Raw genomic sequence first — 50,217 nt, 5'->3', positions numbered from 1 at the left:
TTCATTGCATGTTCGATAACAAAATTGGAAATCATGATAGTGTCCACCCCTTGGAAATGTGTTTTTTAGGTCACTGTATATGATTTCCAAGACGGGTGGATTTTTTGTGTACATTTATGCATTCACTATGCGTTTTGCAACACGTTCTCTTTTAAATAAAACTTGAATTCATCATTAAACTCTTGATCATCTTTGTACTTTAAAAACTGTTCCTCCAAATAATCAAGCGCTTCTTGCAGTTCCGGCGGCACAAAGCTTCCACCAAATTCTCCGAAATAACCTCGTCTTTGCTGAACTAAACTCATTGCTCATCTCTCCTCTGCTTTTCAAACTTCATAATTAGGATATTACCTTTACCCATGAAAGTCAATGAATTTTCTGTATTTTCTTATAAATTATATGATTTTTGCTTCCTCCAAGCCAGCAGGACGAACGTGAAAAGGAAAATGGCGTTTTGATAAGGAAGTTGGTTGTGTCAAAATGGTCCTTTAAACGTTATGATCGCTATACCACTCTAATGCTTTCTTCTCAGTCTCTTTAATAAACGGATCCTTTCCTTCAATATAAGATTTCATATCGGTCGGAAACTGCTTGGCGAGCCTTTGTTTCAACTCGCTATATGCTTTTGCTTCCTTGGGATGGGCAATCATATATTCTTTGAACGCCAAATGCCTTGTAATATGTTCGCTTCCTGTTTTGAACACATGAACATGATGAGTTCTCTCATCTTCACCTTTACAGAAAAATCTTCGTCCGGAAATTCCGTGCTCCCCCATCGCCCGATAACCGATCGCTGACATTTGCTCGTTGTAGTGATCAACGCTCTCAATGTCTTTTACCTCTACTAAAATATCAATAATCGGTTTAGCATACATGCCGGGAATCGACGTACTTCCAATGTGGTAAATAGCAACGATTTCATTGCCAAAAATGGTATTCATCTTTCGTACTTCTTCTTCAAACATGACAGACCAGCCTTCATTAAACGGAACAACTTCCACCTTTCTCATCAACAATTCTCCTTTTCATCATGAAAATCTAGTAATATTCGATCGCCTTTGCTTGGCGGCTGCGAAATAACTAAAAATTCGGCATCGTCCTTCGATTGGTTAAACACTTGATGTGGAACAAGCGGCGGAACTTCGATGCCTTCATGCTTATCGATGTTCATTATATTACCGTTCACTTCAATTGTAATTGTTCCTGATAACACAAAGAAAAATTGCCGCGATTTTTCGTGATAATGTTTGACTTCTGCCGTGTTTGGCGGCATGCGCTCGTGAATAATGCTTAAATCCTTATTTTTCACTAAATGCCAGCCGTCACAATGCTCTCCCCAGATGTAATGCTCAGCGTTTTGTCTGCTAATTTTCATATATGTCCTCCCGCTTCACTTTTTCATGGGAAATAAGTTTTTCAACAAATTCATCAAACGAACCCGTAAACCTCTCAACTTTTGTTACGTCATAAAACGTCGGTGTTGCCGTAAGATCGTTTACTTCGCTGTCAGATGAGTAAATATACACCCTCTTTCCTAATCCAAGTGCAATCCCCAGCTCCACATGACTCCCTTTTCCGCTTGGAAGCAATAAAACAAAAAAGTCCGCGGACATGACCGCGGCTTTCTCTTCCTCCCCAATTCGCGATAAATCTTCTAACGTTGCCGCGCGTTCATTTTTTGTCCAGTCATACGTTTGTACGTTTGTGTAAAACCTTCTCTGATAAGACGGCTTGCCAAAGCGCGAACTGCTTTTTTGTTGGCAAAACTCGAAGCAATGTAAAACTTCATGTTTTCACACTCCTTTTGTTTTTCAAACAACCAGCCACGCCTTTTCCAGCTTGACTTGTGTATGAATCATGTTTTTCCATTCGCTCGAAGAAAGCTCCATCGACGCACATAAAACAGCAAATAAATGATGATTTTTTTGATTTTCTGAAAGGAACGTTGCCAATATATGTTTATCTTGTTTTATCGTATCTGAAAGTGTTTGTTTTTCTTTTAGTCTTCTCGAGTTAACAACGTACAGCATTTTGCTTCTTTGTAGTACTTCGATCATGCTCATATGATTCAATTCGATCCGTTGTTTTACTTCAACAATATCAACTGAGATTTTGTAATACGTCCCTTTTTGCCTGCTTCGCGCAAAAATTTCGTCATGTTGATCACTCATAAAAGATTGATAAGAATCAAGATTTTCCCAAAACGCTAATATACACGCTTCTTGCGGATCCGCAACATTCCAGCCGCCTATCTGTCCGAGAAAACCCGGGTATCCTTTCAAATCGCGCCATTTTTCTTGCGCAGCCGAAAACGCGGCTTTCTTCTCTTCATCCATTTCACATTGAATCCATTTTAAAAGCATCGCTTTCCCCTCTTGCTTTTCTTTTATCATTTCATTTTCTCATACACTTCATCATATTTTTTCGCCAGTTCAAAATCGAGTTTCGTAAGCCCTTTCGCTCGCCAAGACGAAATTTTTACCGTGATTAACTTATAATCAATAGAAATAAACGGGTGATGGTTGACTTCTTCAGAAATAGCCGCAATTTGTCGCACAAATTCGATTCCTTGCAAATAGTCTTGAAAGCGGTACTTTCTTGCAATCCATCGCTCTTCAAGAAGATTCCAATCTTCGACCCCTTGTAAAAGAGATTGTATTTCTTCATCTGTTAACCGCATCACTGTTTTCCTCCTCGGGTTTTGTATCAAACACAGACGACAAACATCACATATCAGTGTAAAAAATATTACCATATATAGAGAAAGCCTTCTACAAATCTATAAGATTATTAAGAACATTTTGTTTATAATATCCCCTCTTTGAGGGTATATCAGATTTCTGTTCGCTTCTTTTTTAGAAAAAAGATTCGATCCTTCAATCACTAATTTGCTAAACTCCTTGAACATGTTTGAGGTTGTTGGAAGAATTTCCTTCGTTTTGAAATAAATCCTTATAATAAAGTGTTCCATATCAAATAAAACAGCCTGCACATACAAAAGCCTCTCTGTATGTACAGGCATCTCCTTACTGAAAAACTGCTGCCAGTATAGCATTATTACTTACTATACATTTTGAAACCGATAGAAAATAGTAGAATTTATAATTGATGTGGTTGCTTTCGTACGTCCTATCTCCTTGCAAACTACATGTTGAAAAACGGTAGCATCTACTGGCTCATATAACAATTGATAGATTCCATCTACCGATCTTATTGCTACAATCGCGTTTGGATTTGTCTCATATATTCTTTTGACAACCTCTTCTTTATTAGGTACAAGACTGGCAATCCATACTAAATTACAACTACCGTAATGATAGGATGCACCATCTGCTAATACATACTCTAGCAAATGCTGCAGACTGTATTGATCAATTAATTTTTTGCCCATCTTATATGCCTCTGTATTGATATCCAAGCATACAACCGGTTTTTCTGTTTGTTGCTGAAGCAATATGGTACTAAGCGGCAACGGTCCTGATCCGACAAACGCAATAGAAGATAATTGTTGTCGTTCTATGATCGCAAAAAGCTTATTTAATTCTATTTCAACGAGTCTTTCATAGTTATCCCAATAAATAAATTTTCTCAAATTATTTATATTTGATGTATCTTGTATAAATTTTTCAGCATAATAAAATTCCATGAGCGTTTCTGCAGTTTCTAATTTTCGAAGCATATCTTTTCGTATCTTTACTATTTCGCGATCTGATAGTATTTCATTTTCTAGTTCATGTTCAAAAAACTGCCCCAAGTTGTTTACAAGTGAATAAAGCGTCTGGTTGATGATTGGATTATTCGGGGATAAATCATGTTCAGCCATAAGTATTTTGTAGGCATGTTTGTATTGGTTAATGATTTGTTCTTTCAGTTTCATAGATTCAGCTAATGGCATCAATAGCACCTCATTTTCTAAATAATGTCCTGTTTAGCCTTGGAACATACATGGCTAAAAACAAGGATCGGCCTAAACTGAAAATAATGAAAGCAAGCCACAATCCATGGTTATGAAACACAGGTATAAAAATGAGCAGGAACGCAATATATACCGCCAGAGAAATCAGCATAGAATTGCGAATCGGCCCTGTCTCTGTCGCTCCTGTAAAAACACCGTAAAGAATTAAACCAAAGCTTGCTGCAAGCGGAAATATAGTGATCCAAATACTATAGGAGCTTGCCAGTTCGATCACCTCCTGATTTTTTGTAAAAACAGGTATGATCGAATCTTTAAACAATATATAAATAAGCATCATAAACAAAGGAGAAATAATCGCCCACTGCGAGGACAGCGATAAAGTGCGCTTATACAACGTTTCGTCGTTGGCGCCGACAGCTTTTCCAACGAGAATACTGCTGGCGTTGGCAAAGCCGTCAAAAAAATATGCCATCATATAGTGTATTTGAATCAGAACGGCATTGGCTGCTAGTATCTCTGTGCCAAAAGATGCACCTCTCGCTGTAAAGAGATTGAACACCGTTAATAAACAAATCGTGCGAATAAACAAATCTCGATTGACAGCCACCATTTTCTTAAATTCTCCTACATTCCACAGTTCGCTATTGGAAATGTCGGAAAGACGAAGATTGGAAGACTTTAGAACAATATACATACCAACCAAAAATGCAGTCACTTCTGCAATCAATGTGGCGGCTGCTACACCTTTAACATCTTGATGAAGGATGTTAACAAACAATAAATCAAGCACAACATTTAATAGATTCATAAATACTTGTAAAAATAACGAAATTTTGACACGGGACATTCCCATGAGCCATCCAAGAACGACGTAATTCGCCAGCGTAAACGGCGCGCCCCAAATACGGATCGAAAAATATTCATCAGTGAAAGTCATGACTTTCTCATCCGGATTGATAAGCGTTAATGCGATATACTTAATCGGCCATTGAAAGATGATAAATATAACACCAATGACTAACGCAATGAGAAACGGCCTTACTAAATATAAAAAACACTGCTTGGCATCTTGGGCACCATGGGCTTGGGCGGCAAAACCGGACGTACTGACTCTTAAAAAACCAAACAACCAATACATCGTGTTAAAAATCATGGTCCCTACAGCCACGCCGCCAATATACGCTGGATCGGGAAGCTGTCCCACTACTGCCGTATCGACAGCTCCTAATAACGGAGTCGTAATCGTTGAAATAATAAGCGGGATCGCCAGAGAAAGATATGTTCGATGCGTCATCGTTGTCCCCCTCATCCTTCAAACAAGTTAACTAGTTTTTTTGTGTAAGGATGGCGATGTTGAGAAAACAAATCATCCTTTTTAAAACTGTCTACAAAAATTCCTTCTTTCATCACAAAAATGCGTTCGCTTAGAAAATAGACCGCTGGAAGATCATGAGAAATAAACAAATAGGATAACTCTAATTGTTCCTGCAGTTCCTTTAAAAGAGTTAATATTTGTCCTTGTGTATATACATCCAAGCTTGCTGTTGGCTCATCAAAAATGATGACAGACGGCTGGATACTAATCGCCCGGGCAATAACAATCCGCTGTTTCTGACCTCCACTTAATTCGTGTGGATAGCAATAAAGATAGCGGCTCTCAATCCCAACCATTTCTAACAATCGTTTCGCACATAATTCGCGATGGTCTCTTACATCCTGCAGATAAACAGGTGTGATATTTGGATACGTATCTAATACCTCCATGGTAGAATCAATGATCTTACGTTTAGGATTTAAAGCCGATGCCGGATGTTGGAACACTGCTTGCATACGATGACGAATTTTTCGAATTTCTCTTTTTGTCATGAGATGCAATGGTTGGTCATGTAAAAAAATTTCTCCTTCGTCCAGCTTTTCTAACATAAGCAAACAGCGTGCCAACGTACTTTTTCCACTGCCGCTTTCTCCAACAATCCCGACACATTCGCCTTTTTGTATAGATATCGACACCCCATTTATCGCTTGATGACCTGAAACATAAGTTTTTCTAATATTTCTGGCCATTAATACATTTGTCATCATGCCTTTTTCCTTTCTATTGCAAAATCAAGTCAAGTTTTGCAGGTGAGGTTGAGCTCTTGATCGTCGGAACAGCCCCCAATAACCGCTTCGTATAAGGATGGCTAGGATGGTATATAACACTTTCTTTCGTGCCCGCTTCCACGATTTCTCCTTGTTTCATTACTGCGATGGTATTGGAGTATTTTCTAGCCAACCTTAAATCATGTGTAATAAATAAAATCGCGCAATTTATTTTTTCTTTGATGTTTGCAATCACTTCTAACACATGGACTGCGGTAATGCTGTCAAGAGCAGTTGTGGGCTCATCTGCAATGAGTAATTTAGGATTCAGCATGATCGCCATGGCAATGGAGGCACGTTGCAGTTGTCCGCCGCTTAGCTGAAAAGGGTAACTATTATATACACGTTTTGTGGGCAGTTGTACGTCTTCCAATGCCTGTAATGCGATTTCTCTTCTTTCATTCTTTGTTAAAGAACAATGAGCTTGGATCATTTCATCCATTTGTTTTCCTATTTTCATAAAAGGGGTCAACGAGCTTTGATAGTCTTGGAAAACATAAGAAATTTCTTTTCCGCGTAATTTCTGAAATTCTTTATTAGATAAATGCGTAATATCCTTGTTATCAAAAAGAACATGACCAGCGGCTATCGACATTTCTTTCGGAAGCAATCCTCCAATAGTAGAAGCGGTTATACTTTTGCCGCTGCCGCTTTCACCAATTAACGTAAACCATTCCCCTTGTCTGACAGTAAAATCGATATTTTTGACGATGGGTTTATTACGACAAGAAATATGCAAGTGACGAACAGTTAATAATGACATGTCATCTCCCCTTTATCCTTTCACATCAAAGCGATCTCGCAAAACATCACCAACTAAATTCGAAATGAGTACTGTACACATAATCGCTATGCCTGGAATAATCATTAAATGTGGAGAGCTTTGAACATACGGTGTACTTTCGTTAAGCATGGCCCCCCATTCAGGAGTTGGCGGCTGTGCTCCTAAGCCAATATAAGATAGGGAAGCAATCATCAAAATGATTTTTCCAAAATCTAACGTCGCGAGAACTAATACATTTCCCATTACATGGGGCAGCAAATGTTTACGAATGATTTGAAAAGCGCTTAGACCATTGACAACTGCCATTAAAACGTAATCCTTTTCTTTCTCAGATAACACAGTGCTGCGAACGAGTCGCGCATAGCTCCCCCATTTCGCAACAACAATCGCAAAGATTAAATTCAACATACTAGGACCTAAAATGCCGCTAAGAACAATGGCGATAATAAAGTCAGGAAACGCCATAAAAGAATCTATAATTCTCATAAAATAACGGTCAAAACGCCCGCCAATAAAGCCTGACACCATTCCCAATGGAACCCCGACTAGCAATACAATGATCAATACGAGAAGGCCTGTTCCTACCGTTACTTGCCCTCCTGTTAATATGCGCGAGAATAAATCCCGTCCAAGATGATCCGTACCAAAAAGATGTTCTTCACTTGGTTTAAGCAGACGCTCATTCATATTGATTTGTAACGGATCATGTGGAGTAAATAAAGGAGCTATCACAATGGCAAGAAAATATGCAAATACAAGAATAAAAAGAAGCGATTGCGAGTTCATCTGATACGTTTGTTTGATGATTTTCAACGTCTCTCTACTCCTTTTAAACGTATCTCAGGGTTTAAATAACGGTAGCCAATATCAACAATTATATTAATCAAGACAATAAAGATCGTAATAAACAAAACATATCCCTGAATAACTGGATAATCTCTGCGAATCATCGCATCAACCACCATCTTCCCAATCCCCGGGTATGAAAACAGCACTTCAATGACAACTGTACCGCTTATTAAACTTCCAATACTCATCCCGAAATTGGTTACAACGGGAATTAAGGAACGGCGAAAAACATGGAATAAAACTATCCGTCTTTCACTAATTCCTCTTGCCCTTGCCGCTTTCACATAATCCTCATTCAAGCTTTCTAATAAACTGGAGCGCAACAATCTTACATAAACTGCTGACATTGCGATTCCTAATGTAAGCGATGGCAATATGATGTGTTTCACCGTCCCCTTTCCCATACTCGGCAATATACCGAGTCTAACGGCAAACAATTCAATGAAAAGGAGCCCCAGCCAAAAGCTAGGAATGGATGAACCAACAAGTGCAAACAAACGGCTTATATGATCCACCCATTTATTTTTATAGAGCGCAGATAAAGTTCCTAAAGGGATGGAAATCAGAATCATTACGATTAAAGAAGCGCACGTGAGCATCATCGTCGCCGGAAACCTCGATAACAACTCAGACAAAACTGGCTGCTTTGTTATATAAGAATGACCTAAATCAAATGCAAAAAATCGTTTCAACCAATACCAATATTGAATATATAAAGGCTCATGAAGCTTCAATTCGTCTCTTAGCGCTTCTATTTGTTCTTTCGTAACGGACACTTCATCCACCTGAAGCATCCGTCTGATAGGATCACCAGGTACTAGTTTGATCAATATAAAGCTGATGAAAGAAAGCAGAAACAAAAATAGCATGAATTCGATGAATCTTTTCGTTATTTGAATCATTTTACTTAACCACATCCAAATCTTTAGTTAGCATGTAATACTCGCTTTTACTAGTCACCCAATTTTTTACTTCGTCACGATAGGCAACCATAATATTTGGATGTACGATAAAGGAATGAAGCGTCTCTTTATCAATGATTTTCAATGCTTCTTTTGCTAATTTGTCCCGTTCGTTCGCCTCCAACGTTTGGTTTAATTGATGAATGATAGCTGTTAATTCCGGATGGTTGATATTTGCGTAGTTTAGCGCTCCATTCGGCATGTATGTCGCGTTCAAAAAGTATGCCGCATCACCACGAGGGGCCGTTAAACTGCTGTATGTAGCAAAATCCCAATCATCATTGTCCGCTAAATACTCATCAATATTTTCAACTTGTTGAATCGTCATCTCGATTCCGAGTTCCTTCGCCTTTGATTGGAGAATTTGTACAGTTAAAGGAAGTTCCGGACGTGATGAGTACGTGAGCACTTTCAACCGAACCGATTTTCCATCTTTCGTAAGTTTTCCGTTTTCCACTTGAAAGCCTGCTTGTATAAAATATTGTTTCGCCACTTCGATTCCGCCTTTCTTCTCTTCATAAGACGGCGCGAACGGAAAGTCTGTCAAAAAAGGACCTTTTGCTTCAACTGCATGTCCGTTTAAAATATGTTCAACAATCTCTTTGCGATCAACTAATGCATCAATGGCTTTACGTATATTCCCATCTTTCATATATGGACTGTCCATATTAAAGATTAACTGATGTGTGCGCAATCCTGGAACAGACTCTACTTTTACTTTTTCTTCTTTTAGCTGTTCGAGATTTTCAACCGGCGGTCTAAAAATAATATCCGCATCTCCTGATCGAAGTGCCATTAGTCGTGCATTGGCATCCTCATTAAAGGAAAACGTTGCTTTATCAAGCTTTACTTTTCCATCCCAATACTTTTCAAAACGTTCGACTTTCAGTGCCACCCCAGGCTCGAAAGAAGATATCTTAAATGGCCCTGTACCAATTGGCTTTTTATCAAAGTCTTTTTCGGTAACATCAATGATCGCTGTGTTAGGGTGAACTAGCTCTGAAGGAAATTGCGGAAATACACCTTCTGTTTGAATGGTTAGCAATTGTCCGTCCGCTTCCATCTTGCGGATTTTTAATGCAGCTTTTACGGCTGGACTATCTTTGATAGCTCTTTCCAAAGACGCCTTCACCGCCTGCGCATCAACTTTTTTTCCATTATGAAACGTAATTCCTTTCCTAATTTTGAAAGTCCAATTTTGTCCATCTTTACTTTCCCATTCTTCGGCCAGCCAAGGCTCTATTTCTAACTGTTCACTAATCTTTACAAGCGTCTCTCCCACTCCCGCACGAACCATCGTATAATTACTGTCTAAGTGCGGGTCGATTGTATTTGTCGGGAAACTAAAAAGCAATGTTAATTCCTTTCCGCCCTTCTCTTCTTCTCCAGAGGAAGATAGTGAACATCCGACCAGCATAAAAATTATGAGAAGTATCAATGTTCTTTTGACATATTGAAGCATTTTCTCACCTACACAATTCGTAATGATTACTATTTTCATTTAATATGTTACATAATTTTGCCTTTATTGTAAATATAGTTTTGAATAAATTTTTAAATGAAAAGCAGAATCCTTCTCAAATTTAATGTGATGAACATATTGAGAAAGATTCTGCTTATAAATAAGAACATATTGTCAAAAAGCTCTGTTTCAATGTGAAACAAAGAAGGATCAAACAACAAGTTCAGCCATCCCTGCAACTATGTGCCAGAATTCACCTAGATAATCAACCATTACACACTCTCAGTACAATTACTTATCCCTCTTCTATTAACTGTTTTCTGTATCGAAGATCTTAATCTTAGATTCTACTCTAAAAATCTTTTTCGAATATCCGGAGTTGGAATCATACAACCCTCTCTTTTCCCAAACCACTTGTATCTATTTTCAGCAATAAAATGATAAAAACGATCACGAATTGGACGCGGAACTAGAATAAATACATAAAACAACTTCCAAAATCCTTTAAGATGCTTGCATACTCTTAACGCCGCACTAGATTTCGTATAGTACCTCTCTCCGTCAATTACTATCAAGCTGCCCATATCCTCAGGAATTCCATACTTTGTTAACATCTTCTTCCCCGCTTCGCTCTGCAATGGTGCAAAACGGAACCGAGCTTGTGGGTCTCGTTTTATAATAAAATGAACGCTTGCGTTACAGAAGTTGCAGATCCCATCAAACAGGATGATTGGTTCCATCAAAAACCTCCTATTTTCATTTCTTTTTATCATTGTACGGCAAAAATCAAACGCCTGTCCTCGCTCAGACAGACGCTTTTGATTTCATAAACTTCATAATCCAGCGACATATTAACCTAAGGGCTACAACAAAGTATGTGTGCTCCACGTCACTTGTTTATATACTCCAATCCATCTGCAAGCACTTGGTATAATAAGAATAGAAAGAGTCTAACGGCTGTTAATCGGCTTTACACATTCTTCTACATCGTTTTTTGCTGAATTGACTGCTGTGGATACTCTATACATTTTCATTTCTTCCGCTGGATACGGCCGCAATAACGATTTCAAATACTCAGTATCGTCTATCGCCGGATCAAGCCAAACTTCCTCCCATTCTTTAGGGAGTATGACGGGCATTCGCTCGTGAACCTCTTTAACAAGTTCATTTGCTTTTGTGGTGATGATCGTACACGTATACATTGAATCGCCATGTTTGTCCCACTTCTCCCAAAGACCCGCAAAAGCAAAAGGTCGTTCGCTTTTTAGCGTAAATCGGTGCGGTATCTTTTTGTTCCCTTCTTTTTTCCACTCGTAAAAACCATCAGCGAGAATTAAACATCTTCTCTTTTTAAAAGCATGCTTAAAACTTGCTTTTTCATCAACCGTTTCCGCTCTTGCGTTAATCATCTTAAAGCCGATTTTTGGATCATCCGCCCAATACGGTACAAGTCCCCATTTCATCATCTTTCCTACTCTTTCCCCTCTATTTTCCACTATTGTCAACACATTTTGGCTCGGAGCAATGTTAAATCGCGGCTCTATGTTCCCAACATATTGAAAATGGAAATATCGCGCTAACTGTTCTGTATTTCCGGTTAATGAAAACCTTCCGCACATGATGAGATCACCTCCATTATGACGAATAAAGAAGGCTTATTATATAGTTAGAATTATAATCCAAAAAAAGGAGTTATATGCAAAGAATTGATTGTGTTGATCTATTTAGCGATGTGTTTGTATTGCTTAAGGGCGTTACAAAAATATGTCTTGCTTGTTGCGTTTGTCATCGTTACGCTGTTCATTCAATACAAAACCGGATTTTTTCATCTTGATCGATTCGAATGGTTTAATTCGGGTGCTCCAGTGTTTTCACGTTTCTTCTCCTTATTTTGTTTCGCCTTATCCAAGCGATAGTGGCGGCAGGTCCAAAAAGAAAACGGCTATTTCTTGTATTTACCCTTTTCTTTACGATCGCCTGCTGCCGCTTATGTTTTTTTTGTGAGCGTTCTCTCTGCAACAACATACAATCACTAGTAAGAAAAGCGCAAGTACCCTCTAAAGTGTGATGGACAAATGTTTTTTACCCGCTAGATGGCTCTATCCCGAGGGGCGGATTTGGCCCCGAGCTGCGTAAATTATCTCCTTTCAAATCATGCTTTACGCAAGTGCTGCATGGGATGACTATTCAAGAAGCAAGCTGGTTGAGCGCTGAAGCTAGACCAATTTTGTTCCACATTTATACTTTCTTATCTTGCAAAAAAGGATGCCTAATGAATCGCAGCATCCTTCAATCAAAATCCTTTATCTCTGAATCTTATACTCTGCACCACATGTTTTCTTGAGAAAACCACGAATTCCATTTGGATGATACGGCATCATCTTTTCGGCTTTTTCCACATCGACCCATTGAACATCGAGAACGTTTTCATCGCCTGACATCGTTTCCGGCGCTTGAACAATGGTTCCACGAAAAGTGATAAAAAAGACATGATTGTCATCCATTAACGCTTCATCGAGTGCAACGATGTCACTAACAGCTATATCGTATCCCGTCTCTTCTTTCACCTCTCGAATCGCTGCTTCTTTTAGCGTTTCTCCTCTCTCAACTCCACCTCCGGGCAATGACCATGTTCCTCTTTTGTTGAACACCATCAGCACTTTTTGGTTCACTTCGTCATACAAAAGTACATATACCACATCTACTCGCTTCATTTTCGTTCTCCTTTTGTAATTTCTGCAAAAAATCTAGCACTTTCTTTGTATATTCGCTCTTGTACATTTCAAAGCTTTTCACATGCTTCGCTTTTTTGGTGAGCCATAGTTCAAATACGTCTGGGTGTTTTTTGTACATTTTTACACTTTCCTCGTACGGGATAGATGAATCAGCTTTGCTGTGGATGAATAAAATCGGGCGTGGAGCAACGTTGTCTAATGCATTCATCGGCACCGATTCACTCGGATCTAGTTCGGTCAACATCGGAATGAGTGTTAAAATTAAATATGTAAACGGAACATTCGGCAAATGTGTCCAAACCGGCATATATGTTCGCAAATATCCTTCTAGGTCGCTAAACGAGCTATCGGCAATGACTCCTTTTACATCTTCACTCATCCCTGCAGCTAAAATCGACGTTGCTGCCCCCATCGAAACACCATAAAGCACAATCGGCTCTGAATAGTGGTGTTTCGCATAATCAATGACCCCTAACAAATCATATTTCTCTTTTGCTCCAAGTGTAATCATGTCTCCACCTGATTCGCCACTAGCCCGGAAATCGAACATAATAATTCGGTATCCTTCGGTCACGAGACGCTGTGCCAGCGGAAGAAATGGAACGTTCGGCTCATAGCGATTGCCGCCGTATCCATGTGAAAAAATGACCGTCATTTTCGCTTGTTTCTCCGGTTCAATGACCCATCCTTTTAACTTCGTTTTCCCGTCTTTACTTATAAATTCCGCATCTTGACAAGTCATCCCATAATCGCTTGGCGTTTCGAGAATCTGCTTGCGTTCCTTATGCGTCAATTGCCAACCTACATAAATGGAAATGCCGATGCAGGCAAAAACGGCAAGAATCAGCAAAACAAGAAGAGATGGCACAATCACACTCCGCGTCCGTCTTCGCCTCTCCAGTTGTGTTTGCAGTTCCATAACACCCTCTCCCCCCTTTCGTTCATACTTATTATATCTGAATATTCAGTCTAATAGAAATAGCTTTTTGATAAAAGTCCCCCTTCCCAACTTTATGGTTCTTCACAAAGCAGAGAAGGGGACAACACTCATTTTGTATTGATTTCAACAATGATTCTTTGTCGTCCATGCGACGCGACTAAAAGCACACCGATCACAAATGATACTACTGCTGATTCTTTAATTAAACACATGCGCTCCGACGATGCGAACGAACATAACAAACATAATAGTTAACGTTCATTCCAAATTGACAGAAACGAATCTACTCTACCTAACATTACTTCTTGCAGTATTCCAATAACTCCCGCAGCTCTGCCACGTACTCTTTCGAACCTGTGACAATGAGGCGATCGCCCATATGCAATTCTGTATCGCCATGAGGAATGAGCGAATCATTGCCGCGGAAAATACGGACGATAATGCAGTCGCCCATAAATGGAAGCTGCCTTAGCAGAATCCCTTCATAGACTAAATTATTCAGCGTAATCTCATAAAAGGCAACATCTTTGTTCGTAAGCATACGGGCTACACGCGGAGATTCGATGTATGCTTGTAATACAGCCTTCGTCGATAGTAAAACCGACATCACTTCTACTTCTTGGGCTTTTAGTTGCTCTACTTGTTCCGGTGTCTCTGCTAATGCAATCACCCGCTCGACATGGCGTTCTTTCGCGGATAAAGCAAGCTGAGCATTCAATTTCTCATCTCCAGTGAAGACAACAAGCACATCCGTCGCAAACGCACTATGCTTTTCTAATGTTTCGAGTGAATAATCTTCAATATCGACAATTGGAAAGACGTGATCCGATACCGGCAACTCTAACTTCTCCTGCTTAATATGATAAAGCGTGACATCATATAGATGTTCGTTCAACTCTCGTGTCACAGAAAGGGTAAACTGATTCGTACCAATTAATTTGACTGTAATTTTATGAGCGTCCTCATTCGGTTTTTCATACAGCTTTTTGAACAAAATCGGTGAAACAATACTAGTAAGCACCGCAACTAAAATTAATGCCCCTTTCATATCGGAATTAAGCACGCCTATCCGTTCGGCAATCGTTGCTGCTGCAATGACAAGGGAAAGAGTGGACACAAGCAAAAAGGCAGATGCGAGCGTCGTTTTCACATCATACCAAATGCGGAGCATATAGACAGGCACCACTTTCGAAATGACAAGCGCCAAAAACAAGAGCGGGATTAACGCTAAAATTTTCGGTTCTGTCAACAGAGATCGCAAATCTAAATTGACACCGACCATCACAAAAAAAATCGGAATAAAAAATCCATAACCAAACGAATCGAGTTTATGCACTAAATCTTGGTTCGGCGACAACAATGACACGAGCACTCCTGCTAAAAAAGCGCCTAAAATATTTTCTGCCCCCAGTTTTTCCGATAAAGCAACAAGCACGATAATTAATGCAAATACCGCGCGCGTGCCAATTTGAATCGTCCCTTTTGCCATCGTCTCGACAAAAGAACGACGTTGAAAATGTTTGCCGACAAAATAAAACACAACACCTGCGGCAAACAAAACGAGAAGGAGCCATGTGTTCCCATGACTTGGTTCGTACATGGATACAAACACAGCCAGCAAAATCATCGTCACTAAATCAGCAATGACAGCGACAAGCAAAATCGTTTGCCCAATCGTCGTTTTCATCAGTTGGGCATCTTTTAATGTTGGAACAACAACCCCAAGAGAAATCGTCGAAATAATTAACGTCATTAAAAAGGCGTTATCAATATAGCCTGCGAGAACGAACAAATACGAAAGCGCGAGCGACAAAATGAAAATGGCGACAAAAATCAATGATGCTAGAAGAAACGGATTCGGTTCGTTTCCTTTCTGACGGGAATTCGGCTTGCGTGCAAACGAAGAAAAGTCGATCTCCAGCCCGCTTAAAAACATAAGAAACAGAAACCCTAATGTTGATAATGTTTCTAGCCACATGTCCGGCTTAACAAGATCAAATCCTGTTTTTCCGATAAGAATCCCCGCAATAATTTCCGCCACTACTACGGGAATCACTTGCAGACGAAAGCGATGCAACAAAATCGGAGTGAAAAACGCAACGATCATCACGATCAATAATGATGTAATCGAGGAATGTTCCGCCAATGGTATCCTCCTTTCTGCGGATCAACCACACTTTACTAGATTGTAAGAGATTGTGATGTGTTTTACCAACAGAAGAACAACAGCTGTTTCATCAAACAGAATAATAAAGAAGGCAGGAGGTAAACAGAAGCCCAACCAACTCAGAATGTCATCGCTCAAAGACAGGGTGGACATATTGGTAGGCCAGAACAATACTTTTGTTTATTTATTCAGCATCTTGAATCGTGCCTGCTTCAATCACTATCACCGTGACAAAAACAAGCGGCTAGAGGGCGCATGGCTGAACACGCAGAACACCTTAATTTTCTACTTAACCAAACAGCGCAACACGAACGAACCCCCACCAATTTTCCTAGCAGTACACTCTTGAATCATTATGAAATGTTGCGATATATGAAGTACAATCAAACGAAGATAAAACCACCGCTGTATCGCAATTCGTATACTTTTTGACCATGAACAAAAATGCATTCTTCCCCATAAAACCGTTCAAGCGTGCCATGATAAGCATTCTTATATGTATATTGGCCATTTTCAAAGTGCTGCGGTCCGCGATACGGAGCAGCAGCAGGGACAAGCCGTAATGCTTGTCGCAAAAACGCATAAATCGAAACAATTTGTTCCCGTGACACATCGGGAACAGCAATGCCTCCCGAGTAAACCATGGACCAAATCGGTTGCTGCTCGTACTCTACCGTTTCCTGTCCAGCAAAAAAAGCAGAGCCGAAATAAATATCGCGATAAACGTAATTCCCGTCTTGATACTCAAACTGTTTCGATCCGTTGAACAAAGGACGTACCGATGTGTTGTCCTCACCGGCGGCGTATGCCCGTTTTTTCGCTTCCACTAGAAAGTCGATGAATCGTTTTTGGTTCATTCACATTTCTCCCCTCTCCGCTGCTTTCCAATTTACTTCTCTCTTGAGCACAATTGTTCGATCCGTTGAAATTTTCGTGCCGCACTTTCTAAAGTAGCTTTTGTCATCATTTCATAAGTAAAGCGATTTTCGTCGAGTTTCTTTGTCGCCCCTTTTCATAACATTATTCATGATCTCTTTAATTTTCCACGAAACGTTTCTTTATGATGCAACTAAAAATATAATGGAATCGGTTCCCTCCGCTTTAAAGCGGCAAATTCCTCGGTCATCCCTAGTCGATAAAGCTCTACAGACTATCCTAGCCTTGAATATAAAAACCTTGTACGCTGGACTTAACATGCTGCCGTACAGTGCTTCGCGTTTCAGTTATTCCCAAAAAGCCGAATGTACGTGATACCCTAATTATAGTACATATGTTCGTATATTGCTACAAAAATATGATTCATCTTCCGATTTATTCTACCTCTTGAATATTTTAAAATTGAGAAACTACTCACCAGTTTATGATAAAATCATTTTTTCGATTATCCGAATGGTGTTAAAAATGTTGTTTAATTTTTTGGATTAAGTACCTCAATGTTTCAAAAAATAGAGCAAAAACCGTCTGTGATTGAATTAACGCACTAGTGTCAATCTGCTCTTTTATACCACAGTTGCACTGATTTAAAAAAAGCTACTCCATTTTCAATTAATTTTAAAGCATCTTCTATTGAAGTTTCGTTGGAATAATATCGCTTGGCATGCTCGTAAAACCGTTCTGCATAGGCTTTCATTTCTTCATCAGGCAATAATTTTATTGCTTCGTTTTTTGGCATTTGCCATACTTTAACCGCATCTTCCTGTTCGATAGATAGGACTTGATATACTACGGGAGAAACTTGTGTACAAAGTAGCCGAATCATTCTCGATAAGCGTTCTTTCCCATGGTCCAGAAGATTATTTAAATACTTTGGGACAGGTGTCAAATTTCTTAACGCATTTATAGCCGATTGTTTTAATTGTTCATTGGTTGCTTCATTCACTGGCAGCCTTCCAGCCACTAAATGATAAGCACCCGGAATAGGGCCTACATATCCATCAGGAAGCTTTGAAGAAAGTGCTCTACATTGAATATAACTAAATGGATAAGGATTAATTTTGGCTAAATCTCGATGAATAGCCAAAGATAGTTCCAAGGGAAGCCTTCCGTTCTCATCAAAAGCTGATTCCTTTAAATAAAGTTGAAAATCAATGTCGCTGGAACCTGAGATAAAACCGCCCTTCATTGCCGAACCATGAACAATTAATCCGATAAAATCCTTTTCGGTATGCTTTATATAAACTTCAGCTGCCTGCTTAACAATCGGCTTCGCTTCCAATCATATCTGCCCTCCTGAAATGAGACTGTATTATTAATTAGTAGAGTAACACGATTACATCTAGTATTCAAAGTACTCGTTCATTTACATTACTGCTCGTTAGTACAAAGAAAAAATGAAAACTTTTTTAGTTTTTCAACAACATTTCGTACATTAAACAACTTTTTATCACTCAACACGATGATCCGACCGACAATTTCGATTGCGTACGTCAAGGAAACTGAATTGACACCATTGTATGTAATCGATGTTTGAATCGATCGGCAACGCTTTTTTGCCTAAATCACCAATGGAATGTATACTGTCTCTATACAATAGACTCCCTTCACAGCTTTCGTCAATCCCCATTCTTTTCATACATCATATACAATGATGTAAAATCGTGTATTCTTATACTCCTGCTACCTCTTTTCATGACGTACTGTTTTGAAAAAGAAAAACAAGGCCGATGGAAGTCGACCTTATCTATCTCTGATCACCCACCTCTAATTCACTTTTCTCATTTATTACTACATCAAAAAAGTGAACGGAAAGCATGTCGCGATCAAAAAGATCGTCATTCCAAATGTGCTGTAAAAAGAGGCGGGCGATGGTTTTGTTTCGTTCGCTTTCTTGCGCACCTTTTAACGCGATGATACTTAAATAAATGTCGCATAAGCGGTTAGCGATTTTTTTCGCATGGTACGTTTGTACTTCATCAGGCTGTCCGCTCAGCTGTCCAAGCGCCTGAATGAGTTCGTTAAGCCCGTTTTTCACCGGTGCAGCGAATGCACGCACATCGTCTCGGAGATTGGTAAGTTCTTTGCTCATCACTTCAATAAATCGCTCGTGTATACGGAATTTCCGCATGAGTCGCAATACTTCTAATCCCAAAATGTTTTCAGTTCCTTCCCATACAGTTAACACTTGGGCGTCGCGAAGAAGGCGAGGAGTGACGAAATCTTCGATGTAGCCGTTGCCGCCGTGCATTTCAATTGCTTCATGGGCAAACTCAATTGCTTCTTCGGCGGTGCGCATTTTCAATAGGGCAATAAGAAGGCGGTTCCACGCTTTGTCTTCTTCGGATGCTTCATTTGGTGCAGTCATGACGCGGTCAAAGAATGAAATGAGTTCAAAGCAAGCGCTCGTTTGCACTTCCTGTCGTGCTGTTAAATTCGCAAGCGTTTCTCTTATCATCGGATACGAAGTGAGTTTATGACCGAATGCCGAGCGGTTCTCTGCATATTGCTTCGCTTCATCTAAGGCGCGCTTCATAATGCCGATGGAAGCCACGGCATTGCAGACGCGTGATAAGTTAAGTGCTTCCATCATATAGTAAAACCCTTTTTTTGCATCGCCAATGACATATGCTTGTGCTCCGTCAAACACAACTTCCGCTGATGGAACGGCACGAACGCCTAGCTTATCTTTCAAACGGCGAATATGAATGCCGTTGAGCGTGCCATCATCATTGCGCCATGGCACGAGAAATAAGCTAAGCCCTTTCGTTCCGGGATCGCTGCCGTCAATGCGCGCTAGCACAGTCGCCACTCCGCACATCCCCGCATTGCTCGCAAAATATTTTTCCCCATACAGTTTGTAATGGTCGCCGCACGGGACAGCACGCACTTCATTGGCTCCAACATCTGATCCGCCTTGGCGCTCCGTTAAAAACGTCGCCCCCTCGTATAACTCGACTTCCCCTGTTGAAATGACATGCGGTAAATATGTTCGCTTTAATTCCTCATCAGCGAAATGTTCAAGCAAATACGCCGTTGCCATTGTTAACGTTACCGGGCAGTAAAAACCTGGTTCAACTTGCGACAATAAATATCCTTGCGCATACGAATAAATATAATTTCCTTTTCGTCCAAGTTCGGGAATCGGCTTATGAATATAGCCGACAATACCCGTTTCATACGTTTGTTTCACCGTTTGTTTATACCCTTCGTTCACCCATACTTCCGAAATGTCATCACCAAAGCGATCATACTTAATGAGTCGCGGCTGTCCTTCGCGATCAGTATGAACTGCCCGACGATCAATATCGGTTATGCAAATTTCCCAAAATTTCTCAAGCTGTTCTTCTGCATACCCATATAATTCATCATCTAAATATTTTTTTAAATTCGCCAATAGATTTGGATCAGCGTCTCGCAATCGTTTCATCGTCCATCCCCCTCAGCGCTTGTTTTAACACTTTTCCTGTCGCGTTTCGCGGCAGCTCACGAATTTCTTGGTATAAGCGTGGAATTTTATAGTCAGCAATTTTACCCATAAGAAAACGTTTACATTCATCATCAAGGTTATTGAACGGCTTCGTTGTCACAACGAACGCTTTCACCGTCTCTCCCCACTCCGGATGCGGCACGCCCACAACAGCAACATCAGCAATGTACGGATGCGTCCGCAATACATCTTCGATTTCTTTCGGATAGACGTTCACTCCACCGGAAATAATGATATCTTTCTTACGGTCGACAATCCAAATGTACCCATCTTCATCACGGCGTGCGATATCCCCGGTATACAGCCAGCCGTTTTTTAATGTCTCTGCTGTTTTTTCTTCATCTTTATAGTAGCCTTTCATCGTTCCCTCTCCGGATAAAACGATTTCTCCGACTTCGCCGACAGGGACTTCGTTTCCATGTTCATCAACAATCTTAATTTCACAGTTTAGCGCTGCCTGTTTGCCAATGCTTCCCGCTTTTGTCGTATGATCTTCCGTCGCCAAATACGTGCCGTTCGGTCCTGCTTCGGTTAAGCCGTATAAACACATAAGACGATCGGTACGGAATTGTTTCGCGATGAATTGGACTTCATTTCTCGAAAGCGGTGCCCCGCCATATGTCCAATAGTTTACAGAAGAAAGATCGTATTCATGAAGTCGAGGATGTTTTGCGGTGAGCAAATAAGCGACAGGTGCTCCAAAGAAATGAGTAATTTTATATTTCTCCACAAGGTTAAGTAACGATTCCGGGGAAAACGATGGTGATAACACATGTGTTGCCCCGACGTACATTCCGCCGATGAAAAACAAATGAAGCGGTGCGGAATGGCTAAGCGGCATCATATGCAAAATCCGGCTCTCTTTGTCCATCTTTGTTTCGATCGCCATCATAATTGCAACCGTTAAAATATTACGGTAGGTAAATAACACTCCTTTTGGCCGTCCTGTTGTTCCTGATGTGTATAAAATTGCCGCTTCATCATCTTCTTTTAGCGGACAAACGATCGGATCGGCTGCTCCGCTCAAAATCAGTTCAGAGAGCGGCACCCACCCTTCTTGAGCATTTCCTGTCTTTATCCAGAAAACATCGACCTGTCCGACAAGCGGATCGAGCTCTTTGTAAATCCAGTCATGAGCAATGACCGCTCTCGCTTCACAATGTTCGATAATATACCTGACTTCCTCGGCAACTAAGCGCGCGTTCACAGGAACGACAATCGCTCCGAGACGCAATACTGCAAAATACGCAAACACCAACTCTTTCGTATTCGGCATATACAAAACAACTTTATCGCCTCGCTGAATTCCTAAATGCCCAAGTGATGAAGCAAGACGATTGACGGCTTGATCCACTTCACGATACGAAAGGGCCGCCTCTCCATCGATAAATGCCTTTTTTTCTGGAAACTTTCGCGCGTTCCGTGCCAACAACTCAGAAATGTTCATCCGACTCCCCCAATTCTTTTAATCTTTGTTTAAAGTCTTCTAAAATCGCTTCCATTTCTTGTTTGAGTTGCATTAAGTCTTCAATTCGTTCGCTCACCTCCTTTAGCTTTTTCTCGCCGTATTCAATTGTTCTTTCTAACTGTTTTCGTCCCGTTCGGTCTTTGTCAAATAATGAAATCATTTCATGAATTTCTTCAAGCGAAAAACCAAACCGCTTCCCACGCAAAATGAGCTTTAGCACCGCGCGATCTTTTTTCGTATACAGACGCTGCCCCGTTTCTGTGCGCATTGGCGCAATCATCCCTCTCTCCTCATAATAGCGAATTGTCCTCGTACTAATATCAAACTCCTGCGCCAACTGCGAAATCGTATAGTAGTTCATCTGTTTCACCTGTGTGAATAGATTTATTTTTCTGAATTTTATTTTAATTTACGTTTACGTAAAAGTCAATGTATTAAAAAATAAGACTGACTCCCAAAATCACAACAACATAATTTGGAAGTCAGCCTTTTAAGATCGACAGCAGCTTAACGACTTAGATGGTTGATCCTTTTTCTTCACTTATTGTTCTCTCTCGAATATATCCGTTTTTCACTAGTTCCCGATCAAAATCAGTAACCAGCCACATCTTTCTTTTTATTGTATTCTCCAACAGCACATCCCGAAGTTAATAAAACGTTATCTAACTGCTTGCGCTCGTATAAGATCGGAGCGCATAACGCCAAAATCTTCGCGATAACCATAAAAAGAGCCCCGCAATCCCGATGGATAACAATGTCGTGACACCGTTCCATTTCCCTAATAGCGCTACAGCAGGCGTGTTCGTAATGAAGGCAGCCGGCAAAACATACGTCAGCAAAATACGAAGCCACCCTCGATACATTCCGATCGGAAAGCGCGTCGTCTCAAAAAACGAATAAAAGATAAACGAGAGATCATCGATTCGAATGACCCAAAACGATGTCGTCATCAGCATCATCCAAAGAGAATAAATTAATACGAGAGAGGAAAATAGACTAACGCTAAACATAAGAATATCCGCTAAAGACGGAATATAATGCTTTTGAACTAGTCCGTAAATGATTAGTCCTACTCCAAGTAAAATATCGATCAGCCTCCAAAATACTAAATGACGAAAGCTGACGTAAAACATACTGTCCACCGGTTTTGTCAAAATATAATCCAATGTTCCCTTTCGCACATGCTCCAACAGCCGTGACATATTAGGACGCAAAGCAAAATCAATAGCCCCTTGTAATGTATTGAAGATGCCAAGTAAAATCAACACATCAGCATACGCCCAGCCGCCTAGTTGATTCGTTTGATAAAAAAAGATTTGAACGGTTAAAACAGCAATGCCTACTCCAAAGAAACTCGACAGCAAATTTCCAAGAAATTCACTGCGGTATTCGAGCTCTTCGACAAAGCAAGTTCGAAAAAACTCTTGAAAAATTCGCCAATATCTCCGCATATTAACCTCCCACCGCTTGGTTTTTCTTTAGCCCCGCTTTCCATAGCCATCTCAATACGCTAATGAAAATAATCGCCCAAGCCATCGCGCCAAAAAAACCGTATCCTATTTCTACACGCGTCATTGTCCCCATTACGATGTCAATCGGAAAGCCAATCATGTAGCGAAACGGTAAATACATGCTTATCTGTTTCAAAATAGGAGGCAACAAAGATAAAGGAGCAATTCGCCCCGACAAGAACAGAGATACCACTTCAAACATGCCGTAGATCGCCGTCACCTTCGTAACCCAAAAACCGAGAAGTCCACAGATGTAACTAAACATGAATCGCAACGTAGCACCTAAAAACAAGGCGGTGACAAACAAAACGAATTGCCATCCGCTTACATCAGGACGCAAAGCGGGAACAAAGACAGCCAATACTCCCCATATCGGCAGCAAAACAATCAAAAACAAGACTTTATAAACAATATTTTCAGCGATCGCCCAATGAATCGGATGGAACGGACGAAGAATATAATTCGAAAACGTCCCTTCCCGAATTTCGCGATCCAGTTCCCAAACATCCCAAGCGCTCGTCATTCGTTCTACAAAAATGAGAGTTATAAAATACAAAATAAAAGAGTTTGATTGCGATGGATAAATATTCGTCCATACAACCATCGTAATCAGGGGTTGCACCATCGCCCCTGTCATCCAAACAATCGTGGCGAGCCGATACGCTAACATTTCCACATACTTCATCCGAATGAGGGCTATGTACTTACGAAACATGAGCCCCCTCCTGAAACGCCCGTTTGATCACTTCTTCCATCGGCGGATCTTGAATATTTAAATCGTAAACTTGAAAATTCCGTAAAAATTGTGACGAGACCTCCGGAACTTGTTCACGAGGAACGCGCAATGTCACTTTTCCTTCCTCTACTGCAACCAACTCACCGTAATCATCCCATGATACATCGGGTACAGATGGAAAATGAATTTCCAGAAGTTTGTATGGTGTTAATGTTTCCGTTAATACTTTTAAATCCCCGTCATACATTAATGTTCCGTAATTGATGATCAACACTCGGTCACACAACGCGGTAACATCCCCCATATAATGCGATGTTAGCAAAATCGTCGTTTGATGTTCACGATTGTACTGGGCAATAAATCGGCGAACCTTTTCTTGCGTATGTACATCGAGACCGATCGTCGGTTCATCCAAAAATAAAATTGCCGGACGATGCAATAAAGCAGCCGCTAACTCGCATCTCATTCGCTGCCCTAACGATAAACTTCGTGTCGGTTTTGTCAACAATGGCTGCAATTCAAGCAATTCGACCAACTCATCTAACGTTTGACGAAATACACGATCATCAATTTCATAGATCGCTTTGTTAACCAAAAACGTTTCCATCGGTGGAATGTCCCAAATGAGTTGACTCTTTTGCCCCATGACCAGACTCATCATTTTTTTAAATTCCGCTTTTTGTTCAAATGGAACAAATCCCCCTACCGTAATCTCCCCTGAAGTAGGATGAAGCAGTCCAGCCAACATTTTCATCGTTGTTGTCTTTCCAGCCCCATTCGGGCCTAAAAACCCAACGATTTCCCCCGGTTGAATGCTAAATGAAATATCTTTAACCGCTTCAACGATACGATATTCCCGTTTGAACAGACTGCGTACCGCATCGAACCAACCTGCTTGCCGAACATGAACTCGAAAAGATTTGCTCAGATGTTGAACGTGAATCATCTTCTTTTCATTCCTCCGATTGGTGATGTATATTTTTTACAATCCCCATATCTTTCATTAATCATCATGGTCTTACATAAGAATAAGGACTTCAACAAAACAATTTTCTATTTACCGTTTCGCGTATTCTTTATGGTAAACAGGCGGGAAGACGCTCATTTTGGCATGTGCAGAGCATAGCTCAAATCACCTTTTTTGCGGTCATTCCGAACATATGTGCCAACAGGAATATTTCGTATAGATTGTCTTTGAGAACGGAAGGTAGGGAGTTGTGACAGGAAAGAGGACTGTCACGTAACCTCTTTCCTCCATCATGCTCCCAGCTGACCGAAACAGAAAACCAAGCTATGCGTCACGTATTCAGGACCGGGACGGAATATAGAGCTTAGTCAACTTCTCTTTAGTAGAAGCATTTCCCCAAGAAACTCCTTACTTCAAAGTGGGAGTAGTGTAAATTGTTCAAACGCATCATACCGCATTCTTCATCCCGCTTGCACAGGACAGAAAACCGATTCAATAGAAAATGATTACATTTACAACGTTCATCGTCAAGAAATTTATCATGAGACCACATAAATAATTACGGTGAAATCGAATTTTAATCGTGATTGTTTGAACTAAGACTCATAACAACGCTCATGACACACTGGAGAGGAACACCTCCTCAAAACAAAAACAAGGCTAATTTTCATATAGAAATCAGCCTTGTTTATCTCTTAACCTATACTATTACCGGCTCTTTTTGGGAACGGCTAATCGCATACGGTAAGCATAACGGCAAGCCTGTACGCGGGTCTTGGATGATATCACACTGAATCCCAAATACTTCCTCGATAATATCTGGTTGCATGACTTCCATCGGAGTGCCTGCTTTGACCACCGTTCCTTTTTTAATTGCAATCATATGGTGAGCGTAACGGCTTGCATGGTTTAAATCGTGGACAACCATAACAATCGTTCTCTGCTCTTTTTCATGAAGCTCCTCTAAAAGATTAAGGACTTCTAACTGATGAGCCATATCAAGAAACGTCGTCGGCTCGTCTAAAAACAAAATGGGTGTTTCTTGAGCAAGCGCCATCGCAATCCAAGCTCGCTGCCGTTGCCCGCCCGATAGTTGATCGACAGGACGATAAGCGAATTCTTCCATCCCCGTCGCTTCGATGGCCCAGAGGATCACTTCTTTATCTTTTTGCGTTAACGAACCGAAGCCGCGCTGGTGCGGGAAGCGGCCATATGTCACTAAATCGATGACCGTCATCCCTTCCGGAGCTGTCGGGTTTTGTGGTAAAATCGCCAATTGCTTGGCCACTTCTTTCGTTTTTAATCGATGAATCGCTTTACCATCAAGCAAGACATGCCCGCTTTTTGGCTTCATCAAGCGCGCCATCGTTTTCAAAATCGTCGACTTCCCTGAACCATTCGCCCCGACTAACGCTGTGATTTTATGGGGTGGGATTTCCACATTCAATTGTTTGACAATTAATGTTTGATCGTACGCAATGTCTAAATTTTCGGTTACAATCAAGCGATCCACTTCCTTTCGGTTTTATCTTAATCAGCGAGAAAACACCCATTTTGACATGTGCAGGACGTAGACCAAGACTAAGGTTAATTCGTGACAAACGCTTGATGATGGGTGGAAACCATTGCCATTGGTTGAGCGTTGGGCTCAAGATACATTTTGACGCTATTGACCGCCGTCGGTCCTTCCATAAATCCTCCGGCAATTAACGTTAATTTATTAGGATAGTATACAATATCTCCTGCGGCAAATATGCCAGGGATGTTTGTTTCCATTTTTCCATTAACGACAATGCGCCCTTCCATCATATCAAGTCCCCAGTCTTTGATAGGCCCGAGATCGATGTGAAAACCATGACTAACAATGAGTTCGTCAACCGGTAATTCTACCGTTTCCCCCGTTCCTACATGTTCGATCAGCACTTTTTCGAGAAGGGTTCCTTGTCCGTATAGTTGTTTGACTACATATGGTGTCAACAGTTCCACTGACGAGCGCTTCATGTTCGTCACGCTGCTTTCCAATCCGGAAAATTCTTCACGGCGATGAACGATCGTGACTTTTTCAGCGATGGGCTCCAATTGATGGGCCCAGTCTAACGCTGTATTACCGCCTCCGGAGATAAGTACTCGCTTTCCACGGAAATGTTCTAATGATCCAACTTTATAATGAAGCGTATGCCCTTCGTACTGATCGGCACCATCGATCTCCAGCTTCTGCACTTCCCATGTTCCATGTCCGATCGCAAGAATGACGGTGCGTGTATGATGTTGCTCGCCATTTGTGCTTGTCAACAAAAACGTGCCATCCTTTTGCCTTTCCATATAGGCGATTCGTTGACCTAAGACAATCGTTGGTGCGAATGTTTTGGCTTGCCGCTCTAAATTTTGAATTAACTGCTCCCCGGTAATCTCAGGAATCCCACCAATGTCTCGAATAATTTTCTCGGGGAAAAACCCTCTCACTTTCCCGCCTAACTCTGGCAAACTTTCAATGACTTTCGTTTTTAGCTCGCGCAGCCCACTGTAAAAAGCAGCGAATAACCCGACAGGACCTCCGCCAACAATGGTTACATCATAGAGTTCAAGGTTTCTCTCCATCGTGAAATTCCTCCATACGATTAATGATTGGATCGGGCTAGCAAATACAAGAAATACGGTGCCCCGATGATCGCCACGACGATGCCCGCATGAATTTCTGATGGCTGTAGAATCGTACGACCAATCGTGTCGGCGGTCAGTAACAATAAGGCCCCTGCAAGCGCCGAGGCCGGCAGCAAATATTTATGATTTGGCCCGATGAGCCGCCGTGCTAAATGCGGACCAATTAAACCGATAAAACCGATGCCCCCGCTGACAGACACGCAAGCAGCCGCAAGTCCAGCAGCTGCTGCTAGCAGTTTTACTTGTTCTTTTGAAACAGACGCACCAAGTCCTGTGGCGACGTTGTTTCCAAATGATAACACATCAAGTACGAGTGCTTTATAATACACAAAAGCAAATAAGACGACGATCCAAGGTAAAAGCGCTAACACGTAATCCCACGTCGTACCCCAAATGCTTCCAGCTAGCCATACCGCCACAAATTGATAAAGTTCCCGGCTTAGTCGAAGAGAAAGAACCGTCATGAGCGCACTCAATCCTGCCGCAACTGCCACTCCTGTTAAAACGAGACGTGTTGGTAATAGCCCTTCATATTTTTGATAAGACAATCCAAACACAAGAGCAGCCGCTAACAAACTGCCGATAAACGCAAGGACTGGTAAAAACAAAACGGGAACATCCAAATGTGTTGGGAAAAATGACAAATATAAAACGACCATTAAACCAGCCCCGTGCGAAATTCCTAAAATACTCGGATCCGCTAAAGCATTGCGGGAAATGCCCTGCATAATGCACCCCGATACGGCCAATCCTGCTCCGGCAAGAAGGGAAATCACAATACGAGGCAAACGAAATTCAAACAAAATCAACTGTTGCTTTTCATTTCCCATTCCAAACAGCGTTTGAAACACTTCAAGCGGGGATAGCCGACTGAAACCTGTGTTCATACTTATCACAAACACAATAAGAATCAGAACAGAAAAAGTAGCAAGTATGGAAAAACGCTGAAGATTCTTTCGCCGCTCCACTCCATTCATGAAATTTCCCTCCTTCCTTTTCGGGACACGTAGAGGAAGAACGGAACACCAATAAGCGCAAATAACACACCAATTGGTGTTTCATAAGGAGGATTGATCATTCTTGCACCAATATCAGCAATAATCATGAATCCTCCTCCGATTACGGCCGAACAAGGAATAATCCAGCGATAATCCACGCCAACGAAAAATCGTGCAAAGTGCGGAACGACAAGTCCGACAAAACCAATCGGTCCGACCGCAGATACAGACACTCCTGCTAAGAGAAGCACAATGATTGTACCGACCATTTTTACCAAGACCGTTTTTTGTCCCAATCCTGTCGCTACTTCATCTCCTAGGCTTAAGAGCGTAATCGAACGCGATAAAAGCAATGCTCCAACTAAGGCAATGACAAGCCACGGGGTCATCACTTTCAATTGGCTCCATTTCACACCAGCCACTCCGCCTGCATACCAAAATGCTAACTCTTGACTTAACTGAAAATGAATCGCAATTCCTTCGCTCAGCGCCGTTAACAATGCACTAACTGCTGCTCCCGCTAACACAAGACGAACCGGCGTTAAGCCACCCCGGGCAAGCGAACTAATCCCGTATACAAGTCCTGCCGCAACAGCTGCTCCTAAGAAGGAAAATAGAATCAAAGAATTATAGGATAATCCTGGTAAAAACGCAAAACAAACTGCTACCATCAATGCGGACCCAGCATTTAAACCTAAAAGTCCGGCATCAGCAAGCGGATTTCGCGTCATCCCTTGCATGATCGCACCCGCCACCGCAAAGCTAGCACCTACTAAAACATCCGCAAGTGCCCGTGGCAGACGCAAATCTCGAATAATCGCATGTTCCGTCTGATTCGAATTATAATGAACAATCGCTTCCCATACCGTCGAAAGATGAATATTGGCAGCACCGACGGAAATGGATAATGCGATTCCAAAAACGATAGCCAAAACTCCAACGACGAGCACCATCATCGCGACCCACGTCCGCGAATGCTGATTTACTGTATCGTTTTTCATGATTTCCACCTATTTTCTCTTCATCTATAATAAGTGCAAAAAGAAGAACGCTTTTCTGCTATGGTCGGCAAGATTTTTCTTGCCGACCCGAATGAAAGCATGCTGACCATAGCGGACAAAATTCATTTGTCCGGCTTCATTCGGAATGATTAGCAGAAAAGCTTGTTGGTTTCATATATGTCATACTGTACTATTTTTTATTATGGGAAAGCAATGTGTCTACGACAAGATCAAGCTGATGTTCCAGCGAAATAGCGTCGGTGAACCATACATCTTCAAGTTTCATCTTGTATAAGTGATTATTTTTGACAGCTTTTAAATTTTTCCAGATCGCACTATTTTTCATTTCTTTTTCGATTTGATCCGTTCCCTCTGTCCGATATACTGTCCAAAACATATGATCGGCTTCATAAGAAGGCAATGCTTCTAGAGAAATCGTTTTCCATTGTTGTGGACCTTCGATAACTTCTTTGTTCGTCTTTTTCGGTGGAGTTAATTGTAACGCATTATAGATGATTTGTCCTGCTCGTCCAAAATTTGAGCCAAACACAACAAAATCTTTTCCTGATAATTCATAAATACCAACTGTTTCATTTTTTCCAATAACTCCATGTAACTTTTCACGAGCGGCAGCCGCTTTTTTATCAAACTGTTTGATCCAATTTTCTGCTTTCTCTTTCTTTCCAAGAACATCTCCAAACACACGCATTTCTTCCTGAATGCCTTTGTAATGTCCAAACGGAATAACGACAGTTGGCGCAATTTTTGATAGCTGTTCATATTGATCATCTAAATAGACAATAATTAAATCAGGCTTTAATTCCGCTACTTTCTCAAGCGAAATTGGATTTCCGACATTTTCAATTCCCTTCATTTGATCTTCTGTAATATAAGGATTTTTCAGCAACGGATTTGTAACCGCAATCGGTTTTACTCCGAGCGCTAGTGCATTCCCTAAAAATTCATACGGCATAACGACACGTTTCGGATGAGTAGGAATCTTTACTTCCTTTCCATTCGCCATTTTAAATGTTTGAGTTGTTGCTTCTTCTGTCTTTGTCTGTTTTTCCTTTTCAGCCGCATTGTTTCCCTCTTGGTTTCCGCATGCGCTAAGCATAATGAGAAAAATAAGTAACATGACCCCTGCAAACAAAAATCTTTTCTTTTTGAACACTTGCTTCATCTCCTATCACAATTATATTGATATTATTTATTGTAAATAAAAACTCCTTGACAAGTCCATTCATTTTCTACTTTCTCCACAGCTGGTTATATAACTTTGTCCAGCCATGGATATTATGTCTACTTTTGAAAATACTATAGTTCGAATTATTTCTGGCTATGAGATAACAGCGTATCTACGATAATATCGATTTGGCCTTCAATAGCAATAGGATCATAATAATACATCTTGTCTAAATCCATTTCATAGAAATGACCGTTTTTTACAGCATCGAGATTTTTAAAGATGGGACTGTTCTTCATCTCATTGATTACACTATCCTCTGTATCATATACCGTAAAAAACATATGATCCGCAGCATATTCAGGTAATACTTCTAACGAAATCTGCTTAGGCGGTGTTCCCTTTTTAACCATTTCTTTAACCTTTTTCGGTGGATTCAGCTGAAGAGCATTATAGAGAACTTGTCCACCTCTTCCCCAGTTGGCACCTAACACATAAAAATCTTTTGAATGCAATTCATAAATACCTACTGTCTCATCTTTACCAATGACCCCTGCTATTTTTTCCCGAGCTTTTTCAGCTTTTTTCTCAAATCTCTTGATCCATTCCTCTGCTTCCTTTTTCTTGCCCAAAAGATTTCCAAATGCTCTTATATCTTCGCGAACATCATTGTTATATGTACCATAAGGAATGAGAACTGTTGGAGCAATTTTTGATAACTTATCGTATATTTCGGAATCTGAAGTAATGATGAGATCTGGATTAAGTTCTGTAACTTTTTCAAGTGAAATAGGAGTCCCAATATCTTTAATTCCAGAAAGCTGATCTTTTGTAAGAAATGGGTTTTTTAACTCATAATCAGTTGCCCCAACAGGTTTTTTTCCAAGAGCTAAAATTTCACCTAAATATAAGTCCGTTACAATTCTCTTTGGATTTTTGGGAATTTCAACTTCTTTTCCATTCACCATTTTATATGTTCTTGTTTCTTTTTCTTCTGTCTTCGCCTGTTTTTCGTGTCCAGACGCAGTTTGCCCCCCTTGATTACCGCATGCTCCCATTAACAAAAGGAGCAGGAGAGAACATACTAGCAACAATCTCTTTTTCAAATTATCCCCCCTTTATAAATGAAATTAATTATCAAAACCATAAATAATGATAATCATTATCATTAAACTTGTCAATTAAAAATTTTATATCCATTCAACTCTCCCTCCCCTGTTGAATAAAGTTTTTTATATCCTTAAATAACATTAGACTCAGCATATAGATGCATTTGATTGTAGAAGATAAATTCAATTTACTGTACTTGAGCAATTTACAATTCCGAAAAGAACATGAGCTGATTCCTTGATTAGAAATAATGTCCCGCTTAAGAAAAATGCTGAAACAAAATTTTTGTTGAAAAAACAGAAAAAATCATTTATTCTGAATTTCATAAATCAATTTCATATAGTTCAAGTTCACGCAACAGGTGTGACATAGTCGGAATCCCTTCTATGTCGCTTAAAAGGGAAGTTTGGTGAAAATCCAACACGGTCGCGCCACTGTGATGGGGAGTTGTCTATCATCATCCACTGTTTCTTGTATGAAATGGGAAGGAGATAGCCAACGATGATCCTAAGTCAGGAGACCTGCCTGTTGTATGCACTTACGACCTACGCGTCATAGGGAGGAGTGAGGATCATGATGTTGGGGCACTTTGCATATCTCAACACAAGTTAGTCATCTCTCACCCCTCTTACTTTACTGCGGAAAAGAGGGATTTTTTATTTGTGTTGAGATATAAATTCACTTGGAGGTGCTCATATTGGCCGTTTTTAGTTCAAATCTTGGTTATCCGCGAATTGGTGAACGCCGTGAATGGAAAAAAACACTAGAATCATTTTGGAATGGAGCCATATCTGAAACCGAATTGTATGACACGATGAAGCGGCTTCGGCTTCGTCATGTACAAAAACAGATGAAAAAAGGAATTGATCTTATTCCTGTTGGTGATTTTTCATTGTACGACCATATGCTTGATATGGCATTTATGTTCGGATATATTCCTTCGAGATTCCAACATATGAGCCGCGGTTCATTGGAAACATATTTCGCCATGGCCAGAGGAGCTAAACACCAAAGCGCATTGGAAATGACGAAATGGTTTAACACAAACTATCATTACATCGTTCCTGAACTTGAAAACACAACTCCTATCTTGGTAGAAAACCGACTGTTGCATCTTTACGAAGAAGCCAAACAGGAACTGAATATCGATACAAAACCAGTTATGTTAGGTCCAATTACATTTTTATTACTTTCAAAAAAATACGATCATAACGATTTCAAAACCCATCTGTCTTCTTTAATTCCTATTTATATTCAAGTGTTAAAAGAATTGTATGAGGCTGGAGTATCATGGGTTCAAATTGACGAACCGATTTTAGTACAGGATATAGATGAAACGATCATTCGCTTCTTTCATGACGTATACGATGCATTTCATGCGGCACTTCCTTCTCTTCACATTATTTTGCAAACGTATTACGAAAGCATTTCTCATTATAAAGAAATCGTATCATTGCCTGTGGCCGGAATTGGTTTAGATTTTGTTCATGACGAAGGCATAAACGTATCACATATGAGAAAATGGGGGTTCCCGGATGATAAAGTTCTTGCTGCCGGAATCATTGATGGACGAAATGTATGGAAGTCATCGCTTGAAGCAAAAGCAAACTTCATCGATCACCTCGCTCATTATATTGATGTAGATCGCCTAATCATTCAGCCATCATGCAGCTTATTGCACGTTCCTGTTACAGTTCAACATGAACAATCATTGCCGCCACTGCTGAAAGAAGCACTTGCGTTTGCTGATGAAAAGTTGGATGAGGTATACGAACTTACTCAATATGTAAAAGGAGATCGGACAATTGACGATTTTCGACATTACGATCGCCATTATCAATCATTTGTCATGTCCTCATCCCGGAATGTACAAAGCGTCCAAGAAGCGCTGGCGAATATCGAAACATATCCGACAAAACGAATCGACTATTCCAAACGGAAACATGATCACAAGAAGCGCTGGAATTTGCCCGTACTACCGACAACCACAATCGGTAGTTTTCCACAAACGAAAGAAATTCGTCAAGCTCGTCTGAAATGGAAAAAAGGCGAATGGACAGAAGAACACTACCAATCATTTATCCGTAAAGAAATCAAAAATTGGATCCATATTCAAGAGAAACTAGATATTGACGTGTTGGTGCACGGAGAGTTTGAACGAACGGATATGGTTGAATTTTTTGGCGAAAAGCTAACCGGGATCGCTTGCACGACAAATGGATGGGTGCAATCATATGGCTCTCGTTGTGTAAGACCCCCGATTATTTTCGGAGATGTCGCTTTTAACAAGCCAATGACGGTAGATGAAACAGCGTATGCGCAAACATTAACTCATAAACCTGTCAAAGGAATGTTGACAGGACCTGTGACGATTTTAAACTGGTCGTTCGTACGAAACGACATAGATCGATTTCATGTTCTTCGTCAGCTCGCTCTGGCAATTCGCGAAGAAGTTCTGGCGTTAGAAAAGAACGGAATCGGCATGATTCAAGTCGATGAGCCAGCATTACGCGAAGGGTTACCGTTGAAGCGCTCCAAGCGGACACGATATTTAGAAGCAGCCGTTGAGGCATTTCGCTTAGCGACTTGTTCCGTTCAGCCCGAAACACAAATTCATACACATATGTGCTATTCTCAGTTTGAAGATATCATCGAGGCCATTGACGCTCTTGACGCGGATGTCATCTCAATAGAATCTTCACGAAGCCACGGAGAACTCGTTCATTCCTTTGAAATTTATCGGTATGAAAGAGAAATCGGTTTAGGTGTCTATGACATCCACAGCCCACGCATTCCAACAATCGAAGAAGTTGGCGAAAATATAGAACGGGCATTGCAAGTACTAGACCATCATCAGTTCTGGGTAAATCCTGACTGCGGATTAAAAACGCGAAATGCGGAGGAAGCAATAGCTGCTTTAAAAGTAATGGTCGAAGCAGCAAAGATATACCGCCAAAAACTCGTAACCAAAACGGTCTCTCAATAAATTATGGAGGGAAAAAGAAATGGGGGTTCCTATTCAACAGTCCAGAACAGTTCAAACACGCCTCGTCCTTCCTTCCAACACGAATCATTTAGGGACCATTTTCGGCGGCACCGTTTTGGCTTATATTGATGAGATTGCGGCAATCGCTGCAATGCGCCATGCCCGAAAGGCGGTAGTTACCGCATCGATTGACAAAGTAGACTTTATTTCATCGGCAAAAGTAGGAGATATTTTGAAACTAGAAGCATTTGTCTTTTCCACTGGAAGGACATCTATGGAAGTATTTGTGAAAGTAGAAACAGAAGACTTATTTACTGGAGAACATCACTTAACAACAACATGCTTTCTAACAATGGTTGCGATTGATCAAAATCGAAAACCAACCCCTGTACCAAAAGTCGTTGTCAATGATACAGAAAAAGCATTCATTGAATCCATCAAAAAGCAAAGACAATAGAGAAGAAAACTTGAGCTGTCTATGAGACAGCTCAGTTTTTATAATCAAATATATGCCAAACATAAGTCCATGCTGCTTTATACCTCTTCCAAAAGATGGGCAATCTTAAAAACATGAGATCCACTGCGAACAATGACGTTCTCCGGATTATGTTTGAAACAATTTATTGCTTTTCCACTCATTGTTTCATCTCCGGCTTTTGGTTCAAAAAGTCAAAGCATCATCTAGTAGGTATTTTCGATCATCACCCGAACAACATTGAAAGCAGAAGTGCAGATGTAAACGATGTGATTATTTGCTTTCCTGATAATAACAGTGACTCCCTTATCCCTAATTCCTTCGCAATCGTCCAAAAGATAACCGCGCATTCACTGTAAGTGGAAGCGAGATAAACGTCAAGAAATAGCTGAAATGTCGACATCGTCGTCAACAACACCTGATTTTCCTCATTAAACAGCAAAATGCCATCTTTGCGAATCATTGAAAAAACAAGACCGACAGCGGTTTCAGTCGGCAAATTCAGCCATTAAACGAGCGGTGCAAACAACAAAATTATCTCAATAAAATCGAATGTGAGCACCTTGTCAGGCTACTTTTCTACGCTGGAAAAATAATCTAGATTTTTGCACAAGTTCTGGGCAATCAATTCATTCTTGCTTTTCAACCAAAAGACGTCATTGATAAAGTGATTCACAAAGGACTGGCTCCCTATACTTCCAAAACGATTACTTCCTCTGAAATATTTCAAGACAAATGAAAGCAAATGAAAAAGCAGGAATATGCGCTAAGCATCAAGGAGCTCCATAAAGAATTGCCTCCATTAGTGCACCGATCTTGAACCAAAACAATCGGGTTCTATATTCTGTTTCCATTTCCGATCCAATGAATAAATAGAGACTCTATTCCTAAATTAACGAAATTCGTTATGAAAACTGAAGCAGCGCTGTCTAAAAAACGGATTACGAATTCTTCATCTGCTTTCCACAAGCAAACCTGAATTAGGAATTACAGAAACTTCAAATTCAGATGGCTTGAATAAAAGCACCGTTCATCGTTTAATGAAAACTTTAGAAAAAGAAGGATTCGTGTTGAAAGAAATCAAAAGACGCGCGAATATCAGCTGGGGCTTTCACTTTTAACTTTAAGTGGAATTATTAGCCGAGATGCTCTCCCATCATCTAGGAGAAGCCGCACACATTTCCGTCTTAGAAGGAACGAGCACCATCTACTTGCATAAAGTGCAATGCAAACATCCCGTACGCTTACTTTCACACGTTGGAAAAAATAATCCTTGCTCTTGTACAAGTTCTGGAAAAGTTATCATTGCCTTTCAGTCCGAAGGCATTATCCAGCAGGGCCTCCCGCATTGCGGACCTAATTCGATCACCTCCCCTACCCAATTTCGTCACAACCTAGAAGAAATCCGCCAAAAAGGGTATGCTGTTTGCATTGACGAATTACACGAAGGAGTCATCAGCATCGCAGCTCCCATTCGCGATTACTCGGGTGAGGTGGTCGCTGCTGTAAGCGTTGTCGGACCGAAACAACGCATTCTCTCCAATGATACTCCGCGTTTTGTTGAACATGTTTGCAGAGCAGGACAAGAGATCTCGAATTTGCTTGGTTATTATGAGTGGTAAGTACATATAGAGAAAAACCTCCCCTTCGTTTACGTTCTTTACTAGCGAATCAGGGAGGTTTTTTACTTCATAAAAAATAATTGACAAAATGACATTCATTGAATAAGATAAAATTAAAATTTGGCCTAGGGAAAAATTATAATCTTTGTACAAATTATTGATAAGGGGGAAACTATTGTGGCTCCAACAAAATTTGATCGTTTGTCGGAGGCAGAACCGGGAGAACGTTTTCGCATTGAGAAGCTGGATATAGAGGGAACGATGAAACGGAGATTGCTTGATTTAGGATTTGTGCCGGGGTGTGAAGTGACGGTACTGCAAAAAAGCCCGTTAGGAGATCCGACGGCTTATAAAGTAAGCAATACGACGATTGCGTTACGAATAGAAGAAAGTTCGAATATTTATGGGGAGAGGATACGCGATGACAACGAATGAATATACGATTGCGCTTGCAGGAAATCCGAATACAGGAAAAAGCACATTATTCAATTTGTTAACTGGATTGCGACAACATACGGGAAACTGGCCGGGAAAAACGGTTGTTCATGCGGAAGGATTTTTTACGTATAAAGATAAACAATATAAAATCATTGACCTTCCGGGAACGTATTCCTTATATTCAAATTCGGCTGATGAAGAAGTGGCGCGAGACTTTATTATTTTTGAAAAGCCTGATGTCACCATTGTTGTTTTAGATGCAACGGCGCTTGAGCGCAATTTAAACTTGGCACTCCAAGTACTAGAAATGACCAATCGCGTGATTGTATGTGTCAATTTGATGGACGAAGCAAAAAAGAAGGGCATCCGCATTGACATTGCTAAACTAGCGAAAAAATTAGGAGTCCCTGTTGTGCCGATTTCTGCGCGCAATGAAGAAGGCATCGACGAGTTGCTCGACACCATTGACCTTATGATTCGTGGAGCAATCCAAACAAAACCAATTGTCATTCCATATAGTCGCTCGATCGAAGAAAAAATTGCAAAACTTCTCCCTCTCGTTAAAGAAATCGTTGGCGACAAGTATCCTGCTCGATGGATAGCGCTCCGTTTGCTAGATGGCGACACATCCCTTCTTGATGCTTTAAAACAAGAAAATCACCATTCATTCAAGGAGGTGGCTAGGTATGCGAGTAACCGTTCCGCCAAATCCGTTTGATCATCTGATGAAATATGCCCAAACATTATCAAACGGAGATACGAGAGAACAAATTGTCTCGGCGATCTTTCGAACCTCACAAGAGATTTGCAATGAAACCGTCACATATACAAAACCAAGCAAGCAATATGAGACAGAACGGCTGGATCGCATTGTGACCTCCAAGCTATGGGGATTCCCGATTATGCTTGCTATGTTAGCGGTTGTTATCTACTTAACGATTGCTGGAGCCAATATTCCTTCTTCGATGTTAGCGAATTTCTTTGGATGGATCGAAGGATATTTAACGTTCGCGTTTGAAAAACTTCATGCACCTGATTGGCTATATGGTATTTTAGTATTAGGCTTATATCGCGGAACAGCTTGGGTCGTCAGCGTCATGTTGCCGCCGATGGCCATTTTCTTCCCAATCTTTGCTTTATTAGAAAACTATGGATATCTTCCTCGTGTTGCCTTTAATATGGATCGATTATTTAAAAAATCAGGAGCACATGGAAAGCAATCGTTGACGATGGCGATGGGATTTGGCTGTAATGCGGCGGCTATTATGTCAACACGAATCATCGAATCTCCTCGTGAACGAATGTTGGCGATTTTAACCAATAACTTCGTTCCATGTAATGGAAGATGGCCGACGCTTATCTTGCTTGCTTCCTTATTCATGGCAGCCGGTTATACAGGCGGATGGAAAACATTTGTCACAGCCGGTGTCGTCGTTGCGATGGTGTTATTTGGAATCGTTGTTACTCTTACCGTTTCATGGGTGTTATCCAAAACGGCGTTGCGCGGCGTACCGACTCACTATACGTTAGAACTTCCGCCATATCGGCGCCCAAAAATATGGGATACAATTGTTCGTGCGACATTGGATAAATCCGTTTATGTATTAAAACGAGCGGTGGCCGTTGCTGCTCCTGCTGGTGTTCTTACATGGATACTAGCGAACATTCATATCGGCAATACTACCGTGCTTGCCTATATCGCTCATTCGCTTGACCCGTTTGCACATCAGCTTGGGCTCGATGGATATATTTTAATGGCATTTATTTTAGGGTTACCTGCCAATGAAATCGTGTTGCCGATTTTGTTAATGGGGTATTTATCCACAGGGGCACTCACCGAAGTGGATAGTCTTCACGATCTGAAACAAATTTTTCTCGATCATGGCTGGACATGGCTAACTGCATTGAATATGATGCTATTCTCCTTGCTTCACTATCCTTGCGGCACGACATTAATCAACATTTACAAAGAAACGAAGAGCAAAAAATGGACGTTTATCGCTTTTGCTCTCCCGACCGGAATTGCGATTGCGGTGACATTTTTAACAACACACATTATACAGTGGCTCGGACTCATCTAAACATAAACCATCATTCTGCAAGAGAAAAACTCAAACCAAGAGGCAAAACCGCTCTCTTTTCTCTAAAAGGAGAGCGGTTTATCTCTTTTTTCAAGCTATAAATATATAATCTATTTCTTCTTCACTACTCCCATATCCATTTCTAAGTGAGACACATCTCCTTCCACGACAAATGTAAACGTATCATGATCCACTTGAACAATCGTTACACTTGTTCCATGTATAAATGGAGGTGCCCATAATTGTTCAAGCGGCAAGTTTTTCAGACGGGCAATTAACGATTTTAGCACGACTGCATGTGTGACAATCAAGACGTTTCCTGACTGATGATGTTCAATGATTCGTTGTATCGCTGCAAACGCTCGGTTTTGCACGTCAATAAAACGTTCTCCGCGCTTTGGCGAGTATAAATGCGGCTGATTCCAAAAGTGATCAAAAGCGATGGGATCGAACTGCATAATTTCCTCATGCGTTTTCCCTTCCCAGTCACCAAGATAAATTTCCCGCAAATGTTCATCTTGATAAATGGGAATAAGGCGTTCTCCCCGAATGAGTTGTGCGGTTTTCACAGCACGCCCGCTTGTGCTTGTATAAATCCCTGCAAATTCAATAGATTCTAGCCGTTTGCCAAGCATAATCGCATCCTTTTTTCCTTTTTCGGTTAACGGCGAATCTTGCCATCCTTGCATCCGCTTTTCTATATTCCATTCCGTTTCCCCATGTCTTGTAAAATATAATGTAAGCATTATTTCTCCTCCATTCTGTTTATTTGTTTATTCATCCACTGCCGCCTCGAGAAATCGGAAGGTGATCTCTCCTTCTTTACTTGCCTTGAGTTCTGCGTTGATTCCGTTTGGTAAAATAGCCATTGGATCGGTATGGCCAAAATCAGCATGATAAACAATCGGAAAATCATAACCGCGCGTCGAGCGCAGCAAGATCTCCTCCAAAAGGGATTGATCTTCTTTGAATCCAACTAACGGATGAAATCTTCCGATCACAAGCCCTTGAATTCGTTCAAAAATACCCATTTGCCGCATTTGCGTCAAATAGCGATCAATCGAAGCCGGCGTTTCTTCTTCATCATCCTCAATACAAAGGATGGCACCGTCCACATTTGGGAAATACGGCGTACCCGCCAGTAAAAGTAAGACTCCCATATTTCCAGCAATGATGTTACCCCTGACATGCCCCGGCTTTAACACTCTCATTCCTTTATTGGGTAAGGACGTTCGTTTTCGATCATCTTCTTGGTCCCAGCGCAGCCGCTCAAAAACCCACATATCTGAATTTTTTATTTCCACTGCTTTCCCCTGCATTAGTACATCTTCGAAATATGTTTTCGTATAATCAAGCAATCCTCCGTATTCGCCAAACTGTGGCAAAATCGCCGGTCCTAAAAACGTAACAAGCCCCGTTTGCTTATAAATTGCTAAATGAAGCGCAGTAATGTCACTGTAGCCCATAAATATTTTTGGATGATGTTTAATAAGGTGATAATCTAAATCCTCTAATAATTGATGAGAGCATGTTCCACCAATCGTCGCAATGATGGCCGTGACCTCAGGATTGGCAAACATCTCATGAAGATCTTCGATTCGCTCCTCCACCGTTCCCGCCATGTACTCATGACGTTTTCGGGCATTCTTTCCGATCATAACCTTAAAACCTAATCGTTTTAGCTCTTCCATTCCTCGCTCCAACCTTCGCGGACATAATGCCGCAATTCCAGACGAAGGAGAAACGATGCCAATCGTATCTCCACGCTGTAACCGTTTTGGCCGAATCAACATGCTTCCTCCTTTCATAACCGCTTTACACAAATGAATTGACATTCTTCATTAAATGTAAGCCGGTAAATATCCAGCTTTCACCTGTCCTTCCTCCACACCTTAATTCTTTTTTATTTACAAAATATCACAGTCACCTTTAAAAAAATGTCGAATGATGTAAAAAACTCTCTGAAAAAAGGAATATTTCAGGAGCATTTTCTTGAAGGAACATTTGTCTTTGAGAAGATGTTTGAATGAAAAGCTGCTATTCCAATAAAAAGTGAAAGAAATGCTGTTCAGCTCAATGTTTAAGCTTTACTACTGTTGAAACACATTAGAAGATCAACATAAAAAAGAACACCTTCTTTACAGCGTTCTGATAAACTCTGTTATTGTTTGTCATTGTTAATTGTAGATGTTCTATTTGCATTTTTAGAAGCAAAAAATCCTGCCATACCGCTGATAAAACTTGGTGCTAAACTCCAAAGAAAGAACCCCCATTTTCCAGTAAACAGGCTCACTGCTAAGAAAAATATTGGAAAACCAATCATTATACCAACAGAAATTTTTTGATATTTATTCATAAGTTTCTCCCCCTTTTTCACTAATATAGTATATGATTTAAAATCAGACCGCTTTTTTCCTTTTATTTAGCAACAATCTTTTCGAAAATAGCCAATAAAAAAGTCCCTGCCAATCGGCAGGGATTTATTGCAATAAACTTTCAATCTCTTTCATGAGTTGCTCCGCACCTTCACGACTTAAAATGATTTTACCGCCAGCAAGCTTCAAGTTGTCGTCAGACACTTTACCTGTAACCATGCAGGTCATGTCTGGCTTATATTTTTGTAAGATAATACAGTCTCCGTCTAAAAAGATTTCTATTGGGTCTTTAATATTAATATTGAGTGTACGACGTAACTCCATAGGAATAACAATGCGACCTAATTCATCCACTTTGCGAACAATACCTGTAGATTTCATTCGTACACCTCCAATGTCATTTTCTACTTTTGTTTCCATGTAAGTAATTGTATAATCGATCCGGAACATGCATCAAGGAACACGCATCAAGAGGAAGAGAAAAATATGAGGGTATTAACTAAAAACACTATTTCACTGGAACTAGCACTGCGCCCAAGTTCGTAACACTCCCAGATGCGGATCACATGAGAGGATTAGATTGAAGGCTTAAAAATCCGTTTATGCTCCTAGAGTAATTCTCAATGCATAAGTGATAAAGTTGACAGACATTAAGAACCAAAAATTGATCATCAAGGCTGCTCACAAAAAGATAGTGTCGTCCTAGATGTTTAAATTAAATAAATTACCACAAAAACTAATAAATAGAATAAAAACGATATTCCCGACAACTATAGGCTTAGCCCCTTTTGATAAACTGTACGGGAGATAAGAGCAATCAAAACTCGGCAGCAGTTATTAGTACAACTGAATCGCTCCGAATTCTTTTAGAAAAAACAGTATACTCTAACAGTCGGGGTATTTTTTAATCATAGACCTAGCAGATGTACACAGCCGATGAATCACCTCTTCGAAAAAGGGAATGTCTGAAAAGTCGTGATATAACCGCTTTTTTAAGAATATTCCCTGTAAATGCTAGAAATTATTAAATTTACAAAGATGCTACTAGATTCAGCCCCGTAATCTTTTCATCTTATTCGAAGCGAATAATCCTGCTCATTTGAGCAGGATTATTTTAATGGGTTTTCCTCAATGAATACAGTTTGACCTTCTGGATCTAATAACTCGACAACATCCAGTTTCAACTTGTTATTATGAGCGTTGGTCCATCCCCAAATACTCATAGCGATTTTTTTGGCAATCTCTTGATCGTTTGTATCAATATGTACAACAGCTTTATTTTCCTCAATTTCTACAACCTTAATGTGTGGATACCAAGTTGTCATACTAAAATTAGTATCCAAATATTCATTTAATTGTCCTGTCGCGTCTATATTAACCGCAAAAGTTTTTTTCTCTTCCGAAGATTGACTTGCAGCAGGCTTATTCTCTTTCTTTTCTTCCTTAGTTGTTTCTCCTCCACTACACCCGGTAATAGCTGCAAAAATGATTGCACTAATAACCAACAACCACCATTTTTTCATTACTATCCCTCCAGCATATACATATACCAATTATATCTATACACCAAACATCCCTTTTTGTATAGCGCTTTCGACAAATAAAAAGTCCCCTCTTAGATGATTTTGTTGTTTCATTTTGCAACCATCCTTACAAGCATTTGTCCAATCAAAGAAATATTACTGGTACCCCTTTACTACAACAGCAAATCAGTAGCCATTATTCGAAATAAACTTTGAAGCCAATTAGAAATTTTTGGAATTGAATACCTCCCTATCACATACTTTGATTCGGATAACGATAGTGAATCGATATATCCAAATAAGCTTCTTTTCGTTAGACCATATAAATAACCAATTAGAAATCATAATAATGTCTACCTCTTGGCAGCTTGTTTTGATAACTCTCAAGAGGATGAATATGCATTCATTCTGTGTTTTCCAACACGTTCATACGTTAACTTTTCTCCTAGTTTTGATTGTTTTCTTCTATATAATCTGATAATTTATTCTTAGTTTCATTAACATGATCGATCATAGAGAGGGTTGCGTTGAATATGAAGAATAAAAGACATGCTAATAGATTAAAAAAACGCAAAAGAAAAAAACTATTAATATTCTTTTTGATTTTAGTTTTATTATTTTTAGGAATACTATTATATATTTTCGTTGAATACCAACAAAGTCTAAAAAACTCTCGAAATAGTTCATCTTTACAACATGAAAATATTGAATTTAAGGGAGTAAAAGATAAATCAAAAAAAATAAATATTTTATTATTTGGTATCGATGCAAGAGGAGAAGAGAAATCTCGTGCGGATACTATTATGATAGCTCAATATGACCCAGAGGCAAAAAAGTTTAAGATCGCATCTATTATGCGGGATTCATATGTTTCTATACCAGGACATGGAAAAGATAAAATTAACGCAGCTCATGCTTATGGAGGACCTGAGCTACTTAGAAAAACGATAAAGGAAAACTTTGGAATTGATGTTGAATATTTTGTATTAGTTGATTTTAAGGGATTTACTAAAGCAATAGATAAGGCTTTCCCTGAGGGAATTGAAATTAATGTAGAAAAAGAAATGTCTAAAGGAATAGGAGTTACACTACATCCGGGTGTTCAAAAACTTCATGGAAAAGAATTGCTAGGGTATGTAAGGTTTAGAAAAGACGCAGAAAGCGACTTTGGCAGAGTACGGAGACAGCAGGAAGTTTTAAAACAAATTGCCGATGAATTTATTAGTATTAAAGGGATAGTAAAATTACCAGGTGTAATAGGTACAATACAGCCTTATATACTAACAAACATGGAATATAAAGAAGTTTTATCGATACTGACTTCATTTCTTTCCAGTAATACAAAAAATATTGACTTCTTTAGAATTCCTATAGACGGATCCTTTGAAAATGTAACATATCCCCAAATTGGTGCTGTACTAGATATAGATATAGAGCAAAATAAAAAAGCTATAAAGAATTTTTTATATAAGTAGAATAAAAAATTGTTCTTTAAATGTAGTTACGAATCAAATAAAAATCCCCTTCAATTTATGAAATTAAATTATTATGTAATCAGCGATAATAAAATGATTCTCCCCCAATTTTGGTGAACACCTCTCGTGGTCATTATAGTAATAAACTATTACCATGGGAGGTTTTATTTTGGAACTGCAAACATTCTATAAGGATTGGAAGTTGCTGTTTTATTCTGTTAACTATTCGTGCGTAAAGTTGTATATCCAATCTCAACAAAAATCTAATCTTTGTTCATCATGTGACATGCCTTCTTCTCTTGTTCACAGTCGATACTGGCGTGTGATTCAGAATATAACTATTTTATCGTTACAAGTTTTTTTGCATGTACGTGTAAGGAAATTCTTTTGTGATCATTCTGCACGTTCACAACGTATTTTTACGGAGCGATTTTCAGATTGGTGGTCTCCTTATGCTAGACGTCCCCATCGCTTGACCACCTTTCTCCAACATCTTGCCTTTCCCTAAGTACAGAGACTGCTAATAAAGTTTCTAAGCAGTATGGGATTCCTACAAGTGCAGATAGTTTTCTGTATTTGATTCGTAAAGAAGAAATACCTCTCATCACAGAACCTATTATCATTGGAATTAAACCGTTCAATGAAACCGTACTGATAGCAATGACAGAGAATACCCATTTGTACGTACCGCGGTTTTATTAAAGAATTTTATCGTTATGCGGACAGACCATATTACAAAAGCAGTATACTTTGAAAATCTAATGAAGGAGCCACAACGAGGATTGCGTTTGGAGACATAGCAGATTACAAATTGATTAGAATCAGAGACTTACCTATGCAAGATTCGCTGGATGCGAAGGACTCAGCTTGTCGACTTTGTCGACAAGCTGTATGGATTGAAAGTGCAGATTCGGCTCACCAGCAAGGCCGATAATGAATAATATCATCGCGCCGGCTTCGTATCACAATGTCATGGTGGCAGAAGAAATCATGGAGCCACTGCCTCATCCTTACACGTTGGGGATATCTCAAACCAAACTGCGTGGTGCCATGATGGACTCCCTCACGCAAAAATAGCCAATGACTACAACAATTGAGTTCGTCGGAAACAAAAACGTCGAAACAGTATTATTGGAACGGATCCGTTTCGATGACTTCCATTCGTTCGATAAATATCTCCATGGGTGTGAAACTGCGTTAGAAGTAATTTTCTTAGCTCATACCTATGTAGTTCTTAGTGCAGTTGAACAACAACTATCATCACGGGTAATGAACCTTCAACCTAGGGATAAAAACTTCTTATATATCAAGATTATGTACAATGATATGAATAACATGCGTCATTTAATTTTATGAATATTAAGGATCTTCCTTTGAACTTCATTTATCTTTAATTTGGAAATGTATGCAAACTTATTGCTGTCGATAAAATAGGCTAAATAAGTTTCCCCTGCTGGTTCAATTTTTACTATTTTTTCTAAATTCACGATATAAGAACGATGAGTTTTGAAAAAATAATCGTCTAATTTATTTTCAATTTCGTTTAGAGTCTCTGTCGTTTCATATCTTTCATGTGAGGTATGAACCACTGTTTTTCGATTTTCTTTTTCTGCAAACAAAATATCTTCCATAGGAAGAAAAAGAATCGAATTTTGCGACTTGATACCAAGCCTTTTGTTTTTGGCTTTTATTGATAAGTTAGTTTGATTTGATAACTGGATTAGTCTGCGAGCTTTTTCTAAGGCATTAAAGAGACGCGTTCGTTCAATCGGTTTGACAATATAATCTGTTGCAGAGATTTCAAAAGCTTCAACAGCAAATTCGTCATAACCGGTTATAAAAATAACCTGTAAGGTAGGAAGCAGTTGTTTGCATAACTTTACCGCTTCCATCCCATTTAGATCAGGCATGTTTATATCCACTAACACAATATCAGGTTTTTCTTTCAAGACCAACTGAACAAAATCTTCCCCACTTGCTGCTTCCCCGACAATTTTATATTGTGGTAATAAATGAATGAAGTGACATAAAAGAGTTCTAGAAGACACGTTGTCATCTGCAATAATAATTTTCAAAGAATCCATCTATTGTTCCACCTCCCCCCCTTCTCCTTCCTCATATAAACACTACCTCACTTTACAAATATCTCCTCACCCAATATTTCTTTCAATTGAATGATTTTAAATACTTCCTCTACCTCAGGCTGTGTGCCGGAAATCATTACATGTTTATTTTCTTGTTTTAATGTATTTACTAAATTAATAAGTAAACCAATTCCGGTAGAATCTACAAACAGGACTTCGGATAAGTTTATATGAATCGTTTCGAAAAATTGTAATTCCTGTATAATTTCTTCCATTATTTCGGTAACTTCGATATCTAAGTCTCCTTTGAAATAAATAGTTACACTCTGTCCGTCTTGAACCAATTCATATGAAAACATACAGTATCTCCCCGCTCTCCATTAATTAAAAACAATTTGTTCTTTTTCATTCAGAGAAGCCTCAACAAAATGCTGTTCTTTTTGAAAAGTGTATTTCACCTTACCGATTTGAATAACCGTTCCTTCCCTAGCAAGTTCGATTTTAATTGTTTGATCGGACGGAACAATGATACGCGTCAAAACACCTGTCTCTGAGCCTGTCTCTTTAATCGTCGCACCTAGCCGTGCATACACTTCTCCTCCACGTACTACTCCGTTGATTTTCAAAGAACCTCCTGCATGAATTTTACAATTATAGCATCCCTGCCCTAGCACTGCTACATCGCCGCTGCAATATATTGTGCTATTTAATGCATACAATAACTCAACATAGCTATTTTGGTTGTCTTCAGTTTGACTTTTATTTACTAATTCTCTTATATTCGCTAGCAATATTGTAAGTTGTTCAAGAGAATGCCACTCATTTGGAACGTGAGCAAAGAAACAGAGACGGAATTGTTCAGAAAGATCAAGCCAGCTTTGCTCTAGCAAACGGTTTCCTTTTTTGCTAACCTCCATATATTGTTTCGTCGTTGTCACTAGTACGCGGAATTTATGACTTAACAGTAATTTAATTAAAGGAAACAGGCCATTTTGCTTCAAATCAGTCACTTTAAACGCTGAGGAAGCCATTAATTGTTTAATAGAGAGAATTAATTTTTCGATATGTTCTTCAATAATACTTAATAAATGGACTAACTCTGAAATAAGTATGTTATTTTTCCCAGAGGAAATTTGACTTCCAATGACATTTTGCCGAATAAAAATCGCCTGTTTTGATATAATATTCGCCCGGTTAACGTTTTTGAATATTGTAATATTTCCATCCGCTTCAACACTCATTCCATCTTCAACATTGCCCAGTATATCTACATCCCCTTTAAAGCGAATGTTGCCCGAAGCAATATCTACATCCCCTTGATGAATGAACTTTTCAATAATAGATACTTGAACTAACATTCCTTTTTGTTCAAAATAAGGGCGCCCTGTTTCGGTAGCAACAATTTTTGTTCCATTTTCTACTGTTGTAACCCCTTTCCCTAACTGGACTTTGACTGGATAGGTAGGTTGGGCCGGAATCGGCTCATTCGTTACTGTCATACCAGGCAGCCCAGGAACTGGGGGATGAACAATGGCAATCACTTGTCCTTTACGAACTGTTGGGATATTTTTTAATTCCCGAAAATCTACTGTTCCATCTTCACGAAGCTTCGGTCTCATTTGTTGGATATCAACATTTACTTTTAACTCTATCCATCCATTTTTTCCTTCTTTCGGTTTTATGCCTCTAGCAATAATAAAGCTACTAATCTTTTTAGTATTTACTGCATTTTTAATTTCATTAAAGTCAATCCCTCGAACAACATTTAATGTTTCGAGCTCCTGTAATATTTGTTCATACTGAAGGTCATTTCGAATCTCAATGTGTTCCTCTGCGTTCAGCTCAATATGATAATCAGGTTCAATGTCTTTTATCGTAAAACTTTTTCTCATTCCTGGTTCTATATGTAAAATTACATTTAATTTGTCTCGATCGATCGTTATATTCCACTTAGTCTCTGTAACTTCTTCTTCGACTTTAATGTCAAATTGGTCAGTTTCTGTTACTACCGTTGTACCTGTGACTAATTCATTATTTTTAAAAAGCTTAACACCTCGTCCGACCGTAATCGTTGGATAGTGCAGAGGAGAGGGCTTACAAAAAATTTTCCCATTTTTCACCCACACTTTTCCTTCGAGTTCATCTTGTAAACATAGCTTTTGAATTTCTTGTTTTTCATCAGTCATAGATACATGTGAATTAAAATCTAAATTTTTAATTACCTCTTCAATATCGTGAACACTATTAAACTCACGAAGTTCCTCTTTATTTTCTTTCTTTCGTTCTTGGGTTTTTGTAAGTTTTACAATGGCGGGTTTGGAACCAATACGTAAAATCCCTTTTGTTTCCTTTTGAATAATTTCAATCAGCACTTCCTCACGAGTACTTTTCAGAATCTCTAATCCTATATTGATCGCTTCTTCTATATTACGTCCTTTAGAAATGATCGTTTGTCCCATTTTGCTCTACTCCTTCGAGCTGATAAAGGAAAAGTTTGTTTTTGTCATATCACTTTTTTTATTGACTTTCAGTATTACCATCGTAATATCATCCTTTTGCGGAACTCCTTCCGTAAATGTATGAATTGCTTCAACTACATGCTTCCCGATTTCATCCACATTTTTATCTAAATGTTGTAATAAAGTGTTGATGAGACGTTCACGTTTAAATTGTTCCCGATCTTTATTCTCAGCTTCCACGATACCGTCTGTATAAAAGAAAACCGTGTCGTTCTCTTCTAATTCCACTCTCTTTTCTTCGTATACGTGGTCAGTAAAAGCACCAACCATAATCCCTAACGCTTTAGGGAGCTCCATTACCTTTTTTTCCTTTCCTTTTACAAGCAAAGGCATATTATGACCTGCACTTGCATATGTAAGAACGTTCGTTATTGGGTTCCAATCAGCACAAAACAAAGTGACAAATGATTTTAATAAGCGCAAATCTTGACAAAGAGCTTTGTTCATAGCAGTCAGCGTTTCTGCAGGGCCTTTCGTACTTTCTGCTGCACTACGAAAAGCTCCACGCGTCAAAATCATCAACATAGCCGCTGGGATCCCTTTTCCCATAACATCGCCAATGACAATGCGAACTTTGTCATTTTCTAAAGGATAAAAATCATAGTAATCTCCGCCTATTAA

Annotated in this window: 51 protein-coding genes, 1 pseudogene and 1 riboswitch (1 of these 53 running past the window's edge); of the genes and pseudogenes, 9 read left to right on the top strand and 43 right to left on the bottom strand. The window is 39.8% G+C overall.

Features of this window, described 5'->3' with window-relative positions:
• Positions 1–140: 140 nt before the first annotated feature.
• The 33 genes and pseudogenes from HNR31_RS10075 to HNR31_RS09920 all read right to left on the bottom strand — a co-directional run.
• Positions 141–305: pseudogene (locus HNR31_RS10075) on the bottom strand (tryptophan synthase subunit beta); the annotation flags it as partial.
• A gap of 183 nt (positions 306–488) precedes the next feature.
• Positions 489–1,010, bottom strand: coding sequence for a GrpB family protein (locus HNR31_RS10070; protein ID WP_181556103.1), 522 nt, complete (start codon positions 1,008–1,010; stop codon positions 489–491).
• Positions 1,010–1,375, bottom strand: coding sequence for a cupin domain-containing protein (locus tag HNR31_RS10065; RefSeq protein WP_181556102.1), 366 nt, complete (start codon positions 1,373–1,375; stop codon positions 1,010–1,012). The genes HNR31_RS10070 and HNR31_RS10065 overlap by 1 nt, the downstream gene beginning before the upstream one ends.
• Entirely contained in the window at positions 1,365–1,613 is a 249-nt protein-coding gene (locus HNR31_RS19120) for a hypothetical protein (RefSeq protein WP_309505668.1), read from the bottom strand. Before HNR31_RS19120 ends, HNR31_RS10065 begins: the two co-directional genes overlap by 11 nt.
• A 41-nt stretch (positions 1,614–1,654) precedes the next feature.
• Positions 1,655–1,789: a hypothetical protein gene (locus HNR31_RS19115; protein WP_309505667.1), complete on the bottom strand. Its 135-nt coding sequence runs from the start codon at positions 1,787–1,789 to the stop codon at positions 1,655–1,657.
• A gap of 22 nt (positions 1,790–1,811) precedes the next feature.
• Entirely contained in the window at positions 1,812–2,393 is a 582-nt protein-coding gene (locus HNR31_RS10055; protein WP_258561048.1) for a YdbC family protein, read from the bottom strand.
• On the bottom strand, positions 2,390–2,680 hold the full coding sequence (locus tag HNR31_RS10050; RefSeq protein WP_181556128.1) for a 4a-hydroxytetrahydrobiopterin dehydratase: 291 nt from the start codon (positions 2,678–2,680) through the stop codon (positions 2,390–2,392). The genes HNR31_RS10055 and HNR31_RS10050 overlap by 4 nt, the downstream gene beginning before the upstream one ends.
• 384 nt (positions 2,681–3,064) lie before the next feature.
• A complete protein-coding gene (locus HNR31_RS10045) occupies positions 3,065–3,895 on the bottom strand; it encodes a nicotianamine synthase family protein (RefSeq protein WP_181556100.1) in 831 nt (276 codons plus the stop codon).
• Positions 3,896–3,905: 10 nt separating this feature from the next.
• On the bottom strand, positions 3,906–5,210 hold the full coding sequence (locus tag HNR31_RS10040; protein ID WP_181556099.1) for an MATE family efflux transporter: 1,305 nt from the start codon (positions 5,208–5,210) through the stop codon (positions 3,906–3,908).
• Between the two features lie 11 nt (positions 5,211–5,221).
• Entirely contained in the window at positions 5,222–5,995 is a 774-nt protein-coding gene (locus HNR31_RS10035) for an ABC transporter ATP-binding protein (RefSeq protein WP_181556098.1), read from the bottom strand.
• A gap of 16 nt (positions 5,996–6,011) precedes the next feature.
• Positions 6,012–6,821, bottom strand: coding sequence for an ABC transporter ATP-binding protein (locus HNR31_RS10030; protein WP_181556097.1), 810 nt, complete (start codon positions 6,819–6,821; stop codon positions 6,012–6,014).
• A 12-nt stretch (positions 6,822–6,833) separates the two neighbouring features.
• A complete protein-coding gene (gene nikC / locus HNR31_RS10025; RefSeq protein ID WP_181556127.1) occupies positions 6,834–7,628 on the bottom strand; it encodes a nickel transporter permease in 795 nt (264 codons plus the stop codon).
• A 23-nt stretch (positions 7,629–7,651) separates the two neighbouring features.
• Positions 7,652–8,593: a nickel ABC transporter permease gene (nikB, locus tag HNR31_RS10020; protein WP_181556096.1), complete on the bottom strand. Its 942-nt coding sequence runs from the start codon at positions 8,591–8,593 to the stop codon at positions 7,652–7,654.
• A gap of 1 nt (position 8,594) precedes the next feature.
• Complete coding sequence (nikA, locus tag HNR31_RS10015; protein ID WP_181556095.1) at positions 8,595–10,115, bottom strand: nickel ABC transporter substrate-binding protein; 1,521 nt, start codon at positions 10,113–10,115, stop codon at positions 8,595–8,597.
• A 347-nt stretch (positions 10,116–10,462) separates the two neighbouring features.
• Positions 10,463–10,855, bottom strand: coding sequence for a thiol-disulfide oxidoreductase DCC family protein (locus HNR31_RS10010; RefSeq protein WP_181556094.1), 393 nt, complete (start codon positions 10,853–10,855; stop codon positions 10,463–10,465).
• A gap of 210 nt (positions 10,856–11,065) precedes the next feature.
• Complete coding sequence (locus tag HNR31_RS10005) at positions 11,066–11,734, bottom strand: SOS response-associated peptidase (RefSeq protein ID WP_181556093.1); 669 nt, start codon at positions 11,732–11,734, stop codon at positions 11,066–11,068.
• Positions 11,735–12,418: 684 nt separating this feature from the next.
• Positions 12,419–12,829 carry an NUDIX hydrolase gene (locus HNR31_RS10000; RefSeq protein WP_181556092.1) on the bottom strand — a complete coding sequence of 137 codons (411 nt, stop codon included), beginning with the start codon at positions 12,827–12,829 and terminating at the stop codon, positions 12,419–12,421.
• Positions 12,792–13,769 (bottom strand): alpha/beta hydrolase, encoded by a 978-nt coding sequence (locus tag HNR31_RS09995; RefSeq protein WP_181556091.1) that lies wholly within the window; start codon positions 13,767–13,769, stop codon positions 12,792–12,794. Before HNR31_RS09995 ends, HNR31_RS10000 begins: the two co-directional genes overlap by 38 nt.
• Positions 13,770–14,088: 319 nt before the next feature.
• Complete coding sequence (locus HNR31_RS09990; protein WP_181556090.1) at positions 14,089–15,936, bottom strand: monovalent cation:proton antiporter family protein; 1,848 nt, start codon at positions 15,934–15,936, stop codon at positions 14,089–14,091.
• 404 nt (positions 15,937–16,340) lie between these two features.
• The gene (locus tag HNR31_RS09985) at positions 16,341–16,814 is read right to left on the bottom strand and encodes a DUF5680 domain-containing protein (protein WP_181556089.1); all 474 of its coding nucleotides are present in this window, start codon (positions 16,812–16,814) and stop codon (positions 16,341–16,343) included.
• Between the two features lie 629 nt (positions 16,815–17,443).
• Positions 17,444–18,172: a hypothetical protein gene (locus HNR31_RS09980; protein ID WP_181556088.1), complete on the bottom strand. Its 729-nt coding sequence runs from the start codon at positions 18,170–18,172 to the stop codon at positions 17,444–17,446.
• Positions 18,173–18,637: 465 nt separating this feature from the next.
• Positions 18,638–20,320, bottom strand: a complete 1,683-nt coding sequence (locus HNR31_RS09975) for an acyl-CoA dehydrogenase family protein (RefSeq protein WP_181556087.1) — start codon at positions 20,318–20,320, stop codon at positions 18,638–18,640.
• Positions 20,298–21,827 carry a class I adenylate-forming enzyme family protein gene (locus HNR31_RS09970; RefSeq protein WP_181556086.1) on the bottom strand — a complete coding sequence of 510 codons (1,530 nt, stop codon included), beginning with the start codon at positions 21,825–21,827 and terminating at the stop codon, positions 20,298–20,300. The genes HNR31_RS09975 and HNR31_RS09970 overlap by 23 nt, the downstream gene beginning before the upstream one ends.
• Positions 21,814–22,209 carry a MerR family transcriptional regulator gene (locus tag HNR31_RS09965; protein ID WP_181556085.1) on the bottom strand — a complete coding sequence of 132 codons (396 nt, stop codon included), beginning with the start codon at positions 22,207–22,209 and terminating at the stop codon, positions 21,814–21,816. Before HNR31_RS09965 ends, HNR31_RS09970 begins: the two co-directional genes overlap by 14 nt.
• Positions 22,210–22,510: 301 nt before the next feature.
• Positions 22,511–23,299, bottom strand: a complete 789-nt coding sequence (locus HNR31_RS09960; RefSeq protein ID WP_181556084.1) for an ABC transporter permease — start codon at positions 23,297–23,299, stop codon at positions 22,511–22,513.
• Position 23,300: 1 nt separating this feature from the next.
• Positions 23,301–24,074, bottom strand: a complete 774-nt coding sequence (locus tag HNR31_RS09955) for an ABC transporter permease (RefSeq protein ID WP_181556083.1) — start codon at positions 24,072–24,074, stop codon at positions 23,301–23,303.
• Complete coding sequence (locus tag HNR31_RS09950) at positions 24,064–25,041, bottom strand: ABC transporter ATP-binding protein (RefSeq protein ID WP_181556082.1); 978 nt, start codon at positions 25,039–25,041, stop codon at positions 24,064–24,066. The genes HNR31_RS09955 and HNR31_RS09950 overlap by 11 nt, the downstream gene beginning before the upstream one ends.
• Positions 25,042–25,762: 721 nt before the next feature.
• Entirely contained in the window at positions 25,763–26,575 is an 813-nt protein-coding gene (locus tag HNR31_RS09945; RefSeq protein WP_181556081.1) for an ABC transporter ATP-binding protein, read from the bottom strand.
• A 74-nt stretch (positions 26,576–26,649) separates the two neighbouring features.
• A complete protein-coding gene (locus HNR31_RS09940) occupies positions 26,650–27,660 on the bottom strand; it encodes an NAD(P)/FAD-dependent oxidoreductase (RefSeq protein WP_181556080.1) in 1,011 nt (336 codons plus the stop codon).
• A gap of 20 nt (positions 27,661–27,680) precedes the next feature.
• Entirely contained in the window at positions 27,681–28,700 is a 1,020-nt protein-coding gene (locus HNR31_RS09935; RefSeq protein WP_181556079.1) for a FecCD family ABC transporter permease, read from the bottom strand.
• Positions 28,697–29,677 (bottom strand): FecCD family ABC transporter permease, encoded by a 981-nt coding sequence (locus HNR31_RS09930; RefSeq protein WP_374058304.1) that lies wholly within the window; start codon positions 29,675–29,677, stop codon positions 28,697–28,699. Before HNR31_RS09930 ends, HNR31_RS09935 begins: the two co-directional genes overlap by 4 nt.
• A gap of 235 nt (positions 29,678–29,912) precedes the next feature.
• Positions 29,913–30,905 (bottom strand): iron-hydroxamate ABC transporter substrate-binding protein, encoded by a 993-nt coding sequence (locus HNR31_RS09925; RefSeq protein ID WP_220129479.1) that lies wholly within the window; start codon positions 30,903–30,905, stop codon positions 29,913–29,915.
• A gap of 146 nt (positions 30,906–31,051) precedes the next feature.
• Positions 31,052–32,014, bottom strand: a complete 963-nt coding sequence (locus tag HNR31_RS09920) for an iron-hydroxamate ABC transporter substrate-binding protein (protein ID WP_181556076.1) — start codon at positions 32,012–32,014, stop codon at positions 31,052–31,054.
• A 346-nt stretch (positions 32,015–32,360) separates the two neighbouring features.
• Positions 32,361–32,561, top strand: a riboswitch (cobalamin riboswitch).
• Between the two features lie 154 nt (positions 32,562–32,715).
• On the opposite strand from HNR31_RS09920, the gene metE reads away from it, so the two are divergent.
• Both metE and HNR31_RS09910 read left to right on the top strand, forming a co-directional pair.
• On the top strand, positions 32,716–35,004 hold the full coding sequence (metE, locus tag HNR31_RS09915) for a 5-methyltetrahydropteroyltriglutamate--homocysteine S-methyltransferase (protein WP_181556075.1): 2,289 nt from the start codon (positions 32,716–32,718) through the stop codon (positions 35,002–35,004).
• Positions 35,005–35,023: 19 nt separating this feature from the next.
• Positions 35,024–35,461, top strand: a complete 438-nt coding sequence (locus tag HNR31_RS09910) for an acyl-CoA thioesterase (RefSeq protein WP_181556074.1) — start codon at positions 35,024–35,026, stop codon at positions 35,459–35,461.
• Positions 35,462–35,705: 244 nt separating this feature from the next.
• Here HNR31_RS09910 and HNR31_RS09905 read toward each other — a convergent pair whose 3' ends face one another.
• Entirely contained in the window at positions 35,706–35,978 is a 273-nt protein-coding gene (locus tag HNR31_RS09905) for a hypothetical protein (RefSeq protein ID WP_181556073.1), read from the bottom strand.
• Positions 35,979–36,393: 415 nt separating this feature from the next.
• On the opposite strand from HNR31_RS09905, the gene HNR31_RS19110 reads away from it, so the two are divergent.
• From HNR31_RS19110 to HNR31_RS09885, 5 genes are all read left to right on the top strand, one after another.
• Positions 36,394–36,600, top strand: coding sequence for a helix-turn-helix domain-containing protein (locus tag HNR31_RS19110; RefSeq protein ID WP_309505671.1), 207 nt, complete (start codon positions 36,394–36,396; stop codon positions 36,598–36,600).
• Between the two features lie 24 nt (positions 36,601–36,624).
• Positions 36,625–37,101, top strand: a complete 477-nt coding sequence (locus tag HNR31_RS09900; protein ID WP_309505665.1) for an IclR family transcriptional regulator — start codon at positions 36,625–36,627, stop codon at positions 37,099–37,101.
• Between the two features lie 177 nt (positions 37,102–37,278).
• Positions 37,279–37,536 carry a FeoA family protein gene (locus HNR31_RS09895; protein WP_181556072.1) on the top strand — a complete coding sequence of 86 codons (258 nt, stop codon included), beginning with the start codon at positions 37,279–37,281 and terminating at the stop codon, positions 37,534–37,536.
• Complete coding sequence (locus HNR31_RS09890; RefSeq protein ID WP_181556071.1) at positions 37,523–38,257, top strand: FeoB small GTPase domain-containing protein; 735 nt, start codon at positions 37,523–37,525, stop codon at positions 38,255–38,257. The genes HNR31_RS09895 and HNR31_RS09890 overlap by 14 nt, the downstream gene beginning before the upstream one ends.
• Positions 38,226–39,620: a ferrous iron transporter B gene (locus HNR31_RS09885; protein WP_181556070.1), complete on the top strand. Its 1,395-nt coding sequence runs from the start codon at positions 38,226–38,228 to the stop codon at positions 39,618–39,620. Before HNR31_RS09890 ends, HNR31_RS09885 begins: the two co-directional genes overlap by 32 nt.
• Before the next feature lie 110 nt (positions 39,621–39,730).
• On the opposite strand, the gene HNR31_RS09880 is transcribed toward HNR31_RS09885, so the two are convergent.
• From HNR31_RS09880 to HNR31_RS09860, 5 genes are all read right to left on the bottom strand, one after another.
• Positions 39,731–40,366: a histidine phosphatase family protein gene (locus HNR31_RS09880; protein WP_181556069.1), complete on the bottom strand. Its 636-nt coding sequence runs from the start codon at positions 40,364–40,366 to the stop codon at positions 39,731–39,733.
• A gap of 27 nt (positions 40,367–40,393) precedes the next feature.
• The gene (locus HNR31_RS09875; RefSeq protein WP_181556068.1) at positions 40,394–41,413 is read right to left on the bottom strand and encodes a S66 peptidase family protein; all 1,020 of its coding nucleotides are present in this window, start codon (positions 41,411–41,413) and stop codon (positions 40,394–40,396) included.
• Between the two features lie 368 nt (positions 41,414–41,781).
• Positions 41,782–41,976, bottom strand: coding sequence for a hypothetical protein (locus tag HNR31_RS09870; RefSeq protein ID WP_181556067.1), 195 nt, complete (start codon positions 41,974–41,976; stop codon positions 41,782–41,784).
• A gap of 124 nt (positions 41,977–42,100) precedes the next feature.
• The gene (locus HNR31_RS09865) at positions 42,101–42,376 is read right to left on the bottom strand and encodes an AbrB/MazE/SpoVT family DNA-binding domain-containing protein (protein ID WP_181556066.1); all 276 of its coding nucleotides are present in this window, start codon (positions 42,374–42,376) and stop codon (positions 42,101–42,103) included.
• Between the two features lie 728 nt (positions 42,377–43,104).
• Positions 43,105–43,518 (bottom strand): hypothetical protein, encoded by a 414-nt coding sequence (locus tag HNR31_RS09860; RefSeq protein WP_181556065.1) that lies wholly within the window; start codon positions 43,516–43,518, stop codon positions 43,105–43,107.
• Between the two features lie 533 nt (positions 43,519–44,051).
• On the opposite strand from HNR31_RS09860, the gene HNR31_RS09855 reads away from it, so the two are divergent.
• Entirely contained in the window at positions 44,052–44,993 is a 942-nt protein-coding gene (locus HNR31_RS09855) for an LCP family protein (protein WP_181556126.1), read from the top strand.
• A gap of 154 nt (positions 44,994–45,147) precedes the next feature.
• The gene (locus HNR31_RS19285; RefSeq protein WP_373367376.1) at positions 45,148–45,501 is read left to right on the top strand and encodes a transposase family protein; all 354 of its coding nucleotides are present in this window, start codon (positions 45,148–45,150) and stop codon (positions 45,499–45,501) included.
• Positions 45,502–46,333: 832 nt separating this feature from the next.
• On the opposite strand, the gene HNR31_RS09850 is transcribed toward HNR31_RS19285, so the two are convergent.
• The 4 genes in view from HNR31_RS09850 to HNR31_RS09835 are tightly spaced (at most 47 nt apart) and all read right to left on the bottom strand, a layout consistent with a single transcriptional unit that may run on beyond the window.
• Complete coding sequence (locus HNR31_RS09850) at positions 46,334–47,077, bottom strand: LytR/AlgR family response regulator transcription factor (RefSeq protein WP_181556064.1); 744 nt, start codon at positions 47,075–47,077, stop codon at positions 46,334–46,336.
• Between the two features lie 47 nt (positions 47,078–47,124).
• Entirely contained in the window at positions 47,125–47,436 is a 312-nt protein-coding gene (locus HNR31_RS09845) for an STAS domain-containing protein (protein WP_181556063.1), read from the bottom strand.
• A gap of 21 nt (positions 47,437–47,457) precedes the next feature.
• Positions 47,458–49,536 (bottom strand): FapA family protein, encoded by a 2,079-nt coding sequence (locus tag HNR31_RS09840; protein ID WP_181556062.1) that lies wholly within the window; start codon positions 49,534–49,536, stop codon positions 47,458–47,460.
• Between the two features lie 6 nt (positions 49,537–49,542).
• Positions 49,543–50,217: the 3' portion of a PP2C family protein-serine/threonine phosphatase gene (locus tag HNR31_RS09835; RefSeq protein WP_181556061.1), read on the bottom strand. It continues 177 nt past the right edge of the window; the window shows 675 of its 852 coding nt (coding positions 178–852); the start codon falls outside the window, past its right edge; the stop codon is at positions 49,543–49,545.

The organism is Thermaerobacillus caldiproteolyticus (assembly GCF_013761245.1).
Lineage (GTDB): Bacteria > Bacillota > Bacilli > Bacillales > Anoxybacillaceae > Thermaerobacillus > Thermaerobacillus caldiproteolyticus.
The sequence above is the reverse complement of the archived record's forward strand: the minus strand, read 5'-3'. Positions and strand labels throughout refer to the sequence as shown.

Bases quoted from the DNA above. Each gene is read 5' to 3' on its own strand.
- HNR31_RS10070 (WP_181556103.1), bottom strand. From the start codon at position 1,010: ATGAGAAAGGTGGAAGTTGTTCCGTTTAATGAAGGCTGGTCTGTCATG.
- HNR31_RS10065 (WP_181556102.1), bottom strand. From the start codon at position 1,375: ATGAAAATTAGCAGACAAAACGCTGAGCATTACATCTGGGGAGAGCAT.
- HNR31_RS19120 (WP_309505668.1), bottom strand. From the start codon at position 1,613: ATGTCCGCGGACTTTTTTGTTTTATTGCTTCCAAGCGGAAAAGGGAGT.
- HNR31_RS19115 (WP_309505667.1), bottom strand. From the start codon at position 1,789: ATGAAGTTTTACATTGCTTCGAGTTTTGCCAACAAAAAAGCAGTTCGC.
- HNR31_RS10055 (WP_258561048.1), bottom strand. From the start codon at position 2,393: ATGATAAAAGAAAAGCAAGAGGGGAAAGCGATGCTTTTAAAATGGATT.
- HNR31_RS10050 (WP_181556128.1), bottom strand. From the start codon at position 2,680: ATGCGGTTAACAGATGAAGAAATACAATCTCTTTTACAAGGGGTCGAA.
- HNR31_RS10045 (WP_181556100.1), bottom strand. From the start codon at position 3,895: ATGCCATTAGCTGAATCTATGAAACTGAAAGAACAAATCATTAACCAA.
- HNR31_RS10040 (WP_181556099.1), bottom strand. From the start codon at position 5,210: ATGACGCATCGAACATATCTTTCTCTGGCGATCCCGCTTATTATTTCA.
- HNR31_RS10035 (WP_181556098.1), bottom strand. From the start codon at position 5,995: ATGACAAATGTATTAATGGCCAGAAATATTAGAAAAACTTATGTTTCA.
- HNR31_RS10030 (WP_181556097.1), bottom strand. From the start codon at position 6,821: ATGTCATTATTAACTGTTCGTCACTTGCATATTTCTTGTCGTAATAAA.
- nikC (WP_181556127.1), bottom strand. From the start codon at position 7,628: ATGAACTCGCAATCGCTTCTTTTTATTCTTGTATTTGCATATTTTCTT.
- nikB (WP_181556096.1), bottom strand. From the start codon at position 8,593: ATGATTCAAATAACGAAAAGATTCATCGAATTCATGCTATTTTTGTTT.
- nikA (WP_181556095.1), bottom strand. From the start codon at position 10,115: ATGCTTCAATATGTCAAAAGAACATTGATACTTCTCATAATTTTTATG.
- HNR31_RS10010 (WP_181556094.1), bottom strand. From the start codon at position 10,855: ATGGAACCAATCATCCTGTTTGATGGGATCTGCAACTTCTGTAACGCA.
- HNR31_RS10005 (WP_181556093.1), bottom strand. From the start codon at position 11,734: ATGTGCGGAAGGTTTTCATTAACCGGAAATACAGAACAGTTAGCGCGA.
- HNR31_RS10000 (WP_181556092.1), bottom strand. From the start codon at position 12,829: ATGAAGCGAGTAGATGTGGTATATGTACTTTTGTATGACGAAGTGAAC.
- HNR31_RS09995 (WP_181556091.1), bottom strand. From the start codon at position 13,769: ATGGAACTGCAAACACAACTGGAGAGGCGAAGACGGACGCGGAGTGTG.
- HNR31_RS09985 (WP_181556089.1), bottom strand. From the start codon at position 16,814: ATGAACCAAAAACGATTCATCGACTTTCTAGTGGAAGCGAAAAAACGG.
- HNR31_RS09975 (WP_181556087.1), bottom strand. From the start codon at position 20,320: ATGAAACGATTGCGAGACGCTGATCCAAATCTATTGGCGAATTTAAAA.
- HNR31_RS09970 (WP_181556086.1), bottom strand. From the start codon at position 21,827: ATGAACATTTCTGAGTTGTTGGCACGGAACGCGCGAAAGTTTCCAGAA.
- HNR31_RS09965 (WP_181556085.1), bottom strand. From the start codon at position 22,209: ATGAACTACTATACGATTTCGCAGTTGGCGCAGGAGTTTGATATTAGT.
- HNR31_RS09960 (WP_181556084.1), bottom strand. From the start codon at position 23,299: ATGCGGAGATATTGGCGAATTTTTCAAGAGTTTTTTCGAACTTGCTTT.
- HNR31_RS09955 (WP_181556083.1), bottom strand. From the start codon at position 24,074: ATGTTTCGTAAGTACATAGCCCTCATTCGGATGAAGTATGTGGAAATG.
- HNR31_RS09950 (WP_181556082.1), bottom strand. From the start codon at position 25,041: ATGATTCACGTTCAACATCTGAGCAAATCTTTTCGAGTTCATGTTCGG.
- HNR31_RS09940 (WP_181556080.1), bottom strand. From the start codon at position 27,660: ATGGAGAGAAACCTTGAACTCTATGATGTAACCATTGTTGGCGGAGGT.
- HNR31_RS09935 (WP_181556079.1), bottom strand. From the start codon at position 28,700: ATGAATGGAGTGGAGCGGCGAAAGAATCTTCAGCGTTTTTCCATACTT.
- HNR31_RS09930 (WP_374058304.1), bottom strand. From the start codon at position 29,677: ATGATGGTGCTCGTCGTTGGAGTTTTGGCTATCGTTTTTGGAATCGCA.
- HNR31_RS09925 (WP_220129479.1), bottom strand. From the start codon at position 30,905: ATGAAGCAAGTGTTCAAAAAGAAAAGATTTTTGTTTGCAGGGGTCATG.
- HNR31_RS09910 (WP_181556074.1), top strand. From the start codon at position 35,024: ATGGGGGTTCCTATTCAACAGTCCAGAACAGTTCAAACACGCCTCGTC.
- HNR31_RS09900 (WP_309505665.1), top strand. From the start codon at position 36,625: ATGCTCTCCCATCATCTAGGAGAAGCCGCACACATTTCCGTCTTAGAA.
- HNR31_RS09890 (WP_181556071.1), top strand. From the start codon at position 37,523: ATGACAACGAATGAATATACGATTGCGCTTGCAGGAAATCCGAATACA.
- HNR31_RS09885 (WP_181556070.1), top strand. From the start codon at position 38,226: ATGCGAGTAACCGTTCCGCCAAATCCGTTTGATCATCTGATGAAATAT.
- HNR31_RS09880 (WP_181556069.1), bottom strand. From the start codon at position 40,366: ATGCTTACATTATATTTTACAAGACATGGGGAAACGGAATGGAATATA.
- HNR31_RS09875 (WP_181556068.1), bottom strand. From the start codon at position 41,413: ATGTTGATTCGGCCAAAACGGTTACAGCGTGGAGATACGATTGGCATC.
- HNR31_RS09870 (WP_181556067.1), bottom strand. From the start codon at position 41,976: ATGAATAAATATCAAAAAATTTCTGTTGGTATAATGATTGGTTTTCCA.
- HNR31_RS09865 (WP_181556066.1), bottom strand. From the start codon at position 42,376: ATGAAATCTACAGGTATTGTTCGCAAAGTGGATGAATTAGGTCGCATT.
- HNR31_RS09860 (WP_181556065.1), bottom strand. From the start codon at position 43,518: ATGAAAAAATGGTGGTTGTTGGTTATTAGTGCAATCATTTTTGCAGCT.
- HNR31_RS09855 (WP_181556126.1), top strand. From the start codon at position 44,052: ATGAAGAATAAAAGACATGCTAATAGATTAAAAAAACGCAAAAGAAAA.
- HNR31_RS19285 (WP_373367376.1), top strand. From the start codon at position 45,148: ATGGGAGGTTTTATTTTGGAACTGCAAACATTCTATAAGGATTGGAAG.
- HNR31_RS09850 (WP_181556064.1), bottom strand. From the start codon at position 47,077: ATGGATTCTTTGAAAATTATTATTGCAGATGACAACGTGTCTTCTAGA.
- HNR31_RS09845 (WP_181556063.1), bottom strand. From the start codon at position 47,436: ATGTTTTCATATGAATTGGTTCAAGACGGACAGAGTGTAACTATTTAT.
- HNR31_RS09840 (WP_181556062.1), bottom strand. From the start codon at position 49,536: ATGGGACAAACGATCATTTCTAAAGGACGTAATATAGAAGAAGCGATC.